General features: G+C 70.5%; 57 protein-coding genes and 2 pseudogenes. 27 read left to right on the top strand and 32 right to left on the bottom strand.

The window, feature by feature from the left end; translation table 11 throughout:
- Positions 1-69: 69 nt before the first annotated feature.
- Positions 70-366, bottom strand: coding sequence for a YrhK family protein (locus EIZ44_RS09685; protein ID WP_037806109.1), 297 nt, complete (start codon positions 364-366; stop codon positions 70-72).
- 105 nt (positions 367-471) lie between these two features.
- Between EIZ44_RS09685 and EIZ44_RS44635 the strand changes: the two genes are divergently transcribed.
- Positions 472-639, top strand: a complete 168-nt coding sequence (locus tag EIZ44_RS44635; RefSeq protein ID WP_167754071.1) for a hypothetical protein — start codon at positions 472-474, stop codon at positions 637-639.
- A gap of 1 nt (position 640) precedes the next feature.
- On the opposite strand, the gene EIZ44_RS09680 is transcribed toward EIZ44_RS44635, so the two are convergent.
- Positions 641-1441 carry a pentapeptide repeat-containing protein gene (locus EIZ44_RS09680; RefSeq protein ID WP_134728332.1) on the bottom strand — a complete coding sequence of 267 codons (801 nt, stop codon included), beginning with the start codon at positions 1439-1441 and terminating at the stop codon, positions 641-643.
- Between the two features lie 46 nt (positions 1442-1487).
- Positions 1488-1904, bottom strand: a complete 417-nt coding sequence (locus EIZ44_RS09675; protein WP_037806112.1) for a hypothetical protein — start codon at positions 1902-1904, stop codon at positions 1488-1490.
- Between the two features lie 86 nt (positions 1905-1990).
- Between EIZ44_RS09675 and EIZ44_RS09670 the strand changes: the two genes are divergently transcribed.
- From EIZ44_RS09670 to EIZ44_RS09655, 4 genes are all read left to right on the top strand, one after another.
- The gene (locus EIZ44_RS09670) at positions 1991-3163 is read left to right on the top strand and encodes a sensor histidine kinase (RefSeq protein WP_205669757.1); all 1173 of its coding nucleotides are present in this window, start codon (positions 1991-1993) and stop codon (positions 3161-3163) included.
- Complete coding sequence (locus EIZ44_RS09665; protein WP_037806115.1) at positions 3160-3765, top strand: response regulator transcription factor; 606 nt, start codon at positions 3160-3162, stop codon at positions 3763-3765. The genes EIZ44_RS09670 and EIZ44_RS09665 overlap by 4 nt, the downstream gene beginning before the upstream one ends.
- A 71-nt stretch (positions 3766-3836) precedes the next feature.
- On the top strand, positions 3837-4415 hold the full coding sequence (locus tag EIZ44_RS09660) for a TetR/AcrR family transcriptional regulator (RefSeq protein WP_134728331.1): 579 nt from the start codon (positions 3837-3839) through the stop codon (positions 4413-4415).
- A gap of 45 nt (positions 4416-4460) precedes the next feature.
- Positions 4461-5339, top strand: coding sequence for an alpha/beta fold hydrolase (locus EIZ44_RS09655; RefSeq protein WP_134728330.1), 879 nt, complete (start codon positions 4461-4463; stop codon positions 5337-5339).
- Between the two features lie 9 nt (positions 5340-5348).
- Here EIZ44_RS09655 and EIZ44_RS09650 read toward each other — a convergent pair whose 3' ends face one another.
- The 4 genes from EIZ44_RS09650 to EIZ44_RS09635 form a co-directional block, all read right to left on the bottom strand.
- Positions 5349-5837, bottom strand: coding sequence for a DinB family protein (locus EIZ44_RS09650; protein ID WP_134728329.1), 489 nt, complete (start codon positions 5835-5837; stop codon positions 5349-5351).
- 162 nt (positions 5838-5999) lie between these two features.
- Complete coding sequence (locus tag EIZ44_RS09645; protein WP_240691259.1) at positions 6000-7091, bottom strand: hypothetical protein; 1092 nt, start codon at positions 7089-7091, stop codon at positions 6000-6002.
- A gap of 520 nt (positions 7092-7611) precedes the next feature.
- Positions 7612-8442, bottom strand: a complete 831-nt coding sequence (locus EIZ44_RS09640) for an SDR family NAD(P)-dependent oxidoreductase (RefSeq protein WP_134728328.1) — start codon at positions 8440-8442, stop codon at positions 7612-7614.
- 40 nt (positions 8443-8482) lie between these two features.
- Positions 8483-8845 (bottom strand): nuclear transport factor 2 family protein, encoded by a 363-nt coding sequence (locus EIZ44_RS09635; RefSeq protein WP_134728327.1) that lies wholly within the window; start codon positions 8843-8845, stop codon positions 8483-8485.
- A 78-nt stretch (positions 8846-8923) separates the two neighbouring features.
- On the opposite strand from EIZ44_RS09635, the gene EIZ44_RS09630 reads away from it, so the two are divergent.
- Together EIZ44_RS09630 and EIZ44_RS09620 are read left to right on the top strand one after the other, a co-directional pair.
- Positions 8924-9724: a MerR family transcriptional regulator gene (locus tag EIZ44_RS09630; RefSeq protein ID WP_134728326.1), complete on the top strand. Its 801-nt coding sequence runs from the start codon at positions 8924-8926 to the stop codon at positions 9722-9724.
- Positions 9725-10084: 360 nt separating this feature from the next.
- Positions 10085-10585 carry a hypothetical protein gene (locus EIZ44_RS09620; protein ID WP_134728325.1) on the top strand — a complete coding sequence of 167 codons (501 nt, stop codon included), beginning with the start codon at positions 10085-10087 and terminating at the stop codon, positions 10583-10585.
- Between the two features lie 4 nt (positions 10586-10589).
- On the opposite strand, the gene EIZ44_RS09615 is transcribed toward EIZ44_RS09620, so the two are convergent.
- Both EIZ44_RS09615 and EIZ44_RS45870 read right to left on the bottom strand, forming a co-directional pair.
- The gene (locus tag EIZ44_RS09615) at positions 10590-11570 is read right to left on the bottom strand and encodes a GNAT family N-acetyltransferase (protein ID WP_134728324.1); all 981 of its coding nucleotides are present in this window, start codon (positions 11568-11570) and stop codon (positions 10590-10592) included.
- A 50-nt stretch (positions 11571-11620) separates the two neighbouring features.
- Positions 11621-12511 (bottom strand): LysR family transcriptional regulator, encoded by an 891-nt coding sequence (locus tag EIZ44_RS45870; RefSeq protein WP_134728323.1) that lies wholly within the window; start codon positions 12509-12511, stop codon positions 11621-11623.
- A gap of 132 nt (positions 12512-12643) precedes the next feature.
- Here EIZ44_RS45870 and EIZ44_RS09605 point away from each other — a divergent pair, with 132 nt between their 5' ends.
- Entirely contained in the window at positions 12644-13345 is a 702-nt protein-coding gene (locus tag EIZ44_RS09605; protein ID WP_134728322.1) for a flavodoxin family protein, read from the top strand.
- Between the two features lie 45 nt (positions 13346-13390).
- Here the strand turns inward: EIZ44_RS09605 and EIZ44_RS09600 are convergent, their stop codons facing one another.
- Positions 13391-14512 carry an FAD-dependent oxidoreductase gene (locus EIZ44_RS09600; RefSeq protein WP_134728321.1) on the bottom strand — a complete coding sequence of 374 codons (1122 nt, stop codon included), beginning with the start codon at positions 14510-14512 and terminating at the stop codon, positions 13391-13393.
- A 78-nt stretch (positions 14513-14590) separates the two neighbouring features.
- On the opposite strand from EIZ44_RS09600, the gene EIZ44_RS09595 reads away from it, so the two are divergent.
- Together EIZ44_RS09595 and EIZ44_RS09590 are read left to right on the top strand one after the other, a co-directional pair.
- Complete coding sequence (locus EIZ44_RS09595) at positions 14591-15286, top strand: TetR/AcrR family transcriptional regulator (RefSeq protein WP_043838717.1); 696 nt, start codon at positions 14591-14593, stop codon at positions 15284-15286.
- Positions 15283-16446, top strand: coding sequence for a tyrosine-type recombinase/integrase (locus EIZ44_RS09590; RefSeq protein WP_134728320.1), 1164 nt, complete (start codon positions 15283-15285; stop codon positions 16444-16446). The genes EIZ44_RS09595 and EIZ44_RS09590 overlap by 4 nt, the downstream gene beginning before the upstream one ends.
- On the opposite strand, the gene EIZ44_RS09585 is transcribed toward EIZ44_RS09590, so the two are convergent.
- The 3 genes from EIZ44_RS09585 to EIZ44_RS09575 all read right to left on the bottom strand — a co-directional run bounded on the left by EIZ44_RS09585 (position 16447) and on the right by EIZ44_RS09575 (position 18781).
- A complete protein-coding gene (locus EIZ44_RS09585) occupies positions 16447-17241 on the bottom strand; it encodes an MBL fold metallo-hydrolase (protein WP_134728319.1) in 795 nt (264 codons plus the stop codon).
- A gap of 82 nt (positions 17242-17323) precedes the next feature.
- The gene (locus EIZ44_RS09580; protein ID WP_134728318.1) at positions 17324-18067 is read right to left on the bottom strand and encodes a hypothetical protein; all 744 of its coding nucleotides are present in this window, start codon (positions 18065-18067) and stop codon (positions 17324-17326) included.
- A 27-nt stretch (positions 18068-18094) separates the two neighbouring features.
- On the bottom strand, positions 18095-18781 hold the full coding sequence (locus EIZ44_RS09575) for a TetR/AcrR family transcriptional regulator (RefSeq protein ID WP_134728317.1): 687 nt from the start codon (positions 18779-18781) through the stop codon (positions 18095-18097).
- A gap of 83 nt (positions 18782-18864) precedes the next feature.
- Between EIZ44_RS09575 and EIZ44_RS09570 the strand changes: the two genes are divergently transcribed.
- Positions 18865-20001, top strand: a complete 1137-nt coding sequence (locus EIZ44_RS09570; RefSeq protein WP_134728316.1) for an FAD-dependent oxidoreductase — start codon at positions 18865-18867, stop codon at positions 19999-20001.
- A 4-nt stretch (positions 20002-20005) separates the two neighbouring features.
- On the opposite strand, the gene EIZ44_RS09565 is transcribed toward EIZ44_RS09570, so the two are convergent.
- Both EIZ44_RS09565 and EIZ44_RS09560 read right to left on the bottom strand, forming a co-directional pair.
- On the bottom strand, positions 20006-20941 hold the full coding sequence (locus EIZ44_RS09565) for an AraC family transcriptional regulator (RefSeq protein ID WP_134728315.1): 936 nt from the start codon (positions 20939-20941) through the stop codon (positions 20006-20008).
- Between the two features lie 581 nt (positions 20942-21522).
- The gene (locus tag EIZ44_RS09560) at positions 21523-22362 is read right to left on the bottom strand and encodes an alpha/beta fold hydrolase (RefSeq protein ID WP_134728314.1); all 840 of its coding nucleotides are present in this window, start codon (positions 22360-22362) and stop codon (positions 21523-21525) included.
- Between the two features lie 113 nt (positions 22363-22475).
- Between EIZ44_RS09560 and EIZ44_RS09555 the strand changes: the two genes are divergently transcribed.
- A complete protein-coding gene (locus EIZ44_RS09555; RefSeq protein ID WP_037806143.1) occupies positions 22476-22952 on the top strand; it encodes an anthrone oxygenase family protein in 477 nt (158 codons plus the stop codon).
- Positions 22953-22971: 19 nt separating this feature from the next.
- Here EIZ44_RS09555 and EIZ44_RS09550 read toward each other — a convergent pair whose 3' ends face one another.
- The 5 genes and pseudogenes from EIZ44_RS09550 to EIZ44_RS09530 all read right to left on the bottom strand — a co-directional run bounded on the left by EIZ44_RS09550 (position 22972) and on the right by EIZ44_RS09530 (position 26766).
- Positions 22972-23460, bottom strand: coding sequence for a GyrI-like domain-containing protein (locus EIZ44_RS09550; RefSeq protein ID WP_167754070.1), 489 nt, complete (start codon positions 23458-23460; stop codon positions 22972-22974).
- Positions 23461-23492: 32 nt separating this feature from the next.
- A complete protein-coding gene (locus tag EIZ44_RS09545; protein ID WP_037806147.1) occupies positions 23493-23816 on the bottom strand; it encodes a YciI family protein in 324 nt (107 codons plus the stop codon).
- Positions 23816-24544: pseudogene (locus tag EIZ44_RS09540) on the bottom strand (alpha/beta fold hydrolase); the annotation flags it as partial. The gene EIZ44_RS09545 and the pseudogene EIZ44_RS09540, both read right to left, overlap by 1 nt.
- A 144-nt stretch (positions 24545-24688) precedes the next feature.
- Positions 24689-25930 (bottom strand): annotated as a pseudogene (locus EIZ44_RS09535) (RNA polymerase sigma factor); the annotation flags it as partial.
- A gap of 86 nt (positions 25931-26016) precedes the next feature.
- Positions 26017-26766 (bottom strand): TetR/AcrR family transcriptional regulator, encoded by a 750-nt coding sequence (locus EIZ44_RS09530; RefSeq protein WP_134728313.1) that lies wholly within the window; start codon positions 26764-26766, stop codon positions 26017-26019.
- A 106-nt stretch (positions 26767-26872) separates the two neighbouring features.
- Here EIZ44_RS09530 and EIZ44_RS09525 point away from each other — a divergent pair, with 106 nt between their 5' ends.
- On the top strand, positions 26873-29341 hold the full coding sequence (locus EIZ44_RS09525; protein ID WP_240691258.1) for a DEAD/DEAH box helicase: 2469 nt from the start codon (positions 26873-26875) through the stop codon (positions 29339-29341).
- Complete coding sequence (locus EIZ44_RS09520) at positions 29338-29985, top strand: SWIM zinc finger family protein (RefSeq protein WP_037806151.1); 648 nt, start codon at positions 29338-29340, stop codon at positions 29983-29985. The genes EIZ44_RS09525 and EIZ44_RS09520 overlap by 4 nt, the downstream gene beginning before the upstream one ends.
- A 918-nt stretch (positions 29986-30903) precedes the next feature.
- Here EIZ44_RS09520 and EIZ44_RS09515 read toward each other — a convergent pair.
- The 3 genes from EIZ44_RS09515 to EIZ44_RS09505 form a co-directional block, all read right to left on the bottom strand.
- On the bottom strand, positions 30904-31638 hold the full coding sequence (locus EIZ44_RS09515; protein WP_134728312.1) for an SDR family NAD(P)-dependent oxidoreductase: 735 nt from the start codon (positions 31636-31638) through the stop codon (positions 30904-30906).
- Between the two features lie 141 nt (positions 31639-31779).
- Positions 31780-32376, bottom strand: coding sequence for a TetR/AcrR family transcriptional regulator (locus tag EIZ44_RS09510; RefSeq protein ID WP_134728311.1), 597 nt, complete (start codon positions 32374-32376; stop codon positions 31780-31782).
- Positions 32377-32421: 45 nt separating this feature from the next.
- Positions 32422-33012 (bottom strand): TetR/AcrR family transcriptional regulator, encoded by a 591-nt coding sequence (locus EIZ44_RS09505; protein WP_134728310.1) that lies wholly within the window; start codon positions 33010-33012, stop codon positions 32422-32424.
- Between the two features lie 103 nt (positions 33013-33115).
- On the opposite strand from EIZ44_RS09505, the gene EIZ44_RS09500 reads away from it, so the two are divergent.
- The 4 genes from EIZ44_RS09500 (at position 33116) to EIZ44_RS09485 (ending at position 37297) form a co-directional block, all read left to right on the top strand.
- On the top strand, positions 33116-34627 hold the full coding sequence (locus EIZ44_RS09500; RefSeq protein ID WP_134728309.1) for a CocE/NonD family hydrolase: 1512 nt from the start codon (positions 33116-33118) through the stop codon (positions 34625-34627).
- A 19-nt stretch (positions 34628-34646) separates the two neighbouring features.
- On the top strand, positions 34647-35429 hold the full coding sequence (locus tag EIZ44_RS09495; protein ID WP_134728308.1) for a cyclase family protein: 783 nt from the start codon (positions 34647-34649) through the stop codon (positions 35427-35429).
- Positions 35426-36346, top strand: coding sequence for a fumarylacetoacetate hydrolase family protein (locus EIZ44_RS09490; RefSeq protein ID WP_134728307.1), 921 nt, complete (start codon positions 35426-35428; stop codon positions 36344-36346). The genes EIZ44_RS09495 and EIZ44_RS09490 overlap by 4 nt, the downstream gene beginning before the upstream one ends.
- 174 nt (positions 36347-36520) lie before the next feature.
- A complete protein-coding gene (locus EIZ44_RS09485; RefSeq protein ID WP_205673090.1) occupies positions 36521-37297 on the top strand; it encodes a PE-PPE domain-containing protein in 777 nt (258 codons plus the stop codon).
- 57 nt (positions 37298-37354) lie between these two features.
- Here the strand turns inward: EIZ44_RS09485 and rox are convergent, their stop codons facing one another.
- The 4 genes from rox to EIZ44_RS09465 form a co-directional block, all read right to left on the bottom strand.
- The gene (gene rox, locus EIZ44_RS09480; protein WP_134728305.1) at positions 37355-38782 is read right to left on the bottom strand and encodes a rifampin monooxygenase; all 1428 of its coding nucleotides are present in this window, start codon (positions 38780-38782) and stop codon (positions 37355-37357) included.
- A gap of 176 nt (positions 38783-38958) precedes the next feature.
- On the bottom strand, positions 38959-39603 hold the full coding sequence (locus EIZ44_RS09475; RefSeq protein ID WP_134728304.1) for a class I SAM-dependent DNA methyltransferase: 645 nt from the start codon (positions 39601-39603) through the stop codon (positions 38959-38961).
- A 52-nt stretch (positions 39604-39655) separates the two neighbouring features.
- Entirely contained in the window at positions 39656-41272 is a 1617-nt protein-coding gene (locus tag EIZ44_RS09470; protein ID WP_134662720.1) for an acyl-CoA dehydrogenase family protein, read from the bottom strand.
- Complete coding sequence (locus EIZ44_RS09465; protein ID WP_134728303.1) at positions 41256-41861, bottom strand: TetR/AcrR family transcriptional regulator; 606 nt, start codon at positions 41859-41861, stop codon at positions 41256-41258. Before EIZ44_RS09465 ends, EIZ44_RS09470 begins: the two co-directional genes overlap by 17 nt.
- A gap of 244 nt (positions 41862-42105) precedes the next feature.
- Here EIZ44_RS09465 and EIZ44_RS09460 point away from each other — a divergent pair, with 244 nt between their 5' ends.
- Positions 42106-42972: an LLM class flavin-dependent oxidoreductase gene (locus EIZ44_RS09460; protein WP_134728302.1), complete on the top strand. Its 867-nt coding sequence runs from the start codon at positions 42106-42108 to the stop codon at positions 42970-42972.
- On the opposite strand, the gene EIZ44_RS09455 is transcribed toward EIZ44_RS09460, so the two are convergent.
- Positions 42969-43571 carry a hypothetical protein gene (locus tag EIZ44_RS09455; protein ID WP_205673089.1) on the bottom strand — a complete coding sequence of 201 codons (603 nt, stop codon included), beginning with the start codon at positions 43569-43571 and terminating at the stop codon, positions 42969-42971. The two genes, EIZ44_RS09460 and EIZ44_RS09455, sit on opposite strands and share 4 nt — an antisense overlap.
- A gap of 61 nt (positions 43572-43632) precedes the next feature.
- Between EIZ44_RS09455 and EIZ44_RS09450 the strand changes: the two genes are divergently transcribed.
- The 3 genes from EIZ44_RS09450 (at position 43633) to EIZ44_RS09440 (ending at position 46483) form a co-directional block, all read left to right on the top strand.
- Positions 43633-44343 carry an SDR family NAD(P)-dependent oxidoreductase gene (locus tag EIZ44_RS09450; protein WP_134728301.1) on the top strand — a complete coding sequence of 237 codons (711 nt, stop codon included), beginning with the start codon at positions 43633-43635 and terminating at the stop codon, positions 44341-44343.
- Positions 44344-44988: 645 nt separating this feature from the next.
- Positions 44989-46014, top strand: coding sequence for a tyrosine-type recombinase/integrase (locus EIZ44_RS09445; protein ID WP_134728300.1), 1026 nt, complete (start codon positions 44989-44991; stop codon positions 46012-46014).
- Positions 46015-46018: 4 nt separating this feature from the next.
- Positions 46019-46483, top strand: coding sequence for an SRPBCC family protein (locus EIZ44_RS09440; RefSeq protein ID WP_205673088.1), 465 nt, complete (start codon positions 46019-46021; stop codon positions 46481-46483).
- A 263-nt stretch (positions 46484-46746) separates the two neighbouring features.
- Here the strand turns inward: EIZ44_RS09440 and EIZ44_RS09435 are convergent, their stop codons facing one another.
- The gene (locus tag EIZ44_RS09435; protein ID WP_240691257.1) at positions 46747-47631 is read right to left on the bottom strand and encodes a DNA ligase-like domain-containing protein; all 885 of its coding nucleotides are present in this window, start codon (positions 47629-47631) and stop codon (positions 46747-46749) included.
- Between the two features lie 95 nt (positions 47632-47726).
- On the bottom strand, positions 47727-48107 hold the full coding sequence (locus tag EIZ44_RS09430; protein WP_051173084.1) for a hypothetical protein: 381 nt from the start codon (positions 48105-48107) through the stop codon (positions 47727-47729).
- 66 nt (positions 48108-48173) lie between these two features.
- On the opposite strand from EIZ44_RS09430, the gene EIZ44_RS09425 reads away from it, so the two are divergent.
- Both EIZ44_RS09425 and EIZ44_RS09420 read left to right on the top strand, forming a co-directional pair.
- Positions 48174-48950 (top strand): glycerophosphodiester phosphodiesterase family protein, encoded by a 777-nt coding sequence (locus tag EIZ44_RS09425; protein ID WP_134728298.1) that lies wholly within the window; start codon positions 48174-48176, stop codon positions 48948-48950.
- A gap of 40 nt (positions 48951-48990) precedes the next feature.
- Positions 48991-49989, top strand: a complete 999-nt coding sequence (locus tag EIZ44_RS09420) for a helix-turn-helix transcriptional regulator (protein ID WP_134728297.1) — start codon at positions 48991-48993, stop codon at positions 49987-49989.
- Here EIZ44_RS09420 and EIZ44_RS09415 read toward each other — a convergent pair.
- Complete coding sequence (locus EIZ44_RS09415; protein WP_051728517.1) at positions 49922-50626, bottom strand: transglycosylase family protein; 705 nt, start codon at positions 50624-50626, stop codon at positions 49922-49924. The genes EIZ44_RS09420 and EIZ44_RS09415 overlap by 68 nt on opposite strands.
- A gap of 250 nt (positions 50627-50876) precedes the next feature.
- Between EIZ44_RS09415 and EIZ44_RS09410 the strand changes: the two genes are divergently transcribed.
- From EIZ44_RS09410 to EIZ44_RS09400, 3 genes are all read left to right on the top strand, one after another.
- Positions 50877-52277 carry an MFS transporter gene (locus EIZ44_RS09410; RefSeq protein ID WP_134728296.1) on the top strand — a complete coding sequence of 467 codons (1401 nt, stop codon included), beginning with the start codon at positions 50877-50879 and terminating at the stop codon, positions 52275-52277.
- Positions 52278-52299: 22 nt separating this feature from the next.
- The gene (locus EIZ44_RS09405) at positions 52300-53061 is read left to right on the top strand and encodes a thymidine kinase (RefSeq protein WP_037806185.1); all 762 of its coding nucleotides are present in this window, start codon (positions 52300-52302) and stop codon (positions 53059-53061) included.
- A gap of 226 nt (positions 53062-53287) precedes the next feature.
- Positions 53288-53635 (top strand): RNA polymerase-binding protein RbpA, encoded by a 348-nt coding sequence (locus EIZ44_RS09400; RefSeq protein ID WP_009078445.1) that lies wholly within the window; start codon positions 53288-53290, stop codon positions 53633-53635.
- A 132-nt stretch (positions 53636-53767) separates the two neighbouring features.
- Here the strand turns inward: EIZ44_RS09400 and EIZ44_RS09395 are convergent, their stop codons facing one another.
- Positions 53768-54256 (bottom strand): cupin domain-containing protein, encoded by a 489-nt coding sequence (locus tag EIZ44_RS09395; RefSeq protein WP_134728295.1) that lies wholly within the window; start codon positions 54254-54256, stop codon positions 53768-53770.
- Positions 54257-54263 lie beyond the last annotated feature (7 nt).

Below are 54263 nucleotides of genomic sequence, written 5' to 3'. Positions count from 1 at the left end.
AGATTTGAGCAACTGCTCAAGCAGGTCTCCGCCCGAGATCGCTGGCCGCGGAGCAGGGGGGCGAGCCGGTCAGAAATCGGGCGTGGAATCCACGGCCCCGTCGCGGCGGATGCGGCGGAGGTGCACCGCGCGGGTCAGCCGGATCACCGGGCGGATCAGCAGTTCGATGCTGCCGATCAGGAAGAACCAGGCGGCCAGGGTGGCGAGGGACTCGTAGAAGAACAGGATGCTTCCGGCGACGAACCAGAGGGCGATGAGGATGTCGTTGCCGATGCTCAAGGTTTCGTACCGGCGGCGGATGATCAGTTCGTCGTGCCCGAAAGTGAGCACGAGGTCCGCCGTGTCCGGTCCGTTCGGGTGCGCCATGCCGCTGCATACCCGGGTGCCAGCACGGCTAATCCGTGACGAACGCGATCTCCGCGAAATCCGTAAGGGTTGAACTGCACTGAACCATTACCGCACGATGGCGGCATGGAAGAAAACCGTTGCCCCCGCTGTGGCTGGCCCTTGGCCGAGCTGCCCTCGTCCGCTGTCGTTCCCGCGTCGGCGGGCAGCCGGGCCGACTACGTGCGTTGTGTGTGCGGCAGCTGGATCGCGCGGCTCGGCGGGGTCGTCGTCGGGTCCACCCGCCCGCGCTGACTCACCAGCGGTCGGGGCGGGCCAGCCGCGGCGGCAGCTTGGTCTTGGCGTCGCCGCGGGCAGCGTTGACCTGGGACTGCGTAAGGAAAATGCTGTCGGTGAAGTCGGCGCCGCGGACGTCGGCGTCGCGCAGGTCCGCACCGATCAGGTCAGCGCGGCGCAGATCAGCGCCCCGGAGGTCGGCCGCGATCAGGTAGGCACCGCGCAGGTTCGTGCTGCGCAGGTCCGCGCCGGCCAGTTTCGCGCCGATCAGGTCGGCGCCTCGCCGGTCCTTCTTGCGCCCGGCACCGGCGCGGACCAGTTCGCTGGTGCGCACCAGAAGCGGGTTCACCTGAGCGCGCCGGGCGTCGACGTCGATGGCCAGCACCGCGTCCGCGTCCTCGGAGGTGATCTGCTCCAGTTCGGTGATCTCCGCGTCCAGGTCCGCGTGGATTTCGCGGGTCGTCGCCAGCGAGCGCGCCTCGGTGAGGTACCAGAGCAGTTCGTGCAGATGCCGCATCACCGGGAGCGCGGCGAACATCCGCTCGCGGGTTTCCGGGGCCTCCCGCCAGCTCCGGCCGCCGAAGGTCACCTGCGACACCTGCTGTCCGGCCCCGAAGCAGTCGTACCCGGTGCAGCCCGCGAAACCCTTGGGGCGCAACCGGTCGTGGATGCCGCAGCGGAAATCGGACCGCAGGTTCGGGCACGGGTCGCCGGCCCGCTTGTCGATCGCGAAATCGGCGGATTTGATGAAGGTGAGCGCGACGCAGCAGAGGGCGAAACAGCTCGTGCAGTCGGCGGTCAGGGTGCGGCGGTCGGGCAAGGTCTCTCCAGCGAAGGCGGGCGAACCTGTCCAGCGTAGTCGCCGCTCAACTGCCCGCGACGACCACGACGCGTCGGCGGCGCGATCGCATCGCCAGCGCCGCGAGCACGAACACCTGCAGCTCAGGCTTCATACCGGACAGATCAGCGGTGCCCGCGGTGAGGGTGCCGACGGTGTTCCCGGCCTCGTCGAGCTGCACGTGGTCACGACGCCCGGTCCGCCGGAAACGCAGCTCCGCACCGCCGCTCTCGACGCTCCAGGTGCGCGTGCCCGGCCGGTGAGTGCTCGCGAGCACCGACCCGTCGGCCGCCAGCAACTGGTAGCTGCGCAGCCGGCGGCGGATCCGATAGCTGACGCCGTCCAGCCGGAACTGCCCTCCGGACCGGCCCTCGATCACGGTGAGCAGGCGGCCGTCGCTGGTGATTTCGTACTTGGTCAAGCCGGACTTCGCGATCTGCAACATAGCCAAACTCCAGCATCGCCTCGTCCGGACCGCCCGTGCCGTTTGTCATGGGTGATCATCGGCGAGGCGGCCTTACCATGATCGACATGCGCGAACCCGATCCGGACCGGTTCTCGGCCCGCCAGTGGCCGGACTGGAGTTTCTGGACGGACGCGCACAGCGGAGGGCCCGGTCTGCATCGCGGCCGCGTCCGGTCCGTGGTGGTCAACGGCCTGATGATGGGCTTCCTGGCCACCTGGGTGATCGCGATCGCGGACGGGCAGTACGGACAGGTGCGCACCGGGCTCGTCTTCGGCTTCCTCGGCTGCTACGCCATCGCGTACCTGCTGGTGCTGTGGTTCGGCCCGCTCGCGCTGCGGCGGCAGCGGATCGCGATGGTCGCGGCGATGTTCGCGCTCGGCACCGCGCCCGCGCTGATCCTCGGTTCCCCGGCGTATCTGACCGGCCTCACCTACGCCATCGCCACCGGGCTCATGCTGTTGCCGCTGCGGTTTTCCCTGCTCCTCGGCACCGGAGCGGCCGTCGCCCAGATCGCGTGGATGCTGGTCAGCGACGGGCGGGTCGCCTGGGGCCAGGTCCTCACGCTCGTGGCCGTCACCGCGATCCTCGGCATCGTCTACGCGCTGACGTTCACCATCGGCCACCTCCGGCTCGCCCGCGAGCAGATCCGGCGGATGGCGGTGGACCAGGAACGGCAGCGCGTCGCCCGCGACCTGCACGACGTCCTCGGCCACAGCCTCTCCACGATGACCCTGAAACTCGGCCTGACGCGGCGGATCCTGGAGACTTCGGACAACACCGACGCGGCGCTCGCCGAGATCCGGGACCTGGACGACCTCTGCCGGGAAGCCCTCTCCGACGTCCGCGCGACCGTGTCCGACTACCGCACGGTGTCGTTCGCGACCGAAGTCGCCGGCGCCCGGATGGCGTTGCGCGCCGCCGGCGTCCAGGCTGAACTGCCTGCCGCGGCCGACGCTGTGGCTCCTGAACTGCAGGGCGTTTTCGGTTACGTAGTAAGGGAAGCCGTGACCAACGTACTCCGCCATTCCGACGCACAGCGCTGCGTCGTCCGCGTCGGACGGGACTGGCTGGAGGTCGCCGACGACGGCACTGTCCCGGCGGAGGTCGTCCCCGGACACGGACTGACCGGTCTCGCCGAGCGGATGGCCGCGGTGTCCGGCTCCCTCGAACATGGCCGCGGCCCGCACGGCGGCTTCCGGGTGCTGGCCCGCGGCCCGGCGGCCGGAGGCGCGGCGTGATCCGGGTCCTGCTGGCCGACGACCAGGCGCTCGTGCGCGGCGCACTGGCTTCCCTGCTGCGGATGGAATCCGACATCGAGGTGGTCGCCGAGGTCGGCTCCGGCCCCGAGGTCCTGCCCGCCGCGCAGCGGACCGCCCCGGACATCGCGCTCGTCGACGTCCAGATGCCCGGCCGCGACGGCCTCGCCGTGACCGCCGAACTGCGGCACGCGCTGCCGGAGTGCCGCGTGCTGATCTGCACCACCTTCAGCCGCCCCGGTTACCTGTCGCGCGCGATGTCCGCGGGCGCGGCCGGGTTCGTGGTGAAGGATTCGCGCCCGGAACAACTGATCAACGCGATCCGCCGGGTCCACGCCGGACTGCGGTTCGTGGACCCGGCGCTCGCCGCCGAATCGCTGGCCAGCGGCGCGAGCCCGCTCACCGACCGCGAGGCGGACGTCCTGCGCGCCGCGGCGGAAGGCGGAACGGTCGCGGACATGGCGCAGGCGCTGGGCCTGTCGGCGGGAACGGTGCGCAATCACCTGTCGTCGGCCATCGGCAAGACGCAGGCCCGCACGCGCGCGGAGGCGGTCCGGGTCGCCGAGACGAGCGGGTGGCTGTAGCGCTCCGGACGTAGCCAATCCAGGGCCCCCTTTCTTGATCGGACGTTCCAGAAAGGCGTAGAGTGCGGATCATGGTCCGCACCCGAGAGTTCGACACCGAGGCCGCGGTGAGCCGCGCGATGGAACTGTTCTGGTCGCGTGGCTACGAGGCGACCTCGGTGCGCGATCTGACCCAGCACCTCGGCATCGGGCAGGGCTCGCTGTACGCCGCGTTCGGCGACAAGGACGGCCTGTACCGGGCTGCGCTGGAGCACTACCGGGCCACGCTCGCGGCAACCGCCTTGGACAGCCTGAAAAACGGGGCCGACGCCCGCTCGGCGATCCGGACGCTCCTGGTCGAGCGGATCCGGATCGCCGTGTCCGACGACGGCCGCGGCTGCCTGGCCGTCAATGCCGTCTGCGAGCGCCTGCCGGGGGACGCCGCGACCCGGCGCACCGTGCGGGACATGCAGGACGCGAGTCAGGACGCGATCGCCGAGGTGCTGCGCGTCGCGGCGGAGCGCGGCGAGATCGCGACACCGCACGATCCGGCCACGCTGGCCGCCTTTCTGGTCACCTTCCTCAACGGACTGCTGGTCACCGCGAAGATCACCCCGGACGCCCGCGCCCTCGAACCCCTCGTGGAGGTAGCCCTCGTCGCCCTCGGCTGATGTTTTACGTCCTCAATATGGAACGCTCGATCAAGAAAGAGAACGATGCTCGACCACGACAGCACTCCCGTCCGCACCGGCCGCGCCGCGGTCAACGGAACGAGCCTCCACTACCGAACCGCCGGGTCCGGCCCCGCGGTCGTGCTGCTGCACGGCGTGCCGAAGACCGGTTACCACTGGCGGCACCTCGTCCCGAAGCTCACGCCGCATCACACCGTCGTCGTCCCGGATCTGCGCGGCCTCGGCGATTCCGCCCGTCCCGCAGGCGGATACGACTCCGCGACGATGAGCGACGACGTCGCCGAGCTGATGGCCGCCCTCGGCCACGAGACCTACGCCGTGGTCGGCGAGGATTGGGGAGCGGTGATCGGCTACCAGCTCGCCGCCCGGCACCGCGACCGCGTGCCGTCGCTGGTGTTCGCCGAGGCGTTGTTCCCCGGGTTCGGCTTCGAGGACCACACCGCGCTCACCGCCGAGAACGTCGCCGGCGGCATGCACCTGTGGCATCTGGGCTTCTACTTCCAGCCGGACGTCCCCGAAATGCTCATCGCCGGCCACGAACGCGAACTGATCACCTACATGATCAAGTTCGAGCGCAGCCGCCCGGACAGCGCCACCCCGGACGCGATCGAGGAGTACGTGCGCTGCTACTCCATGCCCGGCGGCATCCGCGCGATGCTCGCGATCTACCGGGCGATGCTCGTCGACGCCGAGCAGAATCGGCAAGCGGCGCAACGGAAACTGGACATCCCCGTCCTCGCGCTCGGCGGGTCGGCGTTCATCGGCGAACGCGCCGAGTCCCAGATGCGGATCATGGCGGACGACGTCACCGGCCTCGTTTTCGACGCCGGGCACGACCTCGCCGAGGAAGTGCCCGACGAGATGGCCGACGCGCTCCTTCCGTTCCTCGCCGAACACCGGTAGCCGGCGAGGTCAGGGGAGCGGCTGGTCGATCTGCTCGCGCAGGATGTCGCCGTGTCCCGCGTGCCGGGCGAACTCCTGGATCATCGCGAGCAGCGTCCAGCGCATGCTGACGGTGCCCTCGCCGGGAAACTCCTTGGTGTCGTCGAGTTCGAAGCGCGCAGCGATCTCCCTTGACCGCTGGCTGGCGCGTTCGTATTCGGCGATCACGTCGGCCACGGTCTCGTCGTCGGTCACGGTGAAGGTGCCGACGTCGCGCTTCGAGTACCCGTCGCATTCGGACTCGGCGAGCCCGGCCCAGAACCGCTGAAACCAGATCCGTTCCGCCGCGGCGGCGTGCTTGACCACGGAAATCGGCGTCGACAGCGACGCGACGAGCCGTCGCCGCGCGTCGGTTTCGGACAGGCCGCGGAGGGTCTCGACCAGCGCTTCGCGGTTGCGGTCGAGCGCGTTCTCGAGCAGTGCTCGTTCGGTGCCGTTGGTGATGCGTTCGGTGGGCATGGTTCTGCTCCGTTTCTCGGGCATGACTGGGGACGACCTGACGAGGCCGGGGATTGCTGAAGTGCTCGCGGGAGCGCGCCTGCACGGGCCAGGAAAGGCACCGCGGGCGATGATTGTCAGCCGGTCAACCCCGGCGACGGGAGGTATTCAACCACAACCCGGTCAGGCGCCGCCGTCCTCCGACTGCTCGGTCTCTTCCGCCTGTTCCGCCTTCTCGGCCTCGCGGAGCCGCTGCAATTCGTCGATTTCCGCCTGTTGCGCACTCACGCGAGCACGCAGTTCCCCCAGTTCAGCGTGCAGCGGTGCCAGCGTTTCGGCGTAGATCTTGGTCGCCTGGCTCAACTGCGCAGCCGACTCCGCGACCCGCTGATCAGCCGCCAACTGCACGCCGCGCACCCGCTCGTCCGCCTCCGCCGCCTGCTCGCGCAACCGCTGCTCTTGCTCCCGCGTCCGGCTCTCGTGCTCGGCGGTCAGCGATGCCCGCAGTTCCTGCTGCGCCTCCGCGGCCGTGCGGCGCGCCTGTTCGAGATCCTCGACCGCCGTCGCACGCAACGCGGAGATCTCGCGCTGCAACACCGTGACCCGGTCATGCGCGGCCGCCGCCTGCTCGAGCGCTCGCTGCCGGTTGTTCTCGGCTTCGTCGCGGACCGCCAGCGCCGCTTCCTGCGCTTTCCTTGCCGTGGCGGCGTTGGCGAGCGCGGCGTCGCGCTCCTGCCGGTCCACTTCGGACTGTTTCCTGGCCGCTTCCTCGGCCGCTCGCGCTTCCTCCTCCGCCGCTACCGCGTGTGCGCGCTCGACGTTTGCGACCCGGGCCTGTTCCAACGCCTCGTCGCGGGCAGCTTCGGCCTCTTCCCGCGCTTTGAGGGCGGCCGCGGTCTGGTCGGTGACGTGCGTGCGCAGCGCCGACAGTTCCGCGTGCAGCGGGTCCAACGCCGACAGCGCCGACCCGAGCTGCTCGTCGAGCGCCCGGGTGTCGAGCTGGGTCATCGGCTGATCGGGGCCGTAGACGGTCACCCAGATCTCGCGCTGCTCGTCGAGCATCGCGCACGTGACGACCTTCGCGCCCCACCGGCCGTACCGCTCCGGATCGGCCGGGCAGTAGGGCGTCGGCCGCCCCCCTTGCCGGGGGATGGGCGGCAGCGGCTGCCCGCAGTACGCGCAGCCAGCCTCGTCCCCGGCGGCCAGCGCCCGCACGGTCGCCTCCCGGCGTTCCTCCCGGCTTCCGCGCCGGATCGGCGGCCCCACCGTCTCCATCAGTGCCCCTTTCCGCAGGTGGGAACCACTCTACAGTTCGCGTTTCAATACTCAAACACCAGGTATCAGTTAGCAAAGCAGAACCTATCGACGAAGGCAGGCGGGTTCAACTATATGGATAACTGAGATTATTGATATAGTTGAAGCGCAGAGCGGGTGCCCCGCCTGTTCGAGCTTGGCGGGGGCACTCGAAAAAGTGGTCAGCCACACTTGGTGGCGACGCCGCCGGTCACTCCGCCCTTGAGGTAGTAGGGGCGCCGTAGTATCGAGGAAATCTCGGGGCGGATATGCCTGACCAGCACCGGGTGCCGGAATCTGGGGCCCAGTCGAGGCGGGCGAATCGCCTGTGGCCCCTAATAGCTGCGGCGACATGATCGCCGCCAGCGTCGCTGAAGTCCTTGCACAGCAACCTGAACTTGCGCGCTGAAGCCTCGACATGCTCGCCCGCAGCAAGCGGTGCGCGGCGGACGGCCGCCTCCGCCCGCCGCGCCGCTCAAGCTGTGATTCCCGTAGCCGCTAGCTAGAAGTCCGTGCTGCGTGAGAGCTTCTCGTTGGCGCGCAGCTCCATGAGGGCGTTCTCGTGCATCGCGGTGACGATGTCGTAGCCGGAGTTGCCGAGCACGATCCGGCGCGGCGGAACGGGTGCGTTCATCGCGCTGATCACGGCCCGCACTCCCCGCACGGGATCACCCTCTTGCTTGCCGTTGTGGTCCACGAACGCCGCCTTGACGCTCTCGACCATCGGCACGTAAGCGTCGACGACCTCGTTAACGGGCTGGTCCTGGAAGCCGGTGAAGGCCTTGGTGCGGGTTGCTCCCGGCTCTACGACGAGCACCCGCACGCCGAACGGCTCGACCTCGAGCCTCAGCGTCTCCGACAGTCCTTCGACCGCGAACTTAGCCGCCGAGTAGTAGCCGAACCCCTGCGCGCTGACGAGGCCCGCCACTGACGACATGTTCATGATCCAGCCGCCGCCGCGTGCCCGCATACCCGGCAGGACCGCACGCACCACGTCGACCACGGCGAACAGGTTGAGGTCGAACGTGCGGCGGATCGTCTCGTCAGGGGCCCCTTCGATCGAGCCGAACCAGCCGCGGCCCGCGTTGTTGACGAGCACGTCGATTCCGCCGAACCGCTCCTCCGCCGCCTTGACCGCCGCACGCACCTGCTGGGCATTGGTGACGTCGAGCTCAAGAACCAGCACGCGGTCGCCGTAAGGCTCAGCCCATTCCCGCAGTTCAGCAGGCCGACGCACGGTCACCGCGACTCGATCGCCCTCGTCCAGTGCGGCCTCGGCGTAAGCCAGACCGAACCCTCCGGGCGTCCCACCAGTGATGAACCAAGTCTTCATGATCTTTTCTCCGTCGAAGATTGAGATGACGTGGGTTCGGTCAGGCCGGGTGGTTGGCGATGACGAGTTCGGCGATGCGGTCGTCCCGGAGCGTGAACCGGTAGTCGAGCTCGGCGACACCACCCGGGAAGGTGCCTTCGAGCCGCACGGTCACCACCCAATGGGTGTCGTCGGCGCGGTGGGCACCGATCTGCTCGGTCGTGTACTCGAACTCGGCCCCGGCGTCCCGCAGGAACGCGTAGGTCTCCTCTCGGCCGCGGAAGGTCTCGTCCTGGTCGACGATCACCGCGTCCTCGGTGAGGAACGACGAGGTGGTGTCGGCGTCGTGGACGACGTGGGCGGCGAAGAACTCACGCACGGTGGTCGGGAGCAGATCGGACTGGGAATCGGTGTTCTGCGTCATGAGCCCACCGTGTGACCTCGCGGCACGGGAGGGTCAAGCCGTGGACTCTCCCCCAGGGGGAGAGTCCACACTGAACACGTGCTGACCATCGGGGAGTTCTCCCGCCTGACCCACCTGAGCGTGCGGACCCTGCGCCGATACCACGAGGCCGCCCTGCTGGAACCCGCGGTGGTCGACGAGACCACCGGGTACCGCCACTACAGCCTCGACCAGATCCCGACCGCCCAGGTCATCCACCGCCTCCGTGAACTCGACGTCCCCCTCGGCGATGTGCAGCGAATCCTGCGGACCCCCGACCCCGACGTCCGGGCGGCCCTGGTCGCGGACCACCTGCAACGCCTCGAGGACGTACTCGACCGCACCCGGGCCGCGGTCGTGTCGCTGCGGCGCCTGCTGCGGCCCGACCCCGCGCCGATCGAGGTCGAGCTGCGTGCCGAGCCCGCCCGGACGGTGGCGGCGGTGGAGGCCGTGGTCGAGCACGGCGACGTCGAGGCGTGGTTCGCTGGCGCGACGGCCGAGTTGACGTCGGCCGTCGGCGCCGCCGCGACCGGACCGCTGGGCGGCTGCTACGACAACGCCCTGTTCGAACAGGAACGCGGTCACGCGCTGGTCTACCTGCCGACCGCCGCGCCGCCTCGCACCGGACGCGTGCATCCCGTGGTTCTTCCGGCTGCGGAACTGGCCGTCACCACCCACGTCGGCGAGCACGACGGCGTCGAGGTCACGTACGGCGAACTCGGGACCTGGGTGGTGGAGAACGCGATGTCGGTGGCCGGGCCGGTACGGGAGGTCTATGTTGTCGGCTCTCGTGACGCAAGCGATCCCGCCGCGTGGCGCACGGAGATCGGCTGGCCGGTGTTTCGTGTCGGGGTCCCGTAGTACTCGCCGAAAAACGGGCGGATATGCGTGACCTGCAGTGATGTGGCGTTATCCGCGGCGGCGCGGGCTGGACAGCGTTTCGGTGGCCTGGTGGACGGCGGCGAGGCCGGGTTTGACGTAGCGCTGCACGCTGCGCAGGCTCTTCTGCCCGGTCTTGGCCATGATCACGTTGGCGGAGGTGTTGGCGTCGCCGAGGTGGGTGCCGGAGCTGGTGCAGGCGGAGGCCGTCCCCGTAGGGGCCGAGCAGGATCCGGGCGCGGTCGTAACCGAGCCGGGCCCGCCCGGGGACTCCGGACCGGTGGACGCGCAGCCACCGTGCCAGGATCAGCCGCCACCACGTCGGAGGTATGGGGGACGCTGATGACCGAGAGCGAGCTGCCGGGGTTTTCCTTCTCTCTGCGACCCGCTACGCGTGCGCCCGGCAGCGTCGCGCCAATGCTGAACGGCGATCTCGACTACGACGCACTGGTCATCGAGGCGTGCCAGGTGCTCGCGACGACGGATTGCGCGTTCACCGTCCGCGGCTTCGGCGGAAGCTGGCCGGTGGACGTCGCCTACGACCTGTCGACGCTGGTCGAACAGCTTCCCGGCCTGCTGCGAGACCTGCGTGCCCGCCACGACGGCGAGATCGACTTCTACGGCCAGGGCATCGAGCGGACCCTGCACTTCCGGCCGCTCGCCGGGCAAATTCACGTCACCTGCACGTCCAGGACATCCTGGACTCCGGATCCCGCTGTCGAAGTCATCGACGGCACCCGTCTGGAAGAGATGATCCTCCGGCTGATGTCCGTGTTCAGCACTTCGCTGGAGACAGCGCGCTCCCCGCTGGCCGACGCGCCGCCGTTCCTCACCTGGCGGTGAACCCTCACAACTCCCGGCTCACCACGCTGCCCGTCCGCACGGTCGCGAATCCCAGCCGGTGGTTCACCGCGATCATGTGCGTATTCGCCGCACCCGTACCCGTCCAGATTTGCGCCACGCCGGGTCGGTCCGTCGTGAACCACCGCAGCATCTCCGACTTCATCGCCAATCCCAGCCCGTGCCCGCGATGCGCGGCGAGCACCGCGGTGTCGCCCTGGTGCAACCGCTCCGGCAGCAGCGGCCGCGCCTCCAGCTCCGTCAAGCCGACCACCTCGCCCCCGGAAGAAACCGCCACCACCGTCCGATGCTCGATGCCCCGTTCGCGATACGAGCCTTCGATCCGCCGCACCCGGTCCACCGACCAATCCGGCGCGCCGAACTCGGACTCGCCCAACGGCGCATCGCCGATCGCCGCGCGAGCCTTCGCATACGCGGAGACCAGTGACTCCGGCGGAGCGGCGACCCACCGCATCAGCCGGTATCCGGCAGGCACCGCGATGTCCCACCGCCTGCGGTCGACTTCGCTCAGCTCCATGATCTGCAGGACAGCCGTGTGCACGATCCGGAATCCCAGACCCTGGGCCCAGCTTTCGCCAGGACCGCCGGGGGTCAGGTTCCAGCCCTCCGCCCGCGTTCGGCCGCGCGTCCGCAGCATCGGCTCCAAGGCGTGGAAGAACTCTGTCCCGATGCCCTGGCGCCGCACGTCCGGATGGACGTGGAGCCGCACGAGGGCGAGCTGTTCGTTCCCGTCGGCGGGCAGCGTCACGATCGCCCTGGCGACGAGCCGGTCGTCCCGGTGGGCGGTCCACACCAGCTGCTCGCCCGCCTGGATCTGCGGCGCGCGCACTCCGGAGATCGTCTCCTGCCGCGTCATCGGCGGACGTTCCGGGGAATCCAGCCGGCAGGCGGAAAACTGCAGCTCGTGCAGTGCGTCCCAGTCCGCGTCGCTCGCCCGGTCCGCGCCGAAAAGCCGTACGTCCAGCACTGTCGCCCCCCTGATCGAAATCAGCCCCTCCTGGCAACCTACCTACGTCCCTACGCCGGCACGGAAGCGCGCAGCAGCAGGTCCCGCAGCGCGAGCGCGACCTCCGACGGCTTCTCGGGCAGGAGGACGACCTGGTCGGCCGTGGTCGACGGGCCGGTCAGCGGGATGATCCGCAGGCCCGGCGGCTGGTGGTCCAGCGCCGATTCGACGGTGATCCCGATGCCCGTCCCGGCCGCGACGTGGCCGGCGATCGCCTGCACGCTGTCGGCGGTCCGGATGATCCGCAGATCCGCCCCGCTGATCCGGAACGCGGACAGCAGACGGTCGCAGAGCCCGCTGTTGATCTGGTGCGGCCAGGTCAGCAACGCGGTCGAGGACAGTTCGGCCGCGCTCAGTTCCTTGTGTCCGGCAAGGGAATGCGCGGCGGGCACCAGTGCGACGAACCGTTCGGCGGACAGCACCCGCGCCCGCACGCCGTTGATCCCGCCGGTCGCCCAGCCGATGCCGAGTCCGACGGTTTCCGCGCGCAACGCGGCGAGTTGCGCCGTGGTCGGCATCGGCTCGGGCACGATCGTGACGTCCGGGAACTGCTCGCGCAGCCGCGGCAGGCAGCGCAGCAGCACCTGGTAGGCGGTGTATTCGGCGTGGGCGACGACGAGCGTGGTGCGTTTCCGGTCGCCGCCGGCGAGGGAGCGGCCGCGTTGCTGGAAGCGGCTCAGCTGGGCGAGGGTGGCGTGCGCGTCGGGCAGGAGGGCTTCGCCGAGGTCGGTCAGCGAGACGCGGCGGCTGGTGCGGTGGAACAGCTTGCCGCCCAAGGTTTTCTCAAGGCGGCGGACGGCGTCGCTGACCGTCGGCTGCCCGCGGTGCAGGCGCTCGGCGGCGCGGCCGAAATGCAGTTCCTCCGCGACCGTGACGAACGCTTCCAGCTCGATCCTGTCCACCGGACCAGGCTAGCCCGATCGATCGGTGAGACCGATCGCTGGGTGCTGGAGAACGGCGTTGATGACATCCGGGGATCGGGATGAGATGGGGAGCAAGCAGGGGATTTCCCCACGACCGGAAGAAGTTTTCGCATGACAGCCACTGCCGTTGACGGCATCCCCGAGGCCACGGTGACCGTGGTCTGCCATTCGGTGCACGGGCACACCCGCCTGCTGGCCGAGCATCTCGCCGAAGGGACGCGGCAGGTGCCGGGCGTGCGGGTGCACGTCGTCGACCTCCGCGCCGAGGACGTCTCCGCGGGCCGCTGGCACGACAGCGAGGTCATGGCGCTGCTGGACCGTTCCGACGCGATCGTGATGGGCTGCCCGACGCTGATGGGCAGCGTGTCCGCAGTGTTCAAGGCGTTCATGGAAGCCGCCTTCACGCCGTTCACGACGCAGGCGTGGAAGGACAAACTGGCTGGCGGGTTCACCATGTCCGCGTCGCAGAGCGGGGACAAGCTGACCGTGCTGCAGCAGTTGTCGGTGTTCGCCGCGCAGCTGGGCATGCAGTGGATCGGCGTGGGCGACATGCCGGGCAACAACTGGAGCGGCGGGTCCCGCGACGACGTCAACCGGCTCGGTTCGTGGCTGGGGCTGATGAGCCAGAGCCACGCCGACCTCGGCCCGGAGGACGCGGGATCGCACGGCGACCGCGTCACCGCGCAGCGCTACGGCGAGCAAATCGCCCGGCTGACGCAACGGTGGGTCAACGGCGTGCCGTACGAAACCGGCCGGATGACCGAGCACGAGGCCCGCGCGCTGTCCGCTTCGCTGCGGGAGGCGGTCGCCTGACCGCGGCGGGGGTGCGGTCCGTGACCTGACCGCACCCCCGGAGTCCTACGTCCCGGCGACGAATTCGGCGAGCAGGCCGTGCGGTGCGTCGGGGCCGAACATCTGCCGTTGCAGGTGCGCGCCCTCGGCTGCGGTTTCCGCGCCGCGCGGGAACATCGCCTGCTCGTACTCGGCGAGCGCGGTCTCCACGTCGTCCGGATGCGCGGCGAGGGCGAGCCCGAGTTCGGCGCCGTCGAGCATGGCCAGGTTCGCGCCTTCCCCGTTCGGCGGGGCGAGGTGCGCGGCGTCGCCGACCAGGGTTACGCCCGGCACCCGCTTCCATTCGTGCCCGATCGGCAGCCCGTAGTGCGGCCGGAGGACCGGTGCGGTGTCGCTTTCGGTGATGAGCGTGGTCAGCGCCGTCGACCAGCCCTCGTACTCCGCCGCGATCCGGGCGGTCGCGGCGGCTGGGTCGGCGAAATCGATGCTGTCGAACCATTCCAGCGGCCGGGTCAGCCCGATGTAGGCGTGCAGGATTCCGTCGCGCTCGCGGTGTGCCGTGATGCCCTGGTCCGGCGAGAGCGCCAGCAGCATCCCGCCGCCGACCGCCTCGGCCGTGGCCGGAAACCGTCGATCGGAGTCGTAGACGAAGGTCTCGACGGCCGACGCGCCGGTGTACTCCGGCTTCGCCGAAGACAGCAGCGGCCGGACTTTCGACCAGGCACCGTCCGCGCCGACCAGCAAGTCGGTGGTGACCGTGCTTCCGTCGGCGAACGCGACCTCGTAGCCCTGAGCCAAGGCGCGCACGCCGGTGACCTTGTGTCCCCAGTGGACAGTGCCCTCCGGCAGCGAGTCGATCAGCAGCTGCCGCAACTCACCGCGGTGGACCTCGGGGCGGCCGCCGGTGCCGTCGTCTGGTTGTTTGAACAGCACTGTCCCGTCCCGGGACAACAGCCGCAGCTCTTGTCTCCCTTCCAAAATCAGGTCGCGGAATTCCGAAGTCAGCCCGGCGGCTTCGACGGCGAGCTGACCGTTGTAGTCGTGGATGTCGAGCAAGCCGCCCTGGGCGCGCGACGTCGGCGAGGGCTCGGCCTCGTAGACGGCGGCCGGGATTCCGTGGACGTGCAGGACGCGGGCGAGCGTAAGGCCGCCGAGCCCGGCGCCGACGATCGTGACGGACGTGTTCATGACAGGGCTCCTTCTGTCGAGAGTTCTGGTACGCCATTCCATATTGGAACGGCGTACCAGATGTGTCAAGATGGGCGCATGGCTACGGGGACGCGCCGGGCACAGCGGCGCACGGAGGCACTCTCTCGGGAGCGCATCGTCGAGGCGGCGGTGGAACTGCTGGACGCGGCGGGCGAGAGCGGCCTGACGTTCCGCGTGCTCACCGAGCGGCTCGCGACCGGGCCCGGGGCGATCTACTGGCACGTGGCGAACAAGGGCGAGCTGCTCGTCGCCGCGACCGACGCGGTGGTGGCCGACGCGCTGGCGGCGGAGCCGGCCGGATCGCCGCGGGAGGAAGTGCACGCGGTCGCGCTCGGCCTGTTCTCCGCGATCGACGCGCATCCGTGGCTGGCCGCGCAGCTGCTGCTCCAGCTGTCCCGCAGCCCGGGCGGGCCGGTGACGCCGCGGATCCTCGAAAGCCTCGGCCGCCGGGTCCGCGCGCTGGGCGTGCCCGAGGAGCACTGGTTCACCGCGACGTCGGTGCTGATGCACTACGTCCTGGGCGCGGCCGGGCAGAACGCGGCGAACAGCCAGGTCGCCGAGCCGGACGCGGACCGGGCCGAATTCCTTGCCGCCACGGCGGAAGCGTGGGAGCAGCTCGACCCGCGGGAGTACGAGACGACCCGGCTGATGGCGAGCCAGATGCGCGAGCACGACGACCGCGAGCAGTTCCTCGCCGGGATCGATCTCGTGCTCGCCGGGGTCGCCGCGCGGTATCCGGGCGGGCGCGCATGACCCTCGCGCTCACCGATGCCGGGGGAGCGGGCAAGGACGCGCGGGAGCGGTTCGGGGAGTTCCTGCGCGTGTACGCGTCGCTCAACACCCGCGTCGCGTACGCGACCGATCTCGGCATCCCGCTCGACTGGGTGCCCGGCTATCAGCCGCCCGATCCGGGACGCCGCCGCGGCCGGGCCCGGCGAACCGATCCGGACGCGCTCGCGTGGCTGCCTTGGTGCCTGCGCAACGGGTTCACGTCGTTTGCCGACGTCCGGGTGGAGCACGTCGAGCAGTGGCTGGACGAGCTGGCGAGGGCCGGGTACCGCGACGCGACGCGCGGCCGGATGCTGTCGGCGGTGTCCGCGTTCTACCGCAAGTACCTGCTGCGCGAAGGCTTGGCCGGGCACAATCCGGCCGCGCTCGTGGACCGGCGGGCGCAGCATCTCAACCGGCCGTCCGGCGTCCCGTCGCAGACCGCGCGCTGGTCGTTCGACGCGTGCCGGGCGTTGCTGCTCGCGGCGTGGCTGCTGGCCGGCCACAGCCGGAACGGCCTGCGCGACCGTGCGATGGTCGAGATCCTGGTCGGCACCGGCGTGCGCGCGGAGGAACTCGTCGGCGTCGATCTGGGCGACTACCGCCGGCCGACCGCAGGCGGCTTCGGCGTGCTTCGCGTGCACGGCAAGGGATCCAAGGACCGCGAGGTCGCGCTGGCCGCGCCGGTGGCCGACGCGCTCGACGCCTACCTGGCCAACCGGGCCGCGCCGCAGGTCCCGGCGCTGCGCGGGCAGGTCGGTGCGAAGCGGGCGGAGCCGTTGTTCGTCACGAGCACCGGCGGGCGCGTGCATGTGTCGCATGTGACGGCGTTGCTGCGCCGGTTGTGCGCGACGTTCTGCCAGCCGCCCAAGACCGCGCGGTTGCGGGAGGTGCTCGACACCGCCGAGGCTAGGTTCGTCGCGACGCACCTGCAGCCGTTGTGCGACACCATTCATCCGCATTCGGCGCGCCATTCCTACGCGACGCACGCGATCGAGCGAGGGGTCCCGCCGCGGCAGGTGCAGCGCGACCTCGGACACGCCGCGTTGTCGACCACCGAGGGCTATCTTCACGACGAGAACGCCATCCGGGATTCGGCCGCGCACGAACTGGCTCCGGCGCTGCATCGCGGCTGGCTCGGCTGATCAGCCGAACCTGGCGGCCTGTCCCCGGTGGAGGTCGCTGACCCATTCCCAGCCGGGTTTGGCCGACGGGCCGATCCTGGGATCGTCGGGCTCGCGGCCGTCGCGCAAGGCCTGCACGTACGCGCGGTCCAACTCGATGCGCGCACGTACCTGACTGGCGGCGACGGATCCGTGACCCGGGACGACGATTTCGACCTCATCCGCCACGGCTTCCAGCAGCTGCAGCCCGGTCAGGTAGTCCCCGATCGGGTCGGCGGTGCGGCCGAACATCGGAACGAGCACATCGGAAAGCATGTCTCCCGCGACAAGAACCCCGCGTTCCTCGATCAGCAGCGCGGCGTGACCGGGGGCGTGCGCGGGATGTTCGATGATCCGGGCGCGCGGGCCGTCCCAGGGGAGGTACGCGGTTCCGGCGGGCAGGCCGGTGATGCGGCCGAACAGGTCCATCGGCACGTCGTCGGCGATCTCCGGCGGCAATCCTTCGGCGACAAGGGTTTTCCAGTCCGGCTTTGCCAGCAGGTCCCGCAGGGAATCGGCGCACCGGGCGGTGCCGTAGCGGGGGACGTCGCCGAATTCGGCGTGCCAGAGCACGTGATCCCAGTCCGGATGCGTCGCGAAGCCCGCTGCGACCGGCTGGCCGAGTTCGCGGAGATCCTGGGCGAGGCAGCCCAGCTCCTCCTGGGTGAGCCCGGGGTCGACGAGCAGCACGCCGTCCCGGCCTTGCACGACGACCGCGTTGTTCTCGAGCACCTCGCTCTGATGTACCAGCACGCCTTCCGCTGCCTGGCTCAGCATGGCGCCCCCTTCGCTCGTGGAGCGCGACAGTAGCCCGAAGTGATAGCAAAGTGCAAGCACTACATCGGTACCGCGGCAGCGGTCAGGCCTCGATGAACGGCTCGGTGCACAAGGTGCAGGTGATCGGCCCCAGTTCCAGGATCGACCGGGCCGCGCGGATCCGGCGCGGGGGTTCGCACCGGCAGATCGCCGCGACGTAGTTCGGTCCGCCGCGGTGCGCGCCGCGGCCGTCGACCGGGGCGATCACCACCGGCGGCGCGAGCGGTTCGGCGATCTCGTCCGGCGTTTCCGGGTCGTCCGGCGGGGTCGCGACGGCGCGTCGGGCGACCTCCTGTTCGGTGTGCCGCCACACGGTCAGCGCGGCTTCGAGCCGGGACAGTTCTCCTTGGTACGCCTCGAGAGTCGCGGGGAGCGCGGTGGTGGCGGACCAGCCGATCCGGTCCGCCTGTTCGGCGCGCAGGCCGAGTTCGGCGGCGAGCGCGGCGAAGCGTTTGTTGTGGTAGCGGCCGTCGCTGACGTCGACGATGTCGCGGGTGGCGGCGAGTCCGTGCGCGGCTTCGTGGAGCGTGGTGGAGAGGATTTCCGCCGCGCTGCGCCGCAGGCCTTCGGCGCCGAGGAAGAACTCGGCGCGCGGTTCGACGCCGTCGCCGACGTGCCAGCGGGACCGGGCGAAGTGGCCGTGGATTTCGGTGGTGGTGCCCATCGTTCCCGACGCCAGCACCAGGATCGCTTCGGGAACGTCCGCGTGCCGCCGCCGGATCTCGGCCCAGAGCTGTTCCATCGCGTGCATGACACGGGTCGTGGGCCCCAGCGCGGCGGTGTCCATGCGCCCATCTTGCCGCTTAAGCGGTAACTAGCCGAGGGCGAGTCCGGCAAGCACGCGCTCGAGGCCGGCGGCGAAGACGGCGTCGCCGTCCGGGTGCACGGCGTCGCGGGCGGTGCGGAAGAGGGTGGGGTAGCGGCCGGTGTCGAACATCCGCTTCAGATACGGCGCGGCGGCACGGTGCCAGCCTTCCTCGTCGAGGCCGGTGTCGCTGATGAGCCGCCGTTCGCGGATCTCGCTGCGGACCGCACCGGTGACGTAGGAGTGCACGGTGAAGACCGTGATCATGGCGTCCTCGATCGGGCCCGGACCGGCCGCGGCGGCGAGCGATGCCTCCAGGTACGCGAGCGCGTTCGGGCCGAGGCCGGGGCGTCCGCCGATCAGGTCCGCGAACCATTCGTGCCGCTGGACGGCGGCGCGGCAGCCGTGGGCGAGCGCGCGCAGCGCGGCCACGCCTTCGGTGTCCGGGTCGGGCAGCGGGATCTCGCCGTAGACGGCGTCGGTCATCAGGTCGAGCAGTTCTTCTTTGGTGTCGAGGTAGCCGTAGAGCCGCATCGGCCCGGCGCCGAGCGCGGCGGCGACTTTGCGCAGCGACACCGCTTCCAGTCCGCCTTCGTCGGCGAGCGCGCAGGCGGTCTCGACGATGCGGGCGCGGCTCAACGGCGCCGGCGCCGCGCGCGCCGGCGGTTCGGGCCGTTCCCACACCAGTTCGTCCATGCTCGCTCCTTTTCGGGTGACAGTACCGGGGCGGTTCCGATACGGTGTATTTGGTCAATACAGTGTATCGAGGGGATGTCATCATGCGAATCGTGATCGCCGGGGGCGGGCTCGGCGGGCTGACGTGTGCGCGGGTGCTGCACGCGCACGGGATCGACGCCGTGGTCTGCGAACGCGATGCCAGCAGGGAAGCGCGAGTCCAAGGCGGCACGCTCGACCTGACCGTCGCCGAGGGTCAGTGGGCGCTGCGCGAGGCCGGACTGGAGGCCGGTTACCGCGCGATCGCCCGTCCGGAGGGCCAGGACATGGTCCTGTACGACTCCGCGGGAACCTTGCTGCGGCGGGAGGTCACCCCGGACGAGGGGGAAGAACGCTGGGGCCGTCCCGAGGCGGACCGGCCCGCGCTGCGGAAACTGCTGCTCGACGCGCTTCCGGAAGAGACTGTCCACTGGGGACACGCGGTGACGCACGCGGAGCCGCTCGGCGACGGACGCCACCGCGTCCACGTGTCCGGCGGCGAAACCCTGGACTGCGATTTCCTGATCGGCGCGGACGGCGCCCGGTCGAGGATCCGGCCGCTGCTCACCGACGCGGAACCGGCGTACTGCGGCGCGCACGGGATGGAGCTGGTCATCCACGACGCGGACCGGGCGCACCCGGCTGCTTCGGCGCTCGTCGGGCGCGGCAGCTTCTCCGCGATTGGGGATCAGCAGACGCTTTCCGCGCAGCGCAACGGAGACGGCACCATCCGGGTCCATCTGACGCTGCGGTGCAGCGAGGACTGGATGGAGTCGTCGGGGATCCCGTTCGACGACCCGGATCGCGCTCGCGCCGCGCTGAAGGAGCTCTACGCCGGGTGGCCGGCGGAGTTCCTGGCGCTGGTGGATGCCACGTCCGGGCCGCTGCTCGCGTATCCGTTGACCGCGCTGCCGGTCGGGGTGCGATGGGAGAACACGCCTGGCGTGACGCTGATCGGAGACGCTGCGCACCTGATGTCGCCGTTCGCCGGACAGGGCGCGAACCTCGCGATGCGCGACGGCGCCGAGCTCGCGCTGGTTCTCGCTGAAGGCGGCGATGTGCGGAAGTTCGAGCAGGTCATGCTCGAACGCGCGGAGCCGGCGGCGCGGATGTCGGCGGACAACCTGGAGCTGTTCCTGTCCGACGGCGCGGCGGAGAAGGTGCGGCACCTGTTCGCGAAGATGTTCGGGGAGGAGGACTGACGCTTCAGGCAGGTTCGCGCAGCCGGTAGTGCTGCGGGCTGCGCCCGTACTCCCGTTTGAACGCGGCGCTCAGCGTGAAGGGGCTGCGGTAGCCGACTTGCCGGGCGATGGAGGTGAGCGTCGCGTCCGGGTGCTGGCGCAGGAGGTCGGCGGCGAGGGCGAGCCGCCAGGTGGCGAGGTAGGTCATCGGCGGTTCGCCGACCGCGTCGGTGAACCGCCTGGCGAGCGCGGCGCGGGAAACGCCGGTCGCGCTCGCGAGACCGGCGACGGTCCACGGATGCTCGGGCTGGTCCTGCAGCAGCCGCAGGGCCTGCCCGGCCACCGGGTCGCCGTGCGCGCGGTACCAGGCGGGCGCGGCCGGACGGTCGAGCCATTCCCGCAGGACGCGGACGAGCAGGAGGTCCAGGACCCGGTCCAGGACGGCTTCCTGCCCAGGGACGTCGCGTTCGATTTCGTCGGCGAGCATCGCGACGAGCGGATCCGGACTGGTCCCGGCGCGGGCGGTGACGACGCTCGGCACGGCCGCGAGCAGACGGCGCGAGACCTCGCCGACCGTCGGGTAGGTGCCGGTGAGCAGCACGGTCGGACAGTCGGGGTCGCCGCCCCAGGTGCGGACGCCGAACTCGGTCAGATCGGTGAGATGCCCGCCGTCGGGCGTGACGCACTCCTGCCCCGGACGGATCACGGCCTGCGGCGGCGTCCCCGGATCGTCGGCCACGAGGTACGGATCGGGCCCCCGGACGACGGCCACGTCACCGGTGCCCAGCCGGACGGCTTCGGCGTTGTCGGGCACGAGCCAGGCGTCGCCGCGGACCACGGCGAGCACGGTCAGCGGCGCTTCGTCCTCGATCCGCAACGACCACGGCGGGCGCAGCACAGATCGGAGCAGGAACGCGCCGTGCGCACGGGGTCCTTCGAGCAACGCGGTGAGCGGGTCCACCTGGCCGAGACTAGCGCCGCGGCAAGGGAAAGCTTCGTGTTTTCGGGGGTTCCCTTGCCGCGGCGCGCTTTCTTCTGCCCGGCCGGGCAGATCGCCGTCCGAGCGCTGGCCCGGTGTCGAGCAAGTCCGCTATTCCGGCTCACCGGCCGCGGCGTTGCGGGCGGTGGGACAGGGGCGAGGAAGCCCGCTAGTTTCCGGTTCCCAGCCGCGCCGACAGCCGCTGCGGGCGCTGGCCCAGTGTCGGTTGCGTCCCCCGGCTGCACAGACCGCCGTAGTGAGCGCAGCCCAGTGTCGAGGAAGTCCGCTATTCCCCCTCCGGCCGCGCAGACGGCCGTCGCAGTCGGGCTGTTTCCGCCTCCCGACGGCGCAGACAGCCGTACCAAGCGCTGCCCGAGTGTCGACGAGGTCGATTGTTTCCTCATCCCCGGCCGCACCCACCGCCATCCCGAGCGCTGGCCAGGTGTCGAGCAAGTCCGCTATTTCCGCGCTGTCAAGGAAATCCCGCGATGCTCCGCGATCGCAGTGCCGGGCAACCGTCAAGCTGGCGCGGATGTGGCTGGGAATCAGTCCGGCGCTCGGCGTCAGGCGGCGAGCATCGCTGCGGCGACCTCTTCGGCGGCCGCGTCCGGAATCGCGCTCGCGGCGTCTTCCAGGACGACCAGCCGTGCGCCGGGGATCTCGCGGGCGAGCGCTTCGCCGTTGCCCACCGGGAAGAACACGTCCCGGCGGCCGTGCAGGACCACCGTCGGGAGCGTGATTTCCGGCAGGCGTTCGCGCCAGCGCGGCGTGCAGTCCAGTTTGGAAAACACCATGCCGAGGTGGTTGGCCATCTGCACGGCGGGCTCCGCGCTGGCCGCACGGTCGAAGATGCGGGCCGCCACGGTTCGGGCCGTGTCGGGGTCGTTGCCGAGGACTTTGGCGCTGGCGGCGGCCCGGTCGGCGACGGCGGCGCGGTCCGACCAGTCCGGCATCGGCAGCGAGAACAGTTCGCGCATGGCTTTCTTGTCGTGATCGGGCAGGTCCGCGTCGACGGGACCGGGGGCGACGGGGCGCGTTCCGCAGAGCGTGAGGGCGGAGAAGGCCTCGGGGTGGTCGAGGGCGGCGACTTGGGCGACCATCCCGCCGACGCCGATGCCGGCCAGGTGGGCGGGCCGGTCGTCGAGTTCGCGGGCGAGCGCGGCGGCGTCGGCGGCGAGGTCGCGCAGGGTGTAGGCGGGGGCGTTCGGGTCGATCGTGGTCGAGGCGCCTGCGTCGCGGAGGTCGTAGCGCACGACGTGCCGTCCGCCGCGGGCAAGGGCTTCGCACACGGCGTCGGGCCAGGACAGCATCGTGGTGCCGCCGGCGAGCAGGACCAGTGGCGCGGCGGGGTCGCCGAAGTGCTCGGCTCCGAGCGTGACGCCGTTGGGGAGCGAGTGCTGCATGGAGGTCTCCTAGCGAGACGATGACGCATGGCTCCGAGCGGATAACCGATGGATCGTCTCGCGGTCTGCGGGTTGACTGGGGTGCGTTGGGGGACAAGACGAAAGGCAAGGCGATGGTGATCGTTTCCAAGGCGGCGCTCGTGGCGGCGGTGGTCGCGGCTGGCTTGATCGCGGGGTTGTTCTACGCGTACACGGTGTCGGTGATGCCGGGCCTCGCCCATGCCGACGACCACACGTTCGTGACCGCGATGCGCCGGATCAACGAGGCGATCCTCAACGGCTGGTTCATGCTGTCGTTCCTGGGCGCGCCGCTGCTCGCCGTCGCGGCCGTGGTGCTGCACTTCACCAGCGGCGCGCGAGGCGGGTTGCCCTGGCTCATCGCGGGCGCCGCGCTGCTGGTGGCGATGGTGGTGGTGACCGGCGCGATCAACGTGCCGATGAACAACGCCCTCGCCGCGGACACGGTCGATTTCGCCGCGCTGCGGGCCCAGTTCGAGGACCCGTGGGTGCGCTGGAACCTGGTGCGGACGGTGCTGTCCGCGGCCGGATTCGGGTGCCTGGTCGGTGCGGTGGTGTCCCGGGGCGCGTGACCCCGGGACACCGGGGAGGTCAGTCGGCGAGCCGGAAGCAGAGGTCGGTGTCCCAGTTGTTCGCGTCCGGCTCGATCTGCGGGTTGGTGCGGTAGATCTCGAGCCGCGCGACCCAGTGCTCGCCGTCGGCCTCGACGGTGCGGTCCCAGCGCACGTCCTCCTTTTCGCCCCAGGCGAGCAGGTCGGCGGTGGCGGCGAACAGACCGCTGGGCGCTCCGTGGTGGGTGGCCTGTGCGTATTTCCCGGCGGGCAGGACGTCGTTGAAGTACTCCTCGCCGAGGTCGAGCGGTTCGGTGACCGGCACGCCGACCTCGACGGTGACGGTCTCCATGTCCGCGCCGAGCACCAGGTACCGGAAGAACGGCGCGCAGGCGGGTTCGAGGCCGCGTTCGGCGAGGGCGCCGATGACCGCGGCGATCCGGTGCGCGACCTCGGCCATGCCGTCGGGGCCGACGGTCGCGCGGTAGCCGACGTAGCGCTGTTCGTTTCTGTCCACAATGGAGGGCAAGAGGGGTTCCTTTCCGGGAGCGGGTGCGGGAGTCAGCCGAGCAGCGGGCGTACTTCGATGGTGCCGTAGGTCGCGGCCGGGTGCCGGGACGCGTGGTCGACGGCCTCGTCGAGGTCGGCGCATTCGAGCACGGCGTAGCCGCCGATCTGGTCTTTGGTCTCGGCGAACGGCCCGTCGGTGAGCAGGACCTCGCCGTCGCGCACGCGGACCGTGGTGGCTGTCGCGGGCGGGTGCAGTCCGCCGCCGCCGACGAGGATGCCGCGCTGCAGCAGGTCCTCGGACCAGCCGCCGCAGCCGATCGCGAGCTGTTCAGGGGTCGGCTCTTCGGAGCCGGCGATCATCAGCAGGTAGCGCATCAGTTCTCCTCGTTGAGGGTTTCGGCGAGGCGGGCGGCGAACGCCTCGGGTTCGGCGGCGAAACCGCCGTGGTCGCCCGGGAACTGGACCGGCTCGCTGCCCAGCGCCCGGGCCAGGCCGACACCCGCCTCGTACGCCGGGGTCCCGACCGCCTCGCCGACCGCGACGACGATCCGGGTGTCCGCGGCGGCGAGCGCTTCGAGATCGGGTTCCCACGCGCCGATGGCGCCCATCAGCTTGCCGAAGAACACCTCGAAGTTGCCGCGCATCTGCTTGCCCTGCTCGATTTCCTCGGCGGTGGGGTGCTCGGGCGGCGGCGGGATCTCGAAGCCGCTGGCGGCCATGAACGCTCCGATCGCCGCGTCGACGCCCTGCTCCCGGTAGATCCCCGGGATGTCCGGGAAATCGGCCAGCAGGTCGCCGAGGTAGCGGCTGACCGGCGGTTCGTGCGCGACGAGCGTCCGGACCGCGCCCGGGTAGCGCGTGGCGTGTTCGAGCATGGTGATCGCGCCGCCGCTGTTGGCCAGCACCGAGACCGGCCCGGCGTCGAGTTCGGCGAGCAACCGCTGGACGTCCTCGGCGTGCTGGCCGACCAGGTCGTCGTCGAGATCGGTGGTGCGGCTGCGGGAGATCCCGCGCGGGTCGAAGGTGACGACGGTGTAGCGGTCGGAGAGGCACGGGCGCAGCGCGGCGAACCCGGTGGCGTCCGCGGGCCCGCCGGGCACCAGGAGCAGCAGCGGCCCGGATCCGGCGACGTCGTAGTGGATCTGCGCGCCGGGTGCGCTGAGGGTCTTGGTGATCATGACTGTCCTTCCGGAGTCGGTTCTGCCCTCCCGACGAACGGACGAGGCGGAGACAGACACCTCCGGCGAAGAAATTTCCGAAAGTCTTCTCCGGAGGTAGCCGCGTTCGGCTCCGGTGGGGGCCAAGGCGAGCGCTTCGGCGTACGCGACCTGGGCTTCTTCGGTGCGGCCGAGCCTGCGGAGGAAGTCCGCGCGGGTGGCGGGCAGCAGGTGGTAGCCCGCCAAGTCCTCGGCCAGCCGGTCGGCGAGGGCGAGCCCGGCTTCCGGTCCGACGGCCATGCCGACCGCGACCGCACGGTTCAGTTCGACCACCGGACCCGGCCGGTAACGCCGCAGTTGGAGATACAGCCCGGCGATCTGCGCCCAGTCGGTGTCTTCGGCGCGCGCGGCACTGGCGTGGCACGCGGCGATCGCGGCCTGCACTTGGTACGGCCCAGGGCTGCGCCGTCGCAACGCACTTTCCAGCAGCGCGGTGCCTTCGGCGATCGCAGCGGTGTCCCACTGGCTGCGGTCTTGTTCCTCGAGCGGGATCAATTCGCCGTCGGGGCTGTTCCGCGTGCCGCGGCGGGCGTGTTGGAGCAGGAGCAGCGCGAGCAGGCCGGTGGCCTCGGATTCGTCCGGCATCAGGGAATGCAGCAGCCGGGCCAGCCGGATCGCTTCGACCGCCAGATCGGGACGCTGGAGGTCGTCGCCTTCGCTGGCCGAGTACCCCTCGTTGAACAGCAGGTACAGCACGCCGAGCACCGCGGCGGTGCGCTCGGGCAGCAGGTGCGCGGGCGGCACCCGGTACGGGATCCCGGCGGCGCGGATCTTGCGTTTCACCCGGACGAGGCGCTGCGACATCGTCGACTCGGACACGAGGAACGCGCGGGCGATCTCGGCGGTGCTGAGCCCGACGAGCGTGCGCAGCGCGAGCGCCACCTGCGCTTCGAACGCGAGCGCGGGATGGCAGCAGGTGAAGATGAGCCGGAGCCGGTCGTCTTCCACCATGTTCTGTCCACTGTGGACGGCTGCCGGTTCGTCCGGGACGGTCAGCAGCGCGGCCTCCCGGAGTTTGTCCGCTCCCGCCGACGCGCGGCGGAGCCGGTCGACGGCACGGTTGCGGGCGGCGGTGGTGAGCCACGCTCCGGGGCGGTCCGGCACGCCGTCGCGCGGCCAGGTGCGCACGGCGAGCGCGAACGCGTCCTGGGCGCATTCCTCGGCCAGGTCCCAGTCGCCAGTGACGCGGATGAGCGTGGCCACGACGGAGCTCCACTCGTCGCGGAACGCCTGCGCGACCGCGGCTTCGGCCGCGTCGTGCTGCCCGGTCACTGCGTGCCCCTCCCTATGCGGGCCGGCGAACGGGTTCCGCCGGCACTCTCCGAACGGTAAACCGGGGCACCGACAATTTCGCGCGGTCAGGCTCCGGCGAGCTGGCCGATCCCGTCGAGGATGCGCTCGAGCCCGAACCGGAAATGGTGCTCGGGATCCGAAGATCCGCCGTAGGTCAGTCCCGCGGTGGTGCCGACCCGGCTCGCGCGCGGGAAGTGCACCGGATCGGCCGCCGGGATTTCCGCCAGCACCGGCGCGGAACGATTCCACCAGTCGACGTCGCTCAACCCGCTGCGCCGGGCGGCGCGGGTCGCGTCCACCGAACCGCGCGCCGCGCCGGCGACCAGTCCGTTGAGCAGGCTGACGATCGCGTCGAGCTGGACGTCGTCGAGGTCGAGTTCGTCCATCGCGGCGAGTTCGCGCTCGTATTTGGCGAAGGTGTGCGGGCCCAGCGTCGGGCGGCCGACGCGGATCTCCAGCAGCCACGGATGCCGGTGGTAGAGCCGCCACAGGTCCTCGGCGACCGCGGCGAGCCCGGCCCGCCAGCCCTCCGGCAGTTCGCCCGGGAGCTCGCCGTGCGCGTGGTCGAGCATCAGCTCCAGCAGCTCGTCGCGGCCGGGCACGTAGGTGTAGAGCGACATCGTGGCGACGCCGAGTTCGTCGGCGATCCGGCGCATGGTGACCGCGTCCAGTCCTTCCGCGTCCGCGACCCGGATCCCGGCGGACACCACGTGCTCGACCGACAGCTTCGGCTTCGGGCCGCGGCGCGGGGGGCCGGGCACGCCCCACAGCAGTTCGATGGCCCGCCGCGGATCGCCCGGTTCCTCGGTGTCCATTTCGCTCCTTGTACGCAGTACAGAGTTTTCCGGTAGACTATCCCGGAGAGGCCAGCCAGGGGAGGGCGGAGCGCTGAATTCAGTAGTGGTGGAGCCGGGCCGGGTCGTGTTCTGGAGACCGGACGGCGCGGAGCCGGACGGTCCCGGGGCGCCCGGGACCGTCGAGGTCGTGCTGCCGGACGGGGTGCGCACGGTGCCCGCGCTGCGGTTGCCGACCGCGGACGCGGTGCCCGTGCTGCGGACGCTGGCCGGTCCGTCGGCGAGGTTCTGGGCGCTGGCCGCCGAGGCCGCGGAACGGCTCGCGTCGGCCGGGTGGACCGGGGCGCTCGACCCCGACGAGGAAGCTTGGCTGCGCCGGCTCGCCGATGCGATGCCGCCGCACGCGCACGCGACGCCGATCCCAGGCGACCCGGCGCGGTTGCCGGAGCCGTATCCGCTGCTGATGCGGTTCCTCGGCGACGTCGCCGGAGTGGAGCCCGCGCTGCGGGTGTCGCTGCGGATCGAGTCCGACGACCTGGCGGGCGGCCGGTTCCGCGCGGTCGTCCAGGTGCACGGCGGGACCGAACCGCTGGTGGACGCGGAAGAACTGTGGCGCACGGGCAGCCAGGAGGCGCGGCACGAGGTCCTGCTGGCCTTGCGGCACGGAGCCGAGGTGTGGCCCGCGCTGGCTCCGCTGCTGTCGGCGGCGGTGCCGTCGTCGGTCGCGCTGGGAGACCGCGAGATCGCCGAACTGCTCGCCGGCGCGCTCGACGCCGCGGAGCTGGCGGTCCACTGGCCCGCGGAGCTCACCGGGCTGGCCGCGCGAGCGGTCGTCCGGCCGGGCGACGCGCCGTCGGACGCGCGGTCGTTCTTCGGCGGCGACCGGGTGCTGCAGTTCGACTGGCAGCTCGCGCTCGGCGACAGCGAGCTGAGCGTCGCGGAACTCGACGCGCTCGCCGAGGCCCAGCGTCCGGTCGTCCGGCTGCGGGACCGGTGGGTGCTGCTGGACCGCACGACCGCGGACCGCGCCCGGGACCGCACGCTCAAGCCGCTCACCGCGATCGAGGCGCTGGGCGTCGCGCTCACCGGGCGCACCGAGGTCGACGGCGAGCAGGTGGAGGTCCGCACCGACGGGTGGCTGGAGGAGCTGCGCGAGCGGCTGTCGGCCGACCCCGTGCCCGTGCCGCAGCCGGCCGGGCTGGCCGCGACCCTGCGCGACTACCAGCTGCGCGGCCTGCAGTGGCTCGACACCGTCACCGGCCTCGGCCTCGGCTGCTGTCTCGCCGACGACATGGGGCTCGGCAAAACCGTCACGCTCATCGCCCTGCACCTGCACCGCGGCGCCGGTCCGACGCTGGTCGTGTGCCCGGCTTCGCTGCTGGGCACGTGGGAAACCGAGATCCGCCGGTTCGCGCCCGGGACGCCGGTGCGGCGGTTCCACGGCACAGCGCGGTCGCTGGACGATCTCGGCGGCGGGTTCGTCCTCACCACCTACGGCACGCTGCGCACCGATCCCGCGCCGCTGGCCGGGGTGAGCTGGGATCTGCTGGTCGCCGACGAGGCCCAGCACGTGAAGAACCACCGTTCCGACACGGCGAAAGCGCTGCGGCTGCTGCCTTCCGCGGCGAAGGTCGCGCTCACCGGCACGCCGGTGGAGAACACTCTCACCGAACTGTGGGCGATCCTCGACTGGACCACTCCCGGCCTGCTCGGCCCGCTCGCCGATTTCCGCAGGCGCTGGGGGAAGCCGGTCGAATCCGGGGCCGATCCGGCGGTCGCCGAGCAGTTGTCGCGGCTGCTGCGGCCGTTCCTGTTGCGCCGCCGCAAATCCGACCCGGGCATCGCGCCCGAGCTGCCCGCCAAGACCGAGACCGATCGGCCGGTGTCGCTCACCGCCGAGCAGGCCGCGCTGTACGAGGCGACCGTGCGCGAGCTGATGGCGGACATCTCCGCGAGCGACGGCATGGCCCGCCGCGGCCGCGTGGTCAAGCTGCTCACCGCGCTCAAGCAGATCTGCAACCATCCCGCGCAGTTCCTCGGCGAGCCCGAGAACAGCCCGCTCGCCGGGCGGTCCGGCAAGCTCGAGCTGCTCGACGAACTGCTCGACACGATCCTCGCCGAGGACGGCGCGGTGCTGGTGTTCACCCAGTACGTCGTGATGGCGCGGCTGCTCGAACGGCACCTCGCCGCACGGGGCGTCCCCTCGCAGCTGCTGCACGGCGGCACCCCGGTCGCGCGGCGCGAGGAGCTGGTCCGCGGTTTCCAGAACGGCGACGTGCCGGTGTTCCTGTTGTCGCTCAAGGCCGCGGGCACCGGGCTCACCCTCACGCGGGCCGACCACGTCGTGCACTACGACCGATGGTGGAACCCGGCGGTCGAGGACCAGGCGACCGACCGCGCGTACCGGATCGGGCAGACGCGGCCGGTGCAGGTCCACCGTTTGGTCGCGGAAGGCACCGTCGAGGACCGGATCGCGGTGATGCTGCGGGAGAAACGCGCGCTCGCCGACGCGGTGCTCGCCTCGGGCGAGGCCGCGCTCACCGAACTCACCGACGCCGAACTGGCCGAGCTCGTCACCCTCCGGAGGCAGCGATGACCGACCGGGTCCGCGGATTCCCCGCGTTCCCCGCCCGCCCCGGCCGCGGCCCGTTCGCCCGCACCTGGTGGGGCCGCGCGTGGCTGCAGGCGATGGAGGACACCGCGCTCGACCTGCGGCAGCTGAAGAAAGGCCGAAGCTACGCCGCCGCGGGCCTGGTCGGCCCGATCACGGTCAGCCCCGGCCTGATCACCGCGACCACCGAGGACGCCGACGACGGCCCGTACCGCACCGGCGTGCACCTGGCCGAACTGTCCACAACGGACTGGGAACTGCTGCTCGACCGCGCCGCCGACCACTCCGGCCACCTAGCCGCACTGCTCGACCGGCACCTGCCGCCGGAACTGGCCGAGGTCGTCCCGCTGCTGCCCGGCATCGGCGACCTCGACCCGGACTGCGACTGCCCCGGCTGGGAACTCCCGTGCCGGCACGCCGCCGCCCTGTCGTTCCAGGTCGCGTGGCTGCTCGACGCGGACCCGTTCCTGCTCCTGCTCGCCCGCGGCCGGACCGAACAGGAAATCCTCGACGAACTCGGCCGCCGCACCGCCACCCGGGTCACCACCGGCGTGCTGGCGGCGGACATGTATGCCCGGGAGGTGCCGCCGCTGCCGGATCTCGCGGAGTTCACGCCGCGCGTGCGGTGATCCGCGCTCGCGCACCCCGGGGTGCCGCCGCCGGGCCTTGCGGAGTTCACGTTGCGCGTGCGGTGATCGGCGCTCGTGCGCGGCAGGGCACCTCCGCTGCTGGGCCTTGGGGAGTTCACGTCGCGCGTGCGGTGATCGGCGCTCGTGCGCGGCAGGGCACCTCCGCTGCTGGGCCTTGGGGAGTTCACGTCGCGCGTGCGGTGATCGGCGCTCGTGCGCGGCAGGGCACCTCCGCTGCTGGGCCTTGGGGAGTTCACGTCGCGCGTGCGGTGATCCGCGCTCGCGCGCCCCGGGGTGCCGCCGCCAGGCCTTGCAGAGTTCACGCTGCGCGTGCGGTGATCCGCGCTCGTGCGCGGCGGGGTGTCGCTGCTGCCGGACGTTGCGGAGCTCATCCCGGTCGTGCGGTGACCGCGCTCGTGTGCGGCCGGGTGCGTGCAGCGCTCGGCGGGATCGGGCGGATTGGCTTTCGCCGCCGGATCCCGCCGAGTTCACACCGCCGTTCTGCCGAGCGTGTGCAGCCGGGGTGCTCGCATCGCTCGGCAAGACCGGTGGCTTTCGCTGCCGGAGTTCTCGCCGTCTTTCCGTCGACCTGCGCACGCGCACAGCCGAGGGCACCCGCAGCACCCATTAAGACCGGCGGCTTGGCCTTGTGCTGCCCGATTTCGCGGAATTCTCGCCGCGCGTCCGCTGACAAACGCTCGCGCACGGCCACGTGCGTGCAGCACTCGAACGCTCGGTGGTTTGGCTTTCATCGCCGAGCCTTGCAGAGTTCCCACCAAACCCGCGCTCGCACGGAGCCTGCTTTCCTGCCGCACTCGGCAAGACCGGGCGGTTCGGCTCCGGCAGCGGTCGACGCCCGCTGCTTTCCTTGCCAGGCACCGAGTTCTCGCTCTGTCCCCGTGATGTTCTCGCGGGTGCTCACACCTGCGCGTAACCCCCGTCGGCAAAGAACTCGGCGCCATTGACATAGCTGGACGCATCCGAGGCAAGGAACGTCGTCACGGCGGCGATCTCCGCGGGTTCGGCGAGGCGACCCAGCGGTATCGCGCCTTCGGACTGCTTGAGCGCCTCGGACGGGACCAGTTCGAGAAGACCGGGCGTGCGCGTGCCGCCGGGGGACACGACGTTGACCCGGAACCCGTGCGTGCGCGAGCTGAGCGCCCAGCCCCGGGCGAGGTTGCGGATCGCGGCCTTCGATGCCGCGTAGACCTCGAGTCCCTGGCCGGGCCGGGTGGTGGCGGTCGAACCGGTGAGGATCACCGAGGCGTTCGGGCTCAGCAGCGGCAGCGCTTGCTGCAGGGTGAAGATCGTTCCCTTGACGTTGGTGGCGAACACCGAGTCGATCAGCTCCTCCGTCACCTCGCCGAGGGGAGCCGAGATGCCGATGCCTGCGTTGGCGACCAGCACGTCGATGCGACCGGCCTGCTCGCGCACGGTTCGGTACAACGCGTCGAGGTCCTCGAGCACCGAAACGTCACAGACCACGCCCGTCACGGCAGGCCCGAGTTCGGCGACCGCGGCGTCGAGCGCGTCCTTGCGGCGGCCGGTGATGAAGACCTTGGCGCCCTCGTCGCGGAACGCGCGCGCGGTCGCGAATCCGATGCCGGTGCTGCCTCCGGTGACCACGGCGATTTTGTCTGCCAAGACGGCCATGCTGCCCTCCTTCAAGATTATTGACCGTAAGGTCCATAAATGTCGCAGATCTGGACCGAGCGGTCAATAACGAAGGCGGGAAGAGCATGCATGGACCTGGACGTGCCAGGCAGGCATCCGCGGCGAGAGCGGCGGTGCGGCTTACTCCGCCGGGACGGGCAGCAGCCGCTCGATAGTGGACTGGGCCGCCTTGGTGAGCGCGTCGACGTCCATGCCGGTACGCCCGAGCGCGGTCAGGCCGAGCTGGGCGACCAGCACCGCGCGGGCGGTCTCGGCAGGATCGGCGTCAGGGGAGAGGTCGCCTTCGCGCTGGGCGCGTTCCAGCGCCTCGGCGAGAATGTCCGTGATCGCGTCGTAGCTGCGACGCGCCTCAGCTGCCACGTCCGGAGTGCTCACGGCCAGTTCGGCGTTGCTGTTGGCCAGCAAGCAACCTCGACGCGCGACCGCTCCGGTCGGGTCGACGGTCGGGCTGAGCAGAAACGCGCGCACCATGTCGATCCCGCGCGCCGCGGACGCCAGATTTTCGCGCAGCTTCAGCAGATTCGCGTCGTCGTAGTCGCGCAGCACTCGCAGGAACAGGCTTCGCTTGTCTCCGAACGCCCCGTACAGGCTGCCCTTGCCGAGCCCGCTCGCGCGCAGCAGGTCATCCAGCGACGTCGCCGCGTAGCCCTTGTCCCAGAACTCGTCGCGGACAGCGAGCAACACGCGTTGCTCGTCGAACTCGCGGGGCCGGGCCATGCGCCGACCCTACTGGTTCTGGACCGCACGGGCCACAACGCTGACTCAGGCAGGCGAGAGGAGTCCGCGGAGGAGCGCGTCGACGATGCGTGCGGGCAAGTCCGGTTCGAGCGGCTCGCGGGTGAGCACGATCCTGAAGTGCAGCGGCGCGACGAGCATCTCCAGCACGAACCGCGGGCTGGTGCCCTCGGGCAGTTCTCCGCGTTCGACCGCCCGCGCGGCGATCTGGCCGGACTGGGCGTAGCGGGCGTCCCAGTACTGGTCGCGCAGCTGCTGGGTGGCCGGGTCGTCGCCGGCCGAGGCCAGGGTCCGGCCGAGGGCGTTGCCGGCGGGCGAGGTCAGGTATTTCGCGAGCGAGGTGGCGTAGGCGATCAGGTCGTCGCGCACATTCCCGTTGTCGGGCACGGGAAGCTGCTCGGCGGCGTCGGCGAGCAGGGCGTCGATGACGAGGTTCTCGCGGGTGCCCCATCGCCGGAAGATCGACGTCTCGTTGACCTGCGCGCGCCGGGCCACCTCGGACACCTTCAGACCGGTCAGGCCGTGGTCCTGCAGGAGCTCGTTGGTCGCGTCGATGACGGCGGCGCGCACCCGGGCCGCGCGTCCACCGGGTCGTCGCCGGACGTCCGAATCGTTCACGGGCAGCACTCTAATACAAGTCTGCTTGCTTTAGTGCGCGCCAGTGGCCATACTCCTTGATGCAAGCTGACTTGCTTTAATGGTCACCCCTTGGAGTACTGAGATGCGCATCGAACGGGACATCGAGGTCCCCGCCCGCACCGGCTCGCCGATCCTGGCCGACCTGTTCCTGCCCGACGACGAGGGCGCGTTTCCCGTGCTGGCGTCGATCAGCCCGTACGGCAAGGACGTGCACTGGCCGGACCGCTATCCGCTCTACGACCGCGTGCCGCAGAGCGAGCACATGGTCTGGGAGACCCCGGACCCCGAGTGGTGGACCGCCCGCGGTTACGCGGTGCTGCGCGCCGACACCCGTGGCACCGGCAAGTCGCCCGGGCGGATGGATCTGATGAGCCCGGGCGATTCCGAGGACTTCTACGACGTCGTCGAATGGGCGGCCGGACAGCCGTGGTCCACCGGCAAGGTGGCGTCCAGCGGCATCTCGTGGCTCGCGATGATGGGCTGGCGGGTCGCGGAACTCCAGCCGCCGCACCTCGCCGCGGTCGTGGCCTGGGAAGGCGCGACCGACTTCTACCGCGACTTCATCTACCAGGGCGGCCTGTACGCCAACGGGTTCGTCGAGTTCTGGTGGGACCGCCAGATCACTCCCCAGCGCAACGGCGAGGACGGCGACGACTGGCGCGAGGTGCTCCCGCAGCGTCCCGTGCTCGACGACTACCACCAAGCGCGCATCGTCGACCTCGACCGGGTCACGGTGCCGGTGCTGTCGGCGGGCAACTGGGGCGCCCTGCATGTCCACCTGCGCGGCAACATCGAAGGCTGGGCCCGCGCGGCGTCGCGGGACAAGTGGCTCGTCGTGCACACCGGCACCCACATCGATCCCTACTACGCCGACTGGGCGCTGGATCTGCAGCTGCGCTTCCTCGACCGGTTCCTCAGAGACCAGCCCGACCGGATGGACGGCGTGCCCCCGGTACGGCTCGCGATCCGGCACGGGCGCGAGGTCGAATGGCGAGACGCCACGGACTTCCCGCTCCCGCAGACTCAGTGGCGCGAGCTCCACCTCGGCGAGGGAACCCTCGACTGGGACCCGCCCGCGGACGCCGCGACGGTGGCCTACCCCGCCAGCTTCGACACCGCCCCGGTGTCCGAGCCGCTCGAACTGACCGGTCCGGTCGCGCTGCGCCTGTGGCTCAGCTCCGAGCAGGACGACCTCGACGTCTTCGCCCGGGTGCAGCACATCGGCACCGACGGCGAGCCGATCCCGGGCGTCGGCCCCCAGGGCGGTCCGGTCCCGATGACGATGGGCTGGCTCAAGGCTTCCCACCGCGAGACCGATCCGGAGCGGTCGCTGCCGCACCGGCCGTGGCACACCCACTCCCGCGAGATTCCCCTCGTGCCCGGCGAGCCGACCTTGCTCGAGGTCGAGATCTGGCCCACCAGCATCACCCTCGCGCCGGGCGAGCGGCTGCGCCTCGAACTGGTCGCCGGCGACAGCGACCTCGGCTTCATGACCCACGACCGGCCCGATCTCGCCCGCCCGGCGACCGGCGCCGTCATCCACCTCGGCGGCGACCACGCCTCCCATCTGCTCGTCCCCGTCATCCCGCGCTGAGCGGCCGGAAGGAGTCGCCATGCGACAGCTCGTGGACATTTCGGTTCCGCTGCGGAGCGGGATCGCGTCCGACCCGCCCGGGCACCGGCCCTCGATCACCTACGTCGACCACCAGCAGTCGGTCCCGGACCTGCTCCGCTTCTTCCCGGGCGCGACGGCCGCCGATCTGCCCGACGGCGAAGGCTGGGCGATCGAGCGGATCGAGGCCACCACGCACACCGGCACCCACCTCGACGCCCCGTACCACTACGCGTCCACAATGGACGGAGGCCGCCGGGCCATGACGATCGACGAGGTGCCGCTGCACTGGTGCTTCCAGCAGGGAGTGAAGCTGGACTTCCGGAGCCTGCCCGACGGCCACGTCGTCACGCCCGCCGACATCGACGCGGAACTCGACCGGATCGGCCACCGGCTGCGCCCGCTCGACATCGTGGTGGTCAACACCCGGGCCGGCACCCGCTACGGCGAGGACGACTACGTCGATTCCGGCTGCGGAGTCGGCCGCGCCGCCACCCTGCACCTGCTCGAACAGGGGGTGCGGGTGACCGGAACCGACGCCTGGAGCTGGGACGCCCCGTTCCGGTTCACCGCCGAGCGCTACGCCCGCGACCACGACGCCTCGGTCATCTGGGAGGGCCACCGGGCCGGCCGCGAGATCGGCTACTGCCACCTCGAGAAGCTGCACAACCTGGAGAGCCTCCCGGTCACCGGGTTCCAGATCGCCTGCTTCCCGGTCAAGATCCACGCGGCGTCGGCAGGCTGGACCCGCGCGGTGGCGATCTTCGACGAGGAGACGGAATGAGAATCGGTTCCTTGTTCGTCGACGGCGTCCAGCGCTATGGCGTCGTCGACGGCGACCGCATCGATCTGCTGCCCGAGACCGCGGACGTCTTCGAGGTGCTCGCCGCCGGGGAGACCGGAGCGGCAGGCGAGCGGTCGGCCTGGGACGAAACCGCGTCGATCGCCGTCCCGGTGCCGGTCGCCAGCATCCGCGACTTCATCACCTTCGAACAGCACACGGCCGGCTCGCTCCGCGCGATCACCGGAACCAGCGAGGTCCCGGACGCCTGGTACGAAGCGCCCGCCTTCTACTTCACCAACCCGCACGCCGCGATCGGCTCCGGCGCCCCGGTCCCGATGCCGCCCGGGTGCGAAGTGCTGGACTTCGAACTCGAAGTCGCGGCCGTGATCGGCACGGCGGGTTTCAACCTGTCCGTCGCCGAGGCCGCGGACCACATCGCCGGGTTCACCATCCTCAACGACTGGTCGGCGCGCGACCTGCAGAGCCGCGAAATGCGCGTCGGGCTCGGACCGGCCAAGGGCAAGGACACCGCCACGACCCTCGGCCCGGTGCTGGTCACCCCGGACGAACTGGCCGACCGCGATGGCCGGTACGACCTCGCGATGGAGGTTTTCGTCAACGACACCCGCATCGGCGGCGACACGCTTGCCACCATGGCCTGGACGTTCGCCGAGCTGATCTCCTATGCCAGCCGGGGCACCTGGGTCCGGCCCGGGGACGTGCTCGGCTCCGGAACCTGCGGCAGCGGCTGCCTCGCCGAACTGTGGGGATGGCGCGGCGACCGGCAACCGCCGCCGCTGCGCATCGGCGACACCGTCCGCATGACCGTGGAAGGGATCGGCACCGTCCACAACACCGTGGTCGCCGGTCCGCCCCTGCACGACGTGCCCGCCGCCCGGCGCGGAAACCCGGCCTGAGGCGGGTCACTCGATCCGGTGGACTCGGATCCGGCGCCGGTGCCGCCTGACCAGCGGAATCGGCGAACGCCCCGGCTCGCGGGCGATCATGATGTCAGCAGGATTTCATTGCTCCTCCGTAGCTTTCCGAACACGTTCAGCAACATGCTGACCATTCGACGCGGAGGGGACCCGATGGGGAAGAAAACCAGGAGGATCGCGCTGATCGGCGCGGTCGTCGCCACGCTCGGCGCGGGATTCGCCAGCGCCACACCGGCGTACGCCGACGACGCGCACTACTACATCCTGATCGGCGGCACCTGCGACGGGAAGGCGTCGGTCTACCGTCCGGAGTGGCTGCAGGGCGGCATCGCGCGGGTCGTGGACTATCCCGCCGGGGCCGCCGGCGCGCCCAACTGCGACCAGACCCCGATGGACCAGAGCGTCGCGATCGGGCATGACCGCGGCCGCCAGGTCGTCCAGGACGCCTACCACGAGAACCCGAACGCCGAGTTCACCGTCGTCGGCTACTCCCAGGGCGCGATAGTGGCGAACCTGGTCCTCAACGACATCGCCGACGACCAGCTCGGCGTCGACAAGGCGAAGTTCAGCGCCAAGCTCTTCGCCGACCCGATGCAGCCGCCCGGCCCGGCCGGAACCGGGATCAGCGCGACGCTCCCGCCGGGCACCGGCCTGCCCTCGCCGTTCGGCGGATACGTGTCGTTCGGCGCGGGCCGCCCGGACTTCGCCGGCGTCCGCTCCATCCGCTACTGCATCCAGACCGACGGCATCTGCGATTTCGACCCGATCCAGGCGGCGGGCGGCTACTTCGCCCAGCACTGGTGCTATCAGTGGCCGCGCCCGGCCGACCAGCGGTCGATCATGCAGGACAGCATCGCCGACGGCGTCTACACCAACACGTCGGTGCGGCTGGGCAAACAGGACTGCTGGGGCGGTCCGGTCCATCCGTGACCGCGGCGGGTTTCCCGGCACCCCCAGGGAAGCCGGGAAACCCGCCCCGCTACGTCCTCATCGCTTCGCGCCGAACCATTGCAACAGGTGCTTCTCCAACTCGCGCTGATCCTCGCCGGTCCAGACCACATGACCGTCCGGACGCAGCAGCGCGGCGGGCACGTCGAGGTCCTCGCTCACGTCCACGACGCGGTCGACCCGGTCCGCCCAGCCTTCCGCCGACAGCTGCCCGTTCTGGTCCAGCAGCAGCCCCCGGCCCTGGTGCATCAGCTCGTACAGCCGTCCCCGCTTGAGCGCAAGGTCCGGCATCCGCCGCCCGAGCAGCGGATGCCCTTCGCCGAAGTCGTAGCGGATGTCGAGCGCGAGCACCTTCTCCAGCAGCAGCCGGTTGACCTCCTCGAAGGCCATCAGCTCGGTCAGCAGCCGGCGCATCGCGCGTCCGTCCGGATCCGGCGACATCACCACGCCCTGCGCGCGGACGTTGTCCAGCACCGCGTTCGCGACCGGATGCCGTTCGGCCTCGTAGGTGTCGAGCAGTCCTTCCGGAGCCCAGCCGTTGACCTCGGCGGCGAGTTTCCAGCCGAGGTTGAACGCGTCCTGGAGGCCGAGGTTGAGCCCCTGCCCGCCCAGCGGCGGGTGCACGTGCGCGGCGTCCCCGGCGAGCAGCACCCGGCCGACGCGGTAGTGCTCGGCCTGCCGGGTCGCGTCCCCGAACCGCGAGAGCCAACGAGGGGAGTGGACGCCGAAATCCGTTCCGGCGTACTCGCGCAGCTGCTGTTTGACTTCGTCCAGCGTCGGCGTCCGCTCCTCCCGGTCCTCGACCACCCCGGCCGCGGGCACGACCACGCGGAACATCCCGTCGCGCAGCGGCCCGACCCCGAACCACAGCTGCGTCTTGCGGATCTCCATCACCCGCGCGGTGATTTCGGCGGGATCCGCGGTCGCCTCCATCTCGCCCAGCAGCACTTGGCGACGCGCGGGCTCGCCCGGGAACGCGACGCCGAGCGCCTTGCGCACCGTGCTCCGCCCGCCGTCGCAGCCGACCAGATAGCGCGCCCGAAGTTCGCTGCCGTCGGCCAGCGAAACGCTCACCCCGTCGTCGTCCTGGCTCAGCCCGACGACTTCGCACCCGCGCCGGATCTCCGCGCCCGCCTCGACCGCGTGCTCGGCCAGCAACCGGTCGGTGATGGGCTGCGGAAGCCCCAGCACGTACGGATGCGACGTGTCCAGCCGCTCCGGCGCGGGCCGCGCGATCCCCGCGAAGAAACCCCCGGCCGGATGCGTCGACCCCTCGGCGAGGAACGGCTCCAGCATCCCGCGCTGGTCCAGGACCTCCATGCTGCGCGAGTGCATCCCCAGCGCGCGCACGTACTTCGGCGGTTCCGCGTCCTTTTCCAGCACGACCACGCGCACCCCGTGCAGCCGCAGCTCCGCGGCCAGCATGACGCCCGCCGGCCCGGCCCCCACCACGATCACGTCCACCATGAACTTTGCGTCCCCTGTACCGGAGCCGCTTCCCGCCCGCGGTATTTCCGCAGGCAGTGGCTCCGGCGGACGATTGTGGAGCACCACCCGGGCCTTGCCGCAAGCCCCGGGGTGCGCTATATGTTGAAGGGGACAGGGAGAAGTCCCTGCCCCCTTCTGTCCCCAGTGGACGTTCCTCAGCCCTCCTTGCGGGCCATCACGTACGCCTGATCCGTCGCCTCGTAGCTCGGGCCCGGCTTGCGCACCAGCCGCGCGTCCACCACGAAACCGGCGTCAGCGAGCAGCTGCGCGACGAAATCCGGATCCAGCCGGTACGCGTCCGCCGCGATGTCGTGGCCGTAGGCGTTTTCGATGCGGCGACGCTGGTTGTCGCCCACCTGGAACGCGGTCAGCAGCCAGCCGCCGGGCCGCAGCACCCGCGCGAGTTCCTTGGCCAGCACCGGAAGCTCCTCGGGCGGCGTGTGGATCAGCGAATACCACGCGAGCGCCCCGGCGAGCGAGCCGTCGGCGAGATCCAAAGCGGCGAGCGAGCCGACCTCGAAGCGCAGGCTCGGATGCGTCCGGCGGGCGACCTCGACCATCGTGGGGGACAGGTCGACGCCGAAGACGTCCAAGCCCAGCGACGCGAGGTACCCGGTGAGACGGCCGGGCCCGCAGCCCAGATCGCCCACCGGCCCCTCGCCGGTCAGCTCCGCGAACGCGCCCAGCATCGTCCGGTCCCACGTGCTCGACTCGAGGAAATCCTTCAGCAGTTCGGCGTACGACTCGGCGACGGTGTCGTACGCGGTCCGCGTCTCGGTTACGTAAACAGGTTCGGTCACGGGCAGCGACAGTAGCCCCCGCCGCCGCACCCCGTCCGGCGAAACACGCGGACTAGACGCGAGCGCGGGCGATGATCGCGGAAGTGTCGGTTCCAGCGGGCAAAGTACCGAAAGCCAGCCCCCAGTCGCCGCCGAACCGCGTGCCGCAGAACGCGTCCGCCACCGCGCGCGGCGCGTGCCGCACGAGCAGCGAACCCTGCAGCACCAACGCCATCGACTCGACGACCCGCCGCGCCCTGAACTCCAGATCGTCCACATCGGACAGATCCTTCTTGAGCCGGTCGACCGCGTCGTCGAGCCGCGCGTCCCCGCCCGCGGCCTGCTCGACCTCGGCGAAGAACGCGGCCACCGACTCCGGCTGCCGTCCCATCGCGCGCAACGCGTCCAGTGCCGCGACGTTGCCCGACCCCTCCCAGATCGACATCAGCGGGGCCTCCCGGTACAGCCGCGGCATGCCCGACTCCTCGACATACCCGTTGCCGCCAAAGCATTCCAGCGCCTCGGCCGCGTGCATCGGCGCCCGCTTGCACACCCAGTACTTGGTCACCGCGAGCCCGAGCCGCCGGAACGCCTGCTCCTGCTCGTCGTCGCGCCGGTCGCCCGCGGCCGCGAGCCGCATCGACGCCGCCACCGCCGCTTCCGCCTCGATCACCAGGTCCGCCAGCACGTTCGCCATCAACGGCTGGTCCACGAGCGCCTTGCCGAACGCGTACCGGTGCGTCGCGTGGTGCACCGCGCGGACCGCGCCCAGCCGCATCCCCGACGAACTGCCGAGCGCGCAGTCGAGCCGCGTGTTGTTGACCATCTCGATGATCGTGCGGACCCCGCGCCCCTCCTCGCCGACGAGCCAGCCCACCGCGTCGTCGTACTCGATCTCCGACGACGCGTTCGACCGGTTGCCGAGCTTGTCCTTCAAGCGCTGCAACCGGATCGGGTTCCGGCTGCCGTCCGGGAGCACCCGGGGGAGCAGGAAGCAGGACAGCCCGCCGGGCGCCTGCGCGAGCGTGAGGAACATGTCCGACATCGGCGCGCTGGTGAACCACTTGTGCCCGACCAGCCGATAGCTGCCGTCGCCCGCGGGCCGCGCCGCGGTGGTGTTGGCACGGACGTCCGAACCGCCCTGCTTCTCGGTCATCGACATGCCCGCGATCAGCCCGCGCTTCGTGCCCGGCTCGCGCAACCCGAAGTCGTACTCGGTCGACGCCAGCAACGGCTCGTACTTCTCGGTCAGCTCAGGATTGGCGCGCAACGCCGGAACCGCCGCGTACGTCATCGAAATCGGGCAGGTGTGCCCGGCCTCGGACTGGCTCCAGACATAGAACTTCGCCGCCCGCGCCGCGTGCGCCCCCGGCCGCTCGTCCCGCCACGGCGCGGCCTGCAGCCCGTGCGACACCGCGACGCTCATCAGGTCGTGCCAATGCGGATGGAACTCGACCTCGTCGATCCGGTGCCCGAACCGGTCGTGCGTGCGCAGCACCGGCTCGTTCTCGTTGACCAGCCGGCTCCACTCCTGCACCTGCTCACTGCCGGCGAGCCGCCCGAGCTCGTGCAGCTCGTCGACGACCCACGCCGCCTCGGTGCGCCCGACCGCCTCCGCCAGCGCCGGATCCGCGGCGGTGTCGTGCTCCAGCGGCGGAACCTGATTGACGACCTCATGCGTTGCGGGCATCCGAACCTCCCAGTGACCGCACGACAAACGTGCTCAACTCGCTGACCTCCGCCGACCCGCCGCTGGTCAGCGGACCGATCAACACCTCCGCCGCGGCGCCGACCAACGCCGCCGCACTGACCGCCGCGTCCTGCGCGGGCAACACCCCGGTCCGGACGCCTTCGGCGACATGCTCGGCGACGACGTCCCGGAACACCCGCCGGAACTCGAGCCGCTCCGCGTCGATCACCGCGTCCACCGGCTCGGCCAGCAAGGCATACGCCAGCCGCGGCGCCTTCAACGCCCGCAACGCGAACGTCTCGAACACCGCCACGACCCGAGCCACCGGATCGACCGGGCCCGTCGCCGCGGACCGCACGGCCTCGACCTCGCGCGAGACGACCTGCCGGAAGACCCGCACGACCAGATCGGCCTTGGTGGGGAAGTGGCGGTACACCGTGCCGACCGCGACCCCGGCCCGCTCAGCGACGGCGGCTACCGAACAACCGGAGTACCCGTGCTCGGCGAGCTGCTGCACTGTCGCGTCCAGGATGGTCTCCCGGAGCGCGTCGAGGCGCTCCTGGACTTTGGGCGTTCTGCGGTAGGCCACGGGAAGAAGTGAACCATCGATTCACAACTTGCGTCAACGGTCTCGGGTCGAGCGTCGCGGTCGGCTGCGCGGGAGAGGGGAGAGGTCTGCAGGGAGCACGACCTCGCCGGGGACCCCGAGCCGACCGTCAGGCTCGAACCACGAGGCCACCCGGCACAGCGACGATCCTGCCACCCCCGAACACCCGCCGGACCGGGCTTAATTCGCTTGCCCCGCCAGCACTTTCGCCGGGACCATGCCCGGCATGCGGTTCTCGATCAACATCCCGAACTTCGGCGACTTCGCCGATGCCCGGACCGTGGCGAGAGTGGCGGCAGCGGCCGAACAAGAAGGCTGGGACGCGCTGTTCCTCTGGGACCACGTGGTCCACGACAAGGAAATCCGCCGCGGCCAGCCGTTCGGCGATCCCTGGATGCTGCTGACCGCGGCCGCGCTCGCGACCTCCACGCTCAAGATCGGCACGCTCGTCACCGCGGTGCCCCGCCGCCGTCCCGAGCACCTCGCTCGCCAGGTCGCCACTCTCGACGCCCTCAGCGGCGGGCGCGTCATCTTCGGCGCCGGCCTCGGCGGACCGATCCAGGACGAGTTCGGCAGCTTCGGCGAACCCACCGACCCGGTCGTCCTTGCCGAACATCTCGACGAAAGCCTCGGCATCCTCGACCGCTACTGGTCCGGCAACCCCGTCGACCACGACGGCAAGCACTACCAGGTCCGCGACGTCACCCTCCGGCCCGCCACCGTCCAGCAACCGCGCCCGCCGGTCTGGCTGGCCGCCGTGTGGCCCAACCGCAAGCCCGTCCGCCGCGCCGCGCGCTGGGACGGCGTCGCCCCGCTGTTCAAAAACGCCACCCACGGCGTCGCCCCGGCCGCGGAAGACGTCCGCGACGTCGTGGCCTACGCCCGAAAACACGGCGCGGGGGAGACGTTCGAGTTCGTCGTCGGCGGCGCCTCCCCGGGCGACCCGGCCCGCGCCCGCGACCTGATCGCCCCGCTGGCCGAAGCCGGCGCGACCTGGTGGGACGAACGGCAGCTGATCACCACCAGCGACCTCGACCGCCTCGAACCCACCCTGCGCCGCATCAGCCAGGGCCCGCCAAGGGGCGTGGGCTAGACCTCAACCACCAGCACCCGGCTCAACCGCTCCGCCAACGGCCGCACCGACTCCGCCGACACCTCGCCGCCCAGCCCATCCGCCGGAAGGAAACGCACGGTCGTCCCGGTCGTCCCGGTCGTCCCGTCCGACGGCACCGCAACCAGCTCGTCCGCCGGAACGCCGTCGCGATACCGCTGCGTCCACGCGCCCTCGGCCCGCCGGTTCGTGTGCACCAACCACGCGCTCAACGCCGCGACCACCGACATCCCGTACCGCGGATGCCCGTCCGGGAGGGGAGTGGCGGGCGGAGAATCGAAGTACCGGAAGTCTTTCGTCGCCATCACCGGCTTCCGCACCGGCCGCCCGTCATCGCCCGCCGCCATCTGCGTCCCGCGCCCGTCGTCCGAAACGGAAACCGAACCGTCCGGGTGAAATTCGACGACCGCCCGGCCCGCACCGCGATCTTCCGCCTCGTCCGCGGCGTAAGCGAGCACCTCCAGGATCAGATGACACATTCCGGTCGGCGCGTACCGCACTGGATTGTCCCGGATCAACCGCAAGTGGTCAGGATCGTGATCACGGGACCAGTCGTGCGTCGTCGGCTCAGGCAGCGGCATCCTCCCATCCTGCCACCGGACGCTTGACCTGGTCCGCGCTCCAGCACATACGTTCGCCGCCATGACCACAACACTCATCACCGGTGCCACCAAAGGACTCGGCTACGAAACCGCCCGCCGCTTGGTCGCTGCCGGACACACCGTCTACCTCGGCGCCCGCGACGCTGCCCGCGGCGAACGAGCCGCGGAAGAACTCGGCGCACGAACCGTCCAGCTCGACGTCACCGACGAAGCATCGGTCCTCGCCGCAGCGAAAACCATCGAGGCAGACGGGGGACTGGACGTTCTCGTCAACAACGCAGGCATCGCCGTCGAACTGAAGAGCGATGGGGAATCGGTCGGAGCAGCGGAAACCACGGCCGACCTGATGCGGGAAACGTTCGAGACCAACGTCTTCGGCGTCGTGCGGGTGTTGCACGCGTTTCTGCCGCTTCTGCAACTATCGTCCGCGCCGGTGGTGGTGAACGTCAGCAGCGCGCTCGGATCGCTGGGCAGGATGACGGACGAGGCAACGCACCAGTACGCGTACCCCGGCGTCGCATACCCGGCATCGAAGGCCGCGGTGAACATGGTGACCGTCCAGTACGCCAAGGCGTTTCCCGGGATCCGCATCAACGCCGTCGAGCCTGGCTACACGCAGACGGACATCAACGGACGCCGCGGAGGACAGTCGGTCGAGCAAGGTGCGGAGATCATCGTCCGGATGGCGCAGATCGGCACCAGCGGACCGACCGGCACCTACACGGACATCAACGGCCCGCTGGTGTGGTGAGCGCGTACGGGCGGGCGAGTGCCGTCTCACCGCTTACTTGACATAATGTACATTATCGGCGTTTCGCTGACCTGCAGATGAGCAGGTTGAGGAGAGGTTTCCTGAGGGCTCTGATGCGCTCGTACGACTTGTCCCTGCACGCACCGACGCGGCGCTCGGGAGCTCGTTGGCTCAGCGACCTCCTCGGCGCACGTCGTTGACGGAGCTCTCTGGCCAGACCTGAGGCGAGTCCGCCGGAGGGCAACCCGAGATCCCCGACGGGAACAGCCGTCCCAGTCGTGCTTAATTCGTCACCGTGACGAATTAAGCACGACTGGCAGGACATTGAGGTTGGAGCACAACAACTTTTCCGAACCCGCTGACGCTGGCTCAGGCAGCCGGAAGATCCACTCGACCAGATGAACGCATCGTGGATCCAGTCCGACGTCAGACTCAGCCAAGCCGCTGAAGTCAGCCTCAACAGCGAGATTCTGGAGCACACAGGGCGCTCCAGGAGTCGAACGGGACGATCGGAAAGTGCTGTCCCCCAAGGGGATTCAGCCCCTTCTCAAGCCCGGCAGAACCCCTCCCGCAGCCATGTTTCATGCATAATCGCTATTATGCATCATATATCAGACAACGGGTAGCGTCGAAATTGTCGGTGCTGTGCGGTACAAGATCACTATGCTCGTTTCCGAGGCACAGCAAGCGTTCTTCGCGGCACGGCGGCCGCGCAAGGACTCGCCGCACACCACTGCCGCCTATCGGCGGGACCTCGCCGGGATCACCGCTCTCCTGCTGGCGGAGCTGGGGCGCGACGAGGTGGACGTCGAAGAGCTGACAGCGCCGGTGCTGCGTGCTGCTTTCGGCGCGTTTGCCGATAATCACGCGAAAAGCTCGGTGCTGCGGGCGTGGTCGACGTGGAATCAGTTCCTCACCTTCTGCGTCTCGGACGGACTGCTCCCCGGCAATCCCATGGGAGCGGTCGCGCGGCCCAAGACTCCCCCGCTCACGCCGAAACCGTTGCGGGGCGAGGAAACTCCCGAGCAGCTGCTCACCGCGGCGGCCGACGGTGCCCGGCGCGCGCGGGATCCTTGGCCGGAGAGGGACGTGCTGGTCCTGGCGTTGGGGCTGGTCGCGGGCCTGCGAGCAGCGGAAATGCGTGCGCTCACGCCGCGGTCGGTGGTCGGGCGAGATGGCGAACTGCGGTTGCACGTCCACGGCAAGGGCAGCCGGGACCGGTCGATCCCGGTGCAACCGGCGATGGCGAAACTGATCGAGGACTATCAGGCTTCGTGCCGCCGGCGGTTCACCCGGCAACGATTCCCGGCGAGCGAGCCGCTGCTGCGGGACCGGGCGGGCGAACCGATCGGCCGCGGTGCGCTCGAGTACCTGGTGAAGTCGTGCTACCGATGGGCGGGCCTGCATGACAGGGTGCCGACGGGCGCGAATCTGCACGCTCTGCGGCACACCTTCGCCACGCGGCTGGCCGAAGACGGTGCCACCGCGTCGGAGATCATGTCGTTGCTGGGGCACGCGAGCTTGGCGACGAGCCAGAACTACATCGAAGCGACCGGACGCGAACAGCGAGCGGCCGCCGCGAGCAACCGGACCTATCGGGCGCTCAACGGATTGGCTCGGGACGATGCTCCGCAAGAAGGCACTGTGCGGGAGGCCGATGTGATTGCATGAGCGCGTGACTGACGAACCCTCGCGCGTCGTGCGCGCCAGCCGTGAGATCGAGGCCCCCGCCGAGCGGATTTTCGAGCTGATCGCCGACCCCTCGCAGCAGCCGAGCTGGGACGGCAACGACAACCTGGCCGAGTCGAAGCCGGGCCAGCGCGTCCACGCGGTCGGCGACGTGTTCGCCACGACGCTCACGAACGGCTGGGTCCGGGAGAACCACGTCGTGGAGTTCGAGGAGGCGCGCCGGGTGGCGTGGCGTCCGTCGGAACCGGGCAAGCAGCCCCCAGGGCATCTGTGGCGCTGGGAACTGAACCCGCTCGGCGAGACGCGTACGGAGGTGACGCACACCTACGACTGGTCGAACCTCGACCCGGACGACGCGATGCGGAACGCCCGCGCCCGCACCATTACGGCGGAGAAGCTGGCGGCGTCGCTGGAGAACCTGGCGAAAGCAGCAGAACTTCCGCAGTCGTAGCTCGGGCCTCGGGCAGGCGCGGGGTCCCCTCGGAGGTAGCGGCGCGAAGGATGCGGTGATGCGCCGAGGTGGACCCGCGCGCTGGCTTGCGCCCGCGGTGCGGGGGAATTGGCTGCCGCTCCCCTGTGTCTGGCACGCCTGAACCACGGCTCCGCTCACACGGCTCGACTGTCCGGCCGGGAGTCGAGGAACGGCAGGTCCGTCCGGTGCGCCGGAAACCAGCGCACCGGACGGAGCGGAGACAAACACGCTCGGAAGCGGGTTTACGTCCGAAGGATGGCCTGACACGCGTCGGTGATGGCTGCGTTCTGGGCTGATCGAGCGCGTCCGGCCGCGGCCGCACCCCGCGGAAAGTCCTTGCGCTTGATCTTCGCCCTCCGCCCGTCCGGGTGGTGGAACACGATCCCCTCCGCGAGGTGTCCCGGCGAGAATTTGCTGTCCAAAGTGGTCAGGAACTCGCGCAGTCCCTGGTAGCTGCGCGGGACGTCGAGCACCGTGGGCGCTTGGAAGTCGAACGGCACGCACAGGTGGTCCGGCAGCGCCAGCGGGTTGCCCTGGATGCGCGGTCCGAGCGCCTCGCACGGGTGCTCGCCGTCCGGCCATTGCGAGACGTCGGTGTTCCCGGCCGCGGCGAGGATCCACTTGTCGTCGGCGGACGTTTCGTCGGTGTCGACGTACCAGCCGTCGACGATTCCTTGCTGTTTTTGGGCTTTGGTGGGGTTGCGGCGCTTTTCGACGCGGACGAGGAGGCCGGAGCGGACGGTCAGGCGGACGTTGGTGCCGTCGAGTTTCTCGGTCCCCACTCCGGCTCCGTCGAAGACCCACGCGCATTCGGCGCGGGGCCGGTCGACCACCTGGAAACGCTCGTCGCGTTCGAAGAGCGTGGGGATTTTCTCCATGACTTGGTTGCCTCTCCTGATGTGCCCCAGTAGTTCCTCATGGCTGATGACGCCCTCGGCCAGTCCGCTCGCCAGCGACCGGACGAGGTCTGCCACTGACACGTCCGCTTCGACGGCGACGTGTTTCAGTGCCTTCTTCTCCTCCGGGGAGATCCAGGCGACGAGGCGCGACCAGCCTTCCGGGGGCGTCCAGCGGGCCGGGGCCGCGGGGTTTTTGCGGGGCCTGCCTCGCCCTCGGGGTTCGTCCATGGCGGGAACGCTAGAGCACCGGCGGAACTTGTGTCAATTGGCATAACAGAAAATAGGCAGCAGGTCAGGAGGCACTTTTCAGCGCAAGAACAAGATCAGCGGAGCTGTTCGAGATCCTTCGCCGCCGCGGCGATGTCCTCCGCGAGCTGCCGCAGCTCGCCCGCTGACGCGCCGTCTTGAGCAGCCGTCACGATGTCCTCCGCGGCGCAGCGCAGCTGGAAGAGGCGGTCCTGCAGGGCGGCGATCTCGGTGTCCGACAGCACGACGGCGTCCTCGGGCAGGCCGCTGCGCTGCAGGGCGGTACGGCGTTCGTAGGCGCGCTGGCGGCAGGACTGCCCGCAGTAGCGCCTGCGGCGTCCGACGTTGCCTGCTTCGGGCAGGCGGCGTCCGCACCAGCCGCAGTGTTTCGGGGCGTTCGTGCGGCGCGGCACGACGCGTTCGTCGCCGGTCAGGGCGTGTTCGGCCAGTTCCCTCACCCGCCGGACTCTAGCTGTCCATCACGTTCTCACGACGGGGCCACACCGATGGCGCAGACTGGAACCATGCGCCCACCGTTTCCGTACCTCGCCGACTCGCTCCCCCGCGCCTTCGCCCACCGCGGCTGGCACATCGGCGACCTCGAGGGGCTGGAGAACTCGCTGCCGGCGTTCCAGCGCGCGGCCGCCGAGGGGTACCGCTATCTCGAGACCGACGTGCACGCCACGTCGGACGGGGTGGTGGTCGTCCATCACGACGCGACGCTCGACCGCACGACCGACGGGCGCGGGGCGATCGCGACCCAGACGTGGGCGCAGCTCAAGGACGTCAAGATCGACGGCCGGGCGCCGTTGTCGCGGCTGGAGGATCTCCTCGAAGAGCTGCCGGAGGCGTTTTTCAACATCGACGTGAAGGCCGACAGCGCGGTGGTCCCGTTCGTGCGGACGCTGCAGCGGACCGGTGCGGTCGGGCGGGTCGCGGCGGCGTCCTTTTCGGACTCCCGGCTGGCTCGGCTGCGGCGGCTGGCCGGGCCGGAGCTGCTGACCGCGATGGGGCCGCGGTCGGCGTTCCTGCTGTGGGCGAACGGCTGGGTGCCGCTGCTGCAGATCAGCCGGTTCTCGGCGGGCTGGCTCGCGCAGGTCCCGGTGCGGCAGGGGCCGTTGAAGGTGGTCGACGAAGCGTTCGTGAAGTCGGCGGTGCGGCGCGGGTTCGAGGTGCACACGTGGACGATCGACGACGTGGACGAGATGCGGACGCTGCTGGACCTCGGCGTGCACGGGATCGTCACCGATCGGCCGGATCTGCTGCGCGAGGTGCTGCGGGAGCGGGGTGCGTGGAAGTAGCGGACAGAAGCTGACCGCTACTTCAGGCAGGATCGAGGACGTGCCGAAGACCTCCGCGCGGCTGTTGTCGCTGCTCTCGTTGCTTCAGGCTCGGCGGGACTGGCCGGGTGCGCTGTTGGCCGAGCGGCTGGAGGTCAGTCCGCGCACGGTGCGCCGGGACGTGGATCGGTTGCGGGAGCTCGGTTATCCGATAGTCACGACGAAGGGGCCGGACGGCGGTTACCGGCTGGACGCCGGCGCGCGGCTTCCGCCGTTGCTGTTCGACGACGACCAGGCGGTCGCGCTGGCGATCGCGTTGCAGGCGGCGACCGGAGCGGGGATCGAGGAAGCGGCCAAGCGGGCGTTGCAGACCGTGCGGCAAGTGATGCCCACGCGGCTTCGGCACCGGGTGGACGCCTTGAGCTTCACCGCCGTCGAACGTCCGGCGCCCAGCGCGGATCCGCACACCCTCGTCGCGTTGAGCGCCGCTGTGCGCGCCCGGGAGGTGCTGCGGTTCGATTACGCGCCAACGGATACGCCGCCCCGGCGCGTCGAGCCGCATCATCTCGTCACGTGGGGTCAGCGCTGGTATCTGGTCGCGTGGGATCTCGATCGCGAGGACTGGCGGATCTTCCGGGCGGACCGGATCACGCCGCGCACGCCCACCGGGCCGAAATTCGCCGAGCGCGGGCTGTCCGATGTCGCCGCGTTCGTGGCCGCGCGGTTCCGCGGGACGGATCTGTCCGGCGAATGGCCCTGCCGCGGCGAGGTGATCCTGCGGCTCCCGGCGACGGAAGCGGCGAGCTACCTGGCCGACGGCGTCATCGAGGCGCTCGGGCCGGACCGGTGCCGGGTGAGCCTCGGCGCCTGGTCGTGGCGCGGGCTGGCCGCCTCGTTCGGCCGGGTCGACGCCGACGTCGAGGTCGTCGGCCCGGCCGAACTGAAGGAAGCGTTCCGGCAGCTCGCCGCGCGCTACGCGGAGGCGGGGCGGGTCAGCGCGGAGCCTTGCCTTCCCACGCTGCCTTCCACGTCTTCGGACCCAGCCGGCCCGAGTCGTTGATGCCGTTGGCGCGCTGCAGGTCCAGCACCGCGGTGCGGGTCTTGTCGTAGTAGCAGCCGGTGCCGGTGAAGCCGTAGCCGAAGGCGTTCATCCGCAGCTGGAACGTGCGCAGCGCGGGCGCGCAGTCGCCGTAGGCGTAGACGAGGCCGGGCCACGCGGGCGTCGCGCCGGGCGGTCCCGGCGGCGGGGCGGGCTGCGGCTTGGGCGCGGGCGGGGCCGGCAGTCCGCCGCCGCCGATGTACGCGGCTTCTTCCCAGGAGGGGACGCGCTTGCTGCGGGCGTCGCCGTCGTTGGACAGGCCGAGCATGCCGCCGCATTCCCAGGGCTGCCAGCCGCGCATCCGGTACAGGTAGAGCGCGCGGTAGTCCTGCTCGCGGGGGCTGGCCTGGTCGGGGCGGCCCTGGCCGCCGACGCTGCGCCAGGTGGGGAGGTCGAACTGGTAGGCGCCGTAGTAGCCGTTGCCGGTGTTGATCGAGTAGCGGCCGCTCGACTCGCACATGCGGAGCTTGGCCCAGGTGCCCGAGGCGGGGTCCGCGGAGGCGGCGCCGGTGACGACGAGTTCCATGCCGAGGACGGCGACGACGAGCAGCAAGGCTCTGGCGGCGGCCCGTCTGGCAGTGCGAACGCGGTTGGTCATGCCACGCACACTAAGCACGTGACCCATCGACCACAAGAGTCACACCACACTCAGCAGTCTCACATGACACGCCCGGAAATCCCGGCAGCGACACGCCCGGCCCGGCGTGTCGCGCGTTCCGCCGCGCGGCGTGGCGCAAACCGGAAGCGACGAACCGGACACGGTTTGCCCCCTTCGGCGGTACCGGTCGCCCTCGCGGCAGTAATGTCCGGCGCGACCTGGAGATTCGCACCGATTCGAGGAGTCGTGGATGACGCTGGCCGAGACCCGGGACAGCAAGCGGGAACGGTGGGGCTGGTACTTCTACGACTGGGCCAACTCGCCGTTCTATTCGTCGGTCACGACGGTGTTCGGGGCGCTGTACATGAGCACCGTCGCGGCCGCGGACGCGAAGCAGAACATCACCCTTAACGGGGACAGGGCTTGTCTCAACGCGTCCGGGGCGGACGACAAGCTCAACCACTGCGACGTGTCGCTGTTCGGCCTCCACTTCCCCGCCGGTTCGCTGTGGGGCTACCTGCTGTCGGTCGCGACGATCGTGCAGGTTCTGGTGCTGCCGATCGCGGGCGCGGTGGCCGACCGCAGCCGCAACAAGCGCAAGATCCTCGGCGGGTTCGCGGTGCTCGGCGCGGCGGCGTCGGCGCTGATGTTCTTCATGGCCGGTTCGGACTGGCAGCTGGGCGCGGCGCTGTTCATCCTCGCCAACATCGGGTACGGCGGTTCGCTGGTCGTCTACTACTCGTTCCTGGTGGACATCGCGACGCCGGACGAGCGCGACGACGTTTCGGCCAAGGGCTGGGCGTTCGGCTATCTCGGCGGCGGGCTCGCGCTCGCGCTGCAGCTCGCCTTCTACCTCAGCCGCGAGTCCCTCGGCATCGACACCGGCCTCGCGGTGCGGATCTGCTTCCTGACCTCGGGGATCTGGTGGGCCCTGTTCACCATCCCGACCCTGCGCCGGCTCCCCCGCGTCCACGTCCCGACCGCGACCGCGCGCGGCGTCTCGGTGCTGCGCGCCGGTTTCCGCGAACTGCGCCAGACGCTCGGCGAGGCGAAGGCGTATCCGCTCACGCTCGCCTTCCTCGGCAGCTACCTGCTCTTCGCGGACGGGATCAACACCGTCGTCACGGTCTCGGCGCAGTACGGAAAGGACGAGCTGCGGTTCTCCGACGAGGTGTTGATCGTCACGGTGCTGGTGATCCAGTTCCTCGCCTACGCGGGCGGTGTCCTGCACGGCCTGCTCGCGCGCCGCCTCGGCGCGAAGCGGACGATCCTGGTCAGTCTCGTGCTGTGGGTCGTGGTGCTGGGCGGGGCGTACTTCGTGCAGCCGAGGCAGCCGTTGCAGTTCTTCGCCGTCGCGATCGGCATCGGGCTCGTGCTCGGCGGGACGAACGCGCTGGCCAGGTCGCTGTTCAGCCAGATGATCCCGGCCGGCAAGGACGCGCAGTACTACTCCCTCTACGTCGTCGGCGAGAAGGGCACGTCGTGGCTCGGGCCGCTGGTGTTCGCCGGCGTCGGGCAGGCGACCGGGTCGTTCCGGCTGGCGATCATCGCGCTCGTGGTGTTCTTCGTGCTCGGCTTCGTGTTCGTCGCGCTGGTGCCGGTCCGGCGCGCGATCGCGGCCGCCGGCAACCGTCCGCCGGAGGTGCTGTGAGGCCCAGATAGGGTCGGTCGTCGTGACCGCTGCAGACGACGTTGTGCTCGACGACCCCACCGACGCGCTTTCCGCGGCCCCGCCCGCCGGGGCCCGGCGCAACGGTCCGGCCCGGGGACGGCTGAAGTTCTGCTACGGCCCGATGGACTGCGGGAAGTCGACGCTCGCGCTGCAGATCGACCACAACCACGCGCGCCAGGGCAGGCGCGGTCTCGTCCTGGTCCGCCACGACCGGTCCGGCGCGCCGCAGATCACCAGCCGGATCGGCATCGCGCGGCGCGCGACCGAGGTCGCGACCGGCACCGACCTGCGGGATCTGGTGCGCGAGCAGTGGGCGAGCGGGCAGCACGTGGACTACGTGATCGTGGACGAGGCGCAGTTCCTCTCCCCCGCGCAGGTCGACCAGCTCGCCGAACTCGCCGACGAGGCGGGCATCGACGTCTACTGCTTCGGCATCGCGACCGATTTCCGCAGCAGGCTGTTCCCCGGGGCCGGCCGGCTGTTCGAGATCGCGGACGAGCTCCAGCCGGTCCAGGTCGAGGTGCTCTGCTGGTGCGGGCTGCCCGGCCGGTTCAACGCGCGGGTCCGCGACGACGTGATTCTCCGTGACGGAGACACCGTTGTGGTGGCAGATACCGAACACTCCGTAGTTGAACCTTCAGCTTCAGCACGGTCTGATGCCGAAACGGTCACGGTCCGTTATCAGGTACTGTGCCGTCGCCACTTCCGCTCGGGGGATCTGGGACCCGCCGCCGCCCAGCACGGTCAGTTACGGTTGTCCTAGAGCTAACCTAACTAGCCCGACTGGGGGATATCCGCACTAAGAAGGCGGTATCCGCGTCACGTCAGAGGGCGAAAAGACTCCCTCTGGAGGAAGCTGAAGACCACGGGTGACGCAGCTCATCGTGAGCAGCGACATGGCGTGCCGGGAATCCCCCGGACGCCTCGTTCGTTGCATAGGGTGAGCATCACCCTGGCTCCACCCGGAGCTGACTGAAAGGAATCCCACTATGGCCGACCGTGTTCTCCGTGGAAGCCGGCTGGGAGCGGTCAGCTACGAGACCGACCGCAATCACGACCTCGCTCCGCGCCGTACCGTGCGCTACTCCTGCCCCAAGAACCACGAGTTCGAGGTGCCGTTCTCCGACGACGCCGAGATCCCGACGGTGTGGGAGTGCCGCCTGCACGGCAGCGAATCCGAGATCGTCGACGGCGGGCAGCCCGAGCAAAAAAAGGTCAAGCCCCCCAGGACCCACTGGGACATGCTGCTGGAGCGCCGCTCCATCCCCGAGCTCGAGGACCTGCTGAACGAACGTCTCGCCGAGCTCAAGGGACGCCGGACCAGCCGGTCCGCTTGAGCCTCGGCCAGTAGCTGGCTCCCACCACCGAACAGGAACGGCCCCCGCGACCTCCCCCCGCGGGGGCCGTTCCGCGTCCGCGGCACCTCTCCGGCGGTGCTCGCGTCTCGCCGACGGTCCGCACTGCGCGGATCAGGCCGCCGCGTCGGCGCGGGCTTGCCGCCACCGGGGGCTGTCGACGTAGTGGTTGTCGTACTGCTCGGCGGAAGCGGCGATCTCCTTCGGGTCCGCCTCGCCGCGGGCGACGCGATCGAGCAGCCGGTAGTAGCCGAAGCGGTCCATCCCGGGGGTGAAGACCACCAGGACGTCGGCGGCGGAGCCCGCGGCCGGGCCGAAGGCGTGCGGGACGGTCGGCGGCACCGCGAGGAAGTCGCCGGTTTCCAGGGTGTGCAGTTCGTCGCCGGCCAGGACCTGCAGGGCGCCGCCGAGGACGTAGAAGAACTCGGTCGCGCGGGTATGGAAGTGCGCGGGAGTGCCGAAGACGCCCTCGTCCAGGGTGGCGCGGTTGGCGGTGAACTGGTTGCCGGTGGCGCCGGAGTCGGCCAGCAGGGCGATCAGGCTGCCGGGAGCATCCGACAGGACTTCGGCCTCGGCGGCGCGGATCAGGGTGGGGTGCGACATCGGTTCC

Origin of the sequence: Amycolatopsis nivea, assembly GCF_004522235.1 — a bacterium.
Classification (GTDB): Bacteria; Actinomycetota; Actinomycetes; order Mycobacteriales; family Pseudonocardiaceae; genus Amycolatopsis; species Amycolatopsis nivea.
This window is presented reverse-complemented; position numbering and strand designations above follow the sequence as displayed.

Bases quoted from the DNA above. Each gene is read 5' to 3' on its own strand.
- EIZ44_RS09685 (WP_037806109.1), bottom strand. From the start codon at position 366: ATGGCGCACCCGAACGGACCGGACACGGCGGACCTCGTGCTCACTTTC.
- EIZ44_RS44635 (WP_167754071.1), top strand. From the start codon at position 472: ATGGAAGAAAACCGTTGCCCCCGCTGTGGCTGGCCCTTGGCCGAGCTG.
- EIZ44_RS09675 (WP_037806112.1), bottom strand. From the start codon at position 1,904: ATGTTGCAGATCGCGAAGTCCGGCTTGACCAAGTACGAAATCACCAGC.
- EIZ44_RS09670 (WP_205669757.1), top strand. From the start codon at position 1,991: ATGCGCGAACCCGATCCGGACCGGTTCTCGGCCCGCCAGTGGCCGGAC.
- EIZ44_RS09660 (WP_134728331.1), top strand. From the start codon at position 3,837: ATGGTCCGCACCCGAGAGTTCGACACCGAGGCCGCGGTGAGCCGCGCG.
- EIZ44_RS09655 (WP_134728330.1), top strand. From the start codon at position 4,461: ATGCTCGACCACGACAGCACTCCCGTCCGCACCGGCCGCGCCGCGGTC.
- EIZ44_RS09650 (WP_134728329.1), bottom strand. From the start codon at position 5,837: ATGCCCACCGAACGCATCACCAACGGCACCGAACGAGCACTGCTCGAG.
- EIZ44_RS09645 (WP_240691259.1), bottom strand. From the start codon at position 7,091: ATGGAGACGGTGGGGCCGCCGATCCGGCGCGGAAGCCGGGAGGAACGC.
- EIZ44_RS09640 (WP_134728328.1), bottom strand. From the start codon at position 8,442: ATGAAGACTTGGTTCATCACTGGTGGGACGCCCGGAGGGTTCGGTCTG.
- EIZ44_RS09635 (WP_134728327.1), bottom strand. From the start codon at position 8,845: ATGACGCAGAACACCGATTCCCAGTCCGATCTGCTCCCGACCACCGTG.
- EIZ44_RS09620 (WP_134728325.1), top strand. From the start codon at position 10,085: ATGACCGAGAGCGAGCTGCCGGGGTTTTCCTTCTCTCTGCGACCCGCT.
- EIZ44_RS09605 (WP_134728322.1), top strand. From the start codon at position 12,644: ATGACAGCCACTGCCGTTGACGGCATCCCCGAGGCCACGGTGACCGTG.
- EIZ44_RS09600 (WP_134728321.1), bottom strand. From the start codon at position 14,512: ATGAACACGTCCGTCACGATCGTCGGCGCCGGGCTCGGCGGCCTTACG.
- EIZ44_RS09595 (WP_043838717.1), top strand. From the start codon at position 14,591: ATGGCTACGGGGACGCGCCGGGCACAGCGGCGCACGGAGGCACTCTCT.
- EIZ44_RS09590 (WP_134728320.1), top strand. From the start codon at position 15,283: ATGACCCTCGCGCTCACCGATGCCGGGGGAGCGGGCAAGGACGCGCGG.
- EIZ44_RS09585 (WP_134728319.1), bottom strand. From the start codon at position 17,241: ATGCTGAGCCAGGCAGCGGAAGGCGTGCTGGTACATCAGAGCGAGGTG.
- EIZ44_RS09580 (WP_134728318.1), bottom strand. From the start codon at position 18,067: ATGGACACCGCCGCGCTGGGGCCCACGACCCGTGTCATGCACGCGATG.
- EIZ44_RS09575 (WP_134728317.1), bottom strand. From the start codon at position 18,781: ATGGACGAACTGGTGTGGGAACGGCCCGAACCGCCGGCGCGCGCGGCG.
- EIZ44_RS09570 (WP_134728316.1), top strand. From the start codon at position 18,865: ATGCGAATCGTGATCGCCGGGGGCGGGCTCGGCGGGCTGACGTGTGCG.
- EIZ44_RS09560 (WP_134728314.1), bottom strand. From the start codon at position 22,362: ATGCAGCACTCGCTCCCCAACGGCGTCACGCTCGGAGCCGAGCACTTC.
- EIZ44_RS09555 (WP_037806143.1), top strand. From the start codon at position 22,476: ATGGTGATCGTTTCCAAGGCGGCGCTCGTGGCGGCGGTGGTCGCGGCT.
- EIZ44_RS09545 (WP_037806147.1), bottom strand. From the start codon at position 23,816: ATGCGCTACCTGCTGATGATCGCCGGCTCCGAAGAGCCGACCCCTGAA.
- EIZ44_RS09530 (WP_134728313.1), bottom strand. From the start codon at position 26,766: ATGGACACCGAGGAACCGGGCGATCCGCGGCGGGCCATCGAACTGCTG.
- EIZ44_RS09520 (WP_037806151.1), top strand. From the start codon at position 29,338: ATGACCGACCGGGTCCGCGGATTCCCCGCGTTCCCCGCCCGCCCCGGC.
- EIZ44_RS09515 (WP_134728312.1), bottom strand. From the start codon at position 31,638: ATGGCCGTCTTGGCAGACAAAATCGCCGTGGTCACCGGAGGCAGCACC.
- EIZ44_RS09510 (WP_134728311.1), bottom strand. From the start codon at position 32,376: ATGGCCCGGCCCCGCGAGTTCGACGAGCAACGCGTGTTGCTCGCTGTC.
- EIZ44_RS09500 (WP_134728309.1), top strand. From the start codon at position 33,116: ATGCGCATCGAACGGGACATCGAGGTCCCCGCCCGCACCGGCTCGCCG.
- EIZ44_RS09495 (WP_134728308.1), top strand. From the start codon at position 34,647: ATGCGACAGCTCGTGGACATTTCGGTTCCGCTGCGGAGCGGGATCGCG.
- EIZ44_RS09490 (WP_134728307.1), top strand. From the start codon at position 35,426: ATGAGAATCGGTTCCTTGTTCGTCGACGGCGTCCAGCGCTATGGCGTC.
- EIZ44_RS09485 (WP_205673090.1), top strand. From the start codon at position 36,521: ATGGGGAAGAAAACCAGGAGGATCGCGCTGATCGGCGCGGTCGTCGCC.
- rox (WP_134728305.1), bottom strand. From the start codon at position 38,782: ATGGTGGACGTGATCGTGGTGGGGGCCGGGCCGGCGGGCGTCATGCTG.
- EIZ44_RS09470 (WP_134662720.1), bottom strand. From the start codon at position 41,272: ATGCCCGCAACGCATGAGGTCGTCAATCAGGTTCCGCCGCTGGAGCAC.
- EIZ44_RS09460 (WP_134728302.1), top strand. From the start codon at position 42,106: ATGCGGTTCTCGATCAACATCCCGAACTTCGGCGACTTCGCCGATGCC.
- EIZ44_RS09455 (WP_205673089.1), bottom strand. From the start codon at position 43,571: ATGCCGCTGCCTGAGCCGACGACGCACGACTGGTCCCGTGATCACGAT.
- EIZ44_RS09450 (WP_134728301.1), top strand. From the start codon at position 43,633: ATGACCACAACACTCATCACCGGTGCCACCAAAGGACTCGGCTACGAA.
- EIZ44_RS09435 (WP_240691257.1), bottom strand. From the start codon at position 47,631: ATGGACGAACCCCGAGGGCGAGGCAGGCCCCGCAAAAACCCCGCGGCC.
- EIZ44_RS09425 (WP_134728298.1), top strand. From the start codon at position 48,174: ATGCGCCCACCGTTTCCGTACCTCGCCGACTCGCTCCCCCGCGCCTTC.
- EIZ44_RS09415 (WP_051728517.1), bottom strand. From the start codon at position 50,626: ATGACCAACCGCGTTCGCACTGCCAGACGGGCCGCCGCCAGAGCCTTG.
- EIZ44_RS09410 (WP_134728296.1), top strand. From the start codon at position 50,877: ATGACGCTGGCCGAGACCCGGGACAGCAAGCGGGAACGGTGGGGCTGG.
- EIZ44_RS09400 (WP_009078445.1), top strand. From the start codon at position 53,288: ATGGCCGACCGTGTTCTCCGTGGAAGCCGGCTGGGAGCGGTCAGCTAC.
- EIZ44_RS09395 (WP_134728295.1), bottom strand. From the start codon at position 54,256: ATGTCGCACCCCACCCTGATCCGCGCCGCCGAGGCCGAAGTCCTGTCG.